General features: G+C 62.8%; 45 protein-coding genes and 1 pseudogene (1 of these 46 only partly in view). 26 read left to right on the plus strand and 20 right to left on the minus strand.

From position 1 onward, the window contains the following. The first annotated feature begins 156 nt into the window (after positions 1-156). Positions 157-1491 carry a RimK family alpha-L-glutamate ligase gene (locus FJT57_RS11645; protein WP_144905410.1) on the plus strand — a complete coding sequence of 445 codons (1335 nt, stop codon included), beginning with the start codon at positions 157-159 and terminating at the stop codon, positions 1489-1491. Positions 1492-1647: 156 nt separating this feature from the next. On the opposite strand, the gene FJT57_RS11650 is transcribed toward FJT57_RS11645, so the two are convergent. Then, the gene (locus FJT57_RS11650) at positions 1648-3024 is read right to left on the minus strand and encodes an aminomethyltransferase family protein (protein ID WP_144905412.1); all 1377 of its coding nucleotides are present in this window, start codon (positions 3022-3024) and stop codon (positions 1648-1650) included. Between the two features lie 364 nt (positions 3025-3388). On the opposite strand from FJT57_RS11650, the gene FJT57_RS11655 reads away from it, so the two are divergent. The 3 genes from FJT57_RS11655 (at position 3389) to FJT57_RS11665 (ending at position 6377) form a co-directional block, all read left to right on the plus strand. Continuing rightward, positions 3389-5059: a histidine kinase N-terminal 7TM domain-containing protein gene (locus tag FJT57_RS11655; protein WP_144905414.1), complete on the plus strand. Its 1671-nt coding sequence runs from the start codon at positions 3389-3391 to the stop codon at positions 5057-5059. Between the two features lie 66 nt (positions 5060-5125). After that, positions 5126-5383: a hypothetical protein gene (locus FJT57_RS11660; protein WP_144905416.1), complete on the plus strand. Its 258-nt coding sequence runs from the start codon at positions 5126-5128 to the stop codon at positions 5381-5383. A gap of 220 nt (positions 5384-5603) precedes the next feature. After that, positions 5604-6377: an MOSC domain-containing protein gene (locus FJT57_RS11665; protein ID WP_144905418.1), complete on the plus strand. Its 774-nt coding sequence runs from the start codon at positions 5604-5606 to the stop codon at positions 6375-6377. Between the two features lie 98 nt (positions 6378-6475). Here the strand turns inward: FJT57_RS11665 and FJT57_RS11670 are convergent, their stop codons facing one another. From FJT57_RS11670 to FJT57_RS11690, 5 genes are all read right to left on the minus strand, one after another. Further along, positions 6476-7126: a helix-turn-helix domain-containing protein gene (locus FJT57_RS11670; protein WP_144905420.1), complete on the minus strand. Its 651-nt coding sequence runs from the start codon at positions 7124-7126 to the stop codon at positions 6476-6478. A 232-nt stretch (positions 7127-7358) separates the two neighbouring features. Continuing rightward, positions 7359-10058, minus strand: a complete 2700-nt coding sequence (locus tag FJT57_RS11675; RefSeq protein ID WP_144905423.1) for a TRAP transporter permease — start codon at positions 10056-10058, stop codon at positions 7359-7361. Next, entirely contained in the window at positions 10055-10549 is a 495-nt protein-coding gene (locus tag FJT57_RS11680; RefSeq protein ID WP_144905425.1) for a DUF1850 domain-containing protein, read from the minus strand. Before FJT57_RS11680 ends, FJT57_RS11675 begins: the two co-directional genes overlap by 4 nt. Before the next feature lie 210 nt (positions 10550-10759). Beyond that, positions 10760-11815: a TAXI family TRAP transporter solute-binding subunit gene (locus FJT57_RS11685; protein ID WP_144905427.1), complete on the minus strand. Its 1056-nt coding sequence runs from the start codon at positions 11813-11815 to the stop codon at positions 10760-10762. A gap of 384 nt (positions 11816-12199) precedes the next feature. Next, positions 12200-13048 (minus strand): aldo/keto reductase, encoded by an 849-nt coding sequence (locus FJT57_RS11690; protein ID WP_144905429.1) that lies wholly within the window; start codon positions 13046-13048, stop codon positions 12200-12202. A 258-nt stretch (positions 13049-13306) separates the two neighbouring features. Between FJT57_RS11690 and FJT57_RS11695 the strand changes: the two genes are divergently transcribed. The 3 genes from FJT57_RS11695 to FJT57_RS11705 are packed head-to-tail and all read left to right on the plus strand — an operon-like array spanning position 13307 to position 15436. Next, positions 13307-13759 carry an ArsR/SmtB family transcription factor gene (locus FJT57_RS11695; protein WP_144905431.1) on the plus strand — a complete coding sequence of 151 codons (453 nt, stop codon included), beginning with the start codon at positions 13307-13309 and terminating at the stop codon, positions 13757-13759. Beyond that, positions 13756-14919: an ACR3 family arsenite efflux transporter gene (gene arsB, locus FJT57_RS11700; protein ID WP_144905433.1), complete on the plus strand. Its 1164-nt coding sequence runs from the start codon at positions 13756-13758 to the stop codon at positions 14917-14919. Before FJT57_RS11695 ends, arsB begins: the two co-directional genes overlap by 4 nt. Before the next feature lie 13 nt (positions 14920-14932). Next, on the plus strand, positions 14933-15436 hold the full coding sequence (locus FJT57_RS11705; protein ID WP_144905436.1) for an arsenate reductase/protein-tyrosine-phosphatase family protein: 504 nt from the start codon (positions 14933-14935) through the stop codon (positions 15434-15436). A gap of 83 nt (positions 15437-15519) precedes the next feature. Here the strand turns inward: FJT57_RS11705 and FJT57_RS11710 are convergent, their stop codons facing one another. Continuing rightward, on the minus strand, positions 15520-16647 hold the full coding sequence (locus FJT57_RS11710) for an aminotransferase class V-fold PLP-dependent enzyme (RefSeq protein WP_144905438.1): 1128 nt from the start codon (positions 16645-16647) through the stop codon (positions 15520-15522). Between the two features lie 211 nt (positions 16648-16858). Here FJT57_RS11710 and FJT57_RS11715 point away from each other — a divergent pair, with 211 nt between their 5' ends. After that, entirely contained in the window at positions 16859-17860 is a 1002-nt protein-coding gene (locus tag FJT57_RS11715; RefSeq protein ID WP_144905811.1) for a metal-dependent hydrolase, read from the plus strand. A 316-nt stretch (positions 17861-18176) separates the two neighbouring features. Here the strand turns inward: FJT57_RS11715 and FJT57_RS11720 are convergent, their stop codons facing one another. The 4 genes and pseudogenes from FJT57_RS11720 to FJT57_RS11735 all read right to left on the minus strand — a co-directional run bounded on the left by FJT57_RS11720 (position 18177) and on the right by FJT57_RS11735 (position 25758). Further along, on the minus strand, positions 18177-21887 hold the full coding sequence (locus FJT57_RS11720) for a right-handed parallel beta-helix repeat-containing protein (RefSeq protein ID WP_144905440.1): 3711 nt from the start codon (positions 21885-21887) through the stop codon (positions 18177-18179). 136 nt (positions 21888-22023) lie between these two features. Next, entirely contained in the window at positions 22024-23061 is a 1038-nt protein-coding gene (locus FJT57_RS11725) for a sodium:calcium antiporter (RefSeq protein ID WP_144905442.1), read from the minus strand. A gap of 143 nt (positions 23062-23204) precedes the next feature. After that, positions 23205-24747: pseudogene (locus FJT57_RS11730) on the minus strand (phosphoenolpyruvate carboxykinase (ATP)). A gap of 363 nt (positions 24748-25110) precedes the next feature. After that, entirely contained in the window at positions 25111-25758 is a 648-nt protein-coding gene (locus tag FJT57_RS11735; RefSeq protein ID WP_144905444.1) for a bifunctional 4-hydroxy-2-oxoglutarate aldolase/2-dehydro-3-deoxy-phosphogluconate aldolase, read from the minus strand. A gap of 301 nt (positions 25759-26059) precedes the next feature. Here FJT57_RS11735 and FJT57_RS11740 point away from each other — a divergent pair, with 301 nt between their 5' ends. The 4 genes from FJT57_RS11740 (at position 26060) to FJT57_RS11755 (ending at position 28973) form a co-directional block, all read left to right on the plus strand. Continuing rightward, positions 26060-26725, plus strand: coding sequence for an SCO family protein (locus tag FJT57_RS11740; RefSeq protein WP_144905446.1), 666 nt, complete (start codon positions 26060-26062; stop codon positions 26723-26725). A 27-nt stretch (positions 26726-26752) separates the two neighbouring features. Beyond that, the gene (locus FJT57_RS11745) at positions 26753-27289 is read left to right on the plus strand and encodes a TlpA family protein disulfide reductase (protein WP_144905448.1); all 537 of its coding nucleotides are present in this window, start codon (positions 26753-26755) and stop codon (positions 27287-27289) included. Positions 27290-27321: 32 nt separating this feature from the next. Then, positions 27322-28011 carry a cytochrome c biogenesis protein CcdA gene (locus tag FJT57_RS11750; RefSeq protein WP_144905813.1) on the plus strand — a complete coding sequence of 230 codons (690 nt, stop codon included), beginning with the start codon at positions 27322-27324 and terminating at the stop codon, positions 28009-28011. A gap of 80 nt (positions 28012-28091) precedes the next feature. Further along, positions 28092-28973: a VOC family protein gene (locus tag FJT57_RS11755; protein ID WP_144905450.1), complete on the plus strand. Its 882-nt coding sequence runs from the start codon at positions 28092-28094 to the stop codon at positions 28971-28973. Positions 28974-29058: 85 nt separating this feature from the next. Here the strand turns inward: FJT57_RS11755 and FJT57_RS11760 are convergent, their stop codons facing one another. Continuing rightward, entirely contained in the window at positions 29059-31692 is a 2634-nt protein-coding gene (locus tag FJT57_RS11760; protein WP_144905452.1) for a heavy metal translocating P-type ATPase, read from the minus strand. A 299-nt stretch (positions 31693-31991) separates the two neighbouring features. On the opposite strand from FJT57_RS11760, the gene FJT57_RS11765 reads away from it, so the two are divergent. The 4 genes from FJT57_RS11765 to FJT57_RS11780 all read left to right on the plus strand — a co-directional run bounded on the left by FJT57_RS11765 (position 31992) and on the right by FJT57_RS11780 (position 35310). After that, the gene (locus tag FJT57_RS11765; RefSeq protein ID WP_144905455.1) at positions 31992-33026 is read left to right on the plus strand and encodes a zinc-dependent alcohol dehydrogenase; all 1035 of its coding nucleotides are present in this window, start codon (positions 31992-31994) and stop codon (positions 33024-33026) included. 6 nt (positions 33027-33032) lie between these two features. Continuing rightward, positions 33033-33440, plus strand: coding sequence for a 6-carboxytetrahydropterin synthase (locus tag FJT57_RS11770; RefSeq protein WP_144905457.1), 408 nt, complete (start codon positions 33033-33035; stop codon positions 33438-33440). Positions 33441-33459: 19 nt separating this feature from the next. Beyond that, positions 33460-34362, plus strand: a complete 903-nt coding sequence (locus FJT57_RS11775) for a class I SAM-dependent methyltransferase (protein WP_144905459.1) — start codon at positions 33460-33462, stop codon at positions 34360-34362. Positions 34363-34620: 258 nt separating this feature from the next. After that, on the plus strand, positions 34621-35310 hold the full coding sequence (locus FJT57_RS11780; protein ID WP_144905461.1) for a DUF1028 domain-containing protein: 690 nt from the start codon (positions 34621-34623) through the stop codon (positions 35308-35310). A 27-nt stretch (positions 35311-35337) separates the two neighbouring features. Here FJT57_RS11780 and FJT57_RS11785 read toward each other — a convergent pair whose 3' ends face one another. Genes FJT57_RS11785 through FJT57_RS11800 form a run of 4 tightly spaced genes read right to left on the minus strand, consistent with a single transcriptional unit; the run spans position 35338 to position 41047 of the window. Continuing rightward, complete coding sequence (locus FJT57_RS11785; protein WP_144905463.1) at positions 35338-37509, minus strand: dipeptide ABC transporter ATP-binding protein; 2172 nt, start codon at positions 37507-37509, stop codon at positions 35338-35340. After that, positions 37506-38411, minus strand: a complete 906-nt coding sequence (locus FJT57_RS11790) for an ABC transporter permease (protein WP_144905464.1) — start codon at positions 38409-38411, stop codon at positions 37506-37508. Before FJT57_RS11790 ends, FJT57_RS11785 begins: the two co-directional genes overlap by 4 nt. Beyond that, positions 38411-39364: an ABC transporter permease gene (locus FJT57_RS11795; protein ID WP_144905466.1), complete on the minus strand. Its 954-nt coding sequence runs from the start codon at positions 39362-39364 to the stop codon at positions 38411-38413. The genes FJT57_RS11790 and FJT57_RS11795 overlap by 1 nt, the downstream gene beginning before the upstream one ends. An 18-nt stretch (positions 39365-39382) precedes the next feature. Continuing rightward, positions 39383-41047: an ABC transporter substrate-binding protein gene (locus FJT57_RS11800; RefSeq protein ID WP_144905468.1), complete on the minus strand. Its 1665-nt coding sequence runs from the start codon at positions 41045-41047 to the stop codon at positions 39383-39385. Between the two features lie 173 nt (positions 41048-41220). On the opposite strand from FJT57_RS11800, the gene FJT57_RS11805 reads away from it, so the two are divergent. From FJT57_RS11805 to FJT57_RS11825, 5 genes are all read left to right on the plus strand, one after another. Beyond that, a complete protein-coding gene (locus FJT57_RS11805) occupies positions 41221-42354 on the plus strand; it encodes a glycosyltransferase family 2 protein (protein ID WP_144905470.1) in 1134 nt (377 codons plus the stop codon). A 168-nt stretch (positions 42355-42522) separates the two neighbouring features. Beyond that, complete coding sequence (locus FJT57_RS11810) at positions 42523-43866, plus strand: MBL fold metallo-hydrolase (RefSeq protein WP_144905472.1); 1344 nt, start codon at positions 42523-42525, stop codon at positions 43864-43866. A 204-nt stretch (positions 43867-44070) separates the two neighbouring features. Then, positions 44071-45174 carry a Gfo/Idh/MocA family protein gene (locus FJT57_RS11815; RefSeq protein WP_144905474.1) on the plus strand — a complete coding sequence of 368 codons (1104 nt, stop codon included), beginning with the start codon at positions 44071-44073 and terminating at the stop codon, positions 45172-45174. 809 nt (positions 45175-45983) lie between these two features. Further along, the gene (locus FJT57_RS11820) at positions 45984-47939 is read left to right on the plus strand and encodes a right-handed parallel beta-helix repeat-containing protein (RefSeq protein ID WP_144905476.1); all 1956 of its coding nucleotides are present in this window, start codon (positions 45984-45986) and stop codon (positions 47937-47939) included. Position 47940: 1 nt separating this feature from the next. Beyond that, positions 47941-48162 carry a hypothetical protein gene (locus tag FJT57_RS11825; protein ID WP_144905478.1) on the plus strand — a complete coding sequence of 74 codons (222 nt, stop codon included), beginning with the start codon at positions 47941-47943 and terminating at the stop codon, positions 48160-48162. Between the two features lie 107 nt (positions 48163-48269). Here the strand turns inward: FJT57_RS11825 and FJT57_RS11830 are convergent, their stop codons facing one another. The 3 genes from FJT57_RS11830 to FJT57_RS11840 all read right to left on the minus strand — a co-directional run bounded on the left by FJT57_RS11830 (position 48270) and on the right by FJT57_RS11840 (position 51965). Further along, the gene (locus tag FJT57_RS11830; RefSeq protein WP_144905480.1) at positions 48270-50111 is read right to left on the minus strand and encodes a hypothetical protein; all 1842 of its coding nucleotides are present in this window, start codon (positions 50109-50111) and stop codon (positions 48270-48272) included. A 110-nt stretch (positions 50112-50221) separates the two neighbouring features. Then, the gene (locus tag FJT57_RS11835) at positions 50222-51430 is read right to left on the minus strand and encodes a hypothetical protein (RefSeq protein ID WP_144905482.1); all 1209 of its coding nucleotides are present in this window, start codon (positions 51428-51430) and stop codon (positions 50222-50224) included. A gap of 256 nt (positions 51431-51686) precedes the next feature. Beyond that, positions 51687-51965: a winged helix-turn-helix domain-containing protein gene (locus FJT57_RS11840; protein ID WP_144905484.1), complete on the minus strand. Its 279-nt coding sequence runs from the start codon at positions 51963-51965 to the stop codon at positions 51687-51689. 312 nt (positions 51966-52277) lie between these two features. On the opposite strand from FJT57_RS11840, the gene FJT57_RS11845 reads away from it, so the two are divergent. Beyond that, complete coding sequence (locus FJT57_RS11845; protein ID WP_144905486.1) at positions 52278-52457, plus strand: DUF7511 domain-containing protein; 180 nt, start codon at positions 52278-52280, stop codon at positions 52455-52457. 224 nt (positions 52458-52681) lie between these two features. Here FJT57_RS11845 and FJT57_RS11850 read toward each other — a convergent pair whose 3' ends face one another. After that, positions 52682-53704 carry a DUF4397 domain-containing protein gene (locus FJT57_RS11850; protein ID WP_144905488.1) on the minus strand — a complete coding sequence of 341 codons (1023 nt, stop codon included), beginning with the start codon at positions 53702-53704 and terminating at the stop codon, positions 52682-52684. A 416-nt stretch (positions 53705-54120) separates the two neighbouring features. Between FJT57_RS11850 and FJT57_RS11855 the strand changes: the two genes are divergently transcribed. The 4 genes from FJT57_RS11855 to FJT57_RS11870 form a co-directional block, all read left to right on the plus strand. Continuing rightward, positions 54121-55185 (plus strand): CARDB domain-containing protein, encoded by a 1065-nt coding sequence (locus tag FJT57_RS11855; protein ID WP_162524338.1) that lies wholly within the window; start codon positions 54121-54123, stop codon positions 55183-55185. Between the two features lie 283 nt (positions 55186-55468). Beyond that, complete coding sequence (locus FJT57_RS11860; protein ID WP_144905492.1) at positions 55469-56695, plus strand: hypothetical protein; 1227 nt, start codon at positions 55469-55471, stop codon at positions 56693-56695. A gap of 8 nt (positions 56696-56703) precedes the next feature. After that, positions 56704-57192, plus strand: a complete 489-nt coding sequence (locus FJT57_RS11865; RefSeq protein ID WP_144905494.1) for an Hsp20/alpha crystallin family protein — start codon at positions 56704-56706, stop codon at positions 57190-57192. Between the two features lie 74 nt (positions 57193-57266). Continuing rightward, on the plus strand, positions 57267-57671 hold the start of the coding sequence (locus FJT57_RS11870) for an ABC transporter ATP-binding protein (RefSeq protein WP_144905496.1). It continues 1503 nt past the right edge of the window; the window shows 405 of its 1908 coding nt (coding positions 1-405); it begins with the start codon at positions 57267-57269; its stop codon lies off the right edge, out of view.

Raw genomic sequence — 57671 nt, forward strand, 5'->3', positions numbered from 1 at the left:
CGGCACCGACGCCACTTACCAGTAGGTTGTGCGTGCCGTCGATTTGTGCCTCGAACAACTCCGCTACCCGGGCTTGATTGTCTGTAACAATATCGTTCACCGGATAGAATCGAACTATGCACTCGAACAGCGGCAGTCTCACCTGTAGGGGAACCGATGGATGACGACCCCGTTCGGGTGGGTGTCCTGAGTCTTCACAACAGCAAGGAGACGAAGGCCATACTGAACGCCATCGAAGCACTCGGACACGAAACGGAGTGGATCCGAGCGGAGAACACGGTCGTTCGCTTCGGCGACGGCGACGCCAGATTCAGTCCGGACGTCGACGTCATCGTCAACCGACTCCTCCTCTCGAACACGGAGCAACCGGCCGAGGAGCTGGGACTGGCGTACACGCTGTCTGGTATTCGACCGATGCTAAACACCCCGGACGCGACGGCGCGAGCCGCGCACAAGACGGCCGCGGCAGTGGCCTTGGTCAACGAGGGCATCCCCGTCCCGAAGACGGCGTTGGCGCTTTCCAGCCCCCAGCTCAACCGACTCCGAGAGGTGTTCGGCGAGGAAGCCGTCTACAAGACCGCGATCGGAACGCACGGCGGCGGGGTCTGGAAGGTCCATATGAGTGACCCGCTCACCGCCAACGTCGGCAAACGACGGGCGTTCCTTCAGGAGCTCATCGGCCACGAGCGCGACACCCCCCGTGACCTTCGGGTGTACGTGGTCGGCGAGGAGGTGATCGGGGCGATGTACCGCTACGCGGCGGCGAGCGACTGGCGGACGAACGTCGCCCGCGGCGGTCGCGTCGAGGACGCGAGCGAGTCGGCCCCGGTCGAGGTTCTCGATATCGCGCGGCAGGCCACAACGGCGCTCGGCCTCGACTACGCGGGCGTCGATATGATCGGCGATGGCGACGCGTGGTACGTGTTGGAGGTCAATCCGACGGCCGGGTTCAAGGGGTTCTACGAGGCTACCGGGCACAGTCCAGGCCCACACATCGCCAAGCAGGCGATCGAGTTCGCGGGCGGGTCCGTGGACGATGACCGCGTCGAACAACTCGCCTCGACGCTCGACGACTCCGTCCCCACCTGCAGACCGGTGACGGACTCGTTTTCGTCGGATGACGTGATGACCATCGGCTTCACAGAACGCGTCGTCGTCAGCGGAAGCAGCGGGACGGAGACCGTTATCGCGAAGTCGGACACCGGAGCCGCCAGCACGAGTATCGATCTCCGCCTCGCGGCCGCCATCGGTGCGGGACCCATTCACACGACCTCCCGCGTGCGTTCGGGGAGCTCCAAACAGTCCAAGACGCGCCCTGTCGTCGATCTCGTGATCGGCATCGGCGGCGATCAGTACACCGTCGCGGCGAATGTCGAGGACCGCAAACATATGTCACACCCGCTGCTTCTGGGACGGGACGTTCTGAAACACTACCGACTCGAAGTCGGACGCCGAGTCGAAGATCACGCCGAGGTCGCGGGGGAGGAATGAGGGCGAGACTGCGGTCTTGGCTCGTTGTTCACGGCAGTCGGTCCGATCGCAGTCGCAATTCGAGTCCGTCCGCACTCGCGTCGCTGTCCTCTCTGGTCGCGAAAAAGAAATCGAATGCCGTCTGTCGCGGATCTCCGAGTTGGTTCGACGACTTCCTCAGTCGTTCTGCTGCGCTTCCCGCTTCGCGCCGAGCTTCGCCTGCTCGCGAGCGCTCGGGTTGACAGACTCTTTGAACGGCACTTCCGCGACGGTGGCGAACACCGGCTCGCCGTCCTCCTCTGCGTACTCGTCGGGGAGATGCACCTGGAACTCCAGATCCAGGTCGTTCTCGTAGATCTCGTCGTCGAGGGTGGCCTGTGCGGCGTCTTCGAGTTTGTCGGCGGGGACGAACCCGAGCCCGATGTTGGTCTCTAGGTCGGGGTTCCACCACGGCGACGTCATGTAGCCGCATTCCTCGCCCGTCTCCGGATCAGAGATGAGCCAGAAGTCGGACGCGTAGTCGCGGATCGGTTCTCCGGCCATCTTGAGCCCGACCAGCTTGAGGTTGAACGGGTACTCGCCGCTCTCGATGAGTTCCTTCTGCCGTTCGAGTTCCTCTTTCCCGATGTAGTCGCCCTCCTTATCGTCCGGCACCTGATACCCGAGGTTGACCTGGAACGGGGAGGTCTCGTGGTCCATATCCTGCCCCCACGAGAGGATTCCCGCGGCGATGCGGCGGTGGTGACCGGGCGCGATCTGCCGTCCGCCGTGGTCCTTGACCGTGTCGAGCACCGGATCCCACACCCGCTCGGCGTTCTCCATCGCGTCGCGGACGTAGATCTCGAAGCCCTTCTCGCCGGAGAAGCCGGTCTGGCTCACGAGCACCGAAGCACCGTTGATCTCGGCTTCCATCAGCCCGTAGTAGGGGATATCTGAGACTCCCTCGCCGACGACTTCCCGCATCACGTCTTCGGAGCGCGGCCCCTGGATCTGCATCGGTGCGACATCGATCTCGTCGACCTCGACGTCGAAGTCCATCCCGACGTTGACGCCCTGAAGCCACTGCATCAACGTCGAGTCCGAGATCGAGAACCAGAATTCGTCCTCGGCGACGCGCAGGAGGATCGGGTCGTTGAGGATGCCGCCGTTCTCGTTGCAGAGGATGACGTACTTGCCCTCCATCGGCTCGATTCCCGTTGCGTCTCGCGTGATGACGTAGTCCGTGAGCGCCTCCGCGTCGGGGCCCTTCACGCGGATCTGGCGCTCGACGGCGACGTCCCACAGGGTGACCGTGTTCGTCAGCGCCTCGTACTCTGCCATCGCACCGCCGTCTTCCGGTTTGACGAGGCCGCGCGGGTGATAGATTCGATTGTACACCGTACATCGCCAGGCACCCTCTTCGTTGAACGACTTATCGAAGAAGGGGGACTTTCGAACGCGGGTCGACACCAGCATCTGAATCCCGGGATCTCCGGTCTGCCGGAGGTTCCGCGGGAGGGTTCTGTCGGATTGGTCGATACTCGGGTGGTTCGGATGATCGTAGTCCCCTGACATCCTCTGTAACAAGATAGCACACATCAATAAAATGGCACCCTGATAGTACCGCACTTTTATTCCGGATGTCGAACTTTCCTGATGGTCGCGGGGAATGAACGTACCCGCTGCACGCGCCGCTCAAGTCGCTCGGAGAGGTGGGGACGTCACGTCCTTTTGGCAATCAACACGTCCAATTCGGGCACGACTGGCGACGATACAACCCCGATTTTCGAAATTCTCCGCCGACGAAACGTATATGTAGCAACGATCGAAGCTATCTGGTACGTATCCACGTGTCGTCCTGTCACTGTTCGCACCGTTATCCTGAGGCCCTTCGAGCGGTGTCCTCCGCTCTCGCGGCGCCGCCTACCGTATCGCCGCTATGACGCTGGTCCAGTCGTCTCCGGCGGTCCTCCTGTTGTTTCTCGCGGCCACGACCTCGCTCGTGTGTGGTCTCTACGGGATCAAAAAACTCGACCGGGGGTCGCGTGATCCCTACGTTTGGTCCTTTATTCTGCTCTGTTTTGCCGCCAGCGTTTGGGCCGCCGTCTACGCCGTTCAGCTCTCGGTCTCGACGCTCGGCGCGAAGCTGCTCGCGTATAAGCTGCTACACGTCGGCGGGGTCGCGGTTCCGCCCGCCTGGTTCGTCTTCGCGCTCTCGTACTCCGGACGCTCTTCGTGGTTGACGCCGCCGACGATCGCCGGAATCGTTGCCATCCCGGTCGTGACGCTCGCGGCGCTGCCGTCGAACCCCCACTCGCTCGTCATCGCGTCGATCGCCCTCGAATCATCGGGTGGCGTTCCGACGCTCGTTACCGGTGAGGGTCCCCTGTATCTGCTCCACCTCGCGTACTCCTACGTGATTATCTGCGCCGGAGTGGGGGTGATCGGCTACACCGCGCTCCGCTCTCCCATCTGGGTTCGTCGCCAATCGGTTCTCCTCGTGACGGGCGCGCTCGTCCCCCTCGCACTCAACGTGGCGAACGTCTTCGAGATACCACCGCTCGGGACGCTCGGAATCAATCTGACGCCGGTGTCGCTGTCGGTCTCGACGGTCCTCTTCGGGGTCGCTATCTTCCAGTACGGTGCGTTGGATCTGACCCCCGTTGCGTGGAACACGGTATTGGCACAAATGGACGAGGGCGTCGTCGTGATCGACGAGCGCGAACGAATCGTGGAACTCAATCGCGCCGCGGGGTCGCTTCTCGGGATTCCGGACCGCGCGTTGGGCCGCCCGATCGCTTCGGTGCTCCCGCAGTACGATCGGCTGCAGCGCACGTCCGATCCGGTCACGGTCGATCGCGACGGCTCCGGTGAGCAGATAATCCAGTTGTCGCGCTCCCGATTGGCGGGCCACGGGGCGATGCACGGCTGGGTGCTTATTCTGCAGGACGTGACGGTTCCGGAGCGACAGCGACGCGAGTTAGCGGAGCAGAACGAACGGTTGGACGCGTTCGCACGCGTCGTCTCTCACGACCTGCGCAACCCGCTCGCCGTCGCCTCGGGATGGCTCGAAATCGCCCGCGAGGAACACGACTCAACGGAGCTGCGGAAGGTAGCGCAGGCGCAAGAGCGGATCCAGACGCTGATCGAAGAGCTTCTCATCCTGGCGCGACAGCGAGAACCCCTCGGCGAGGACGACACCGCGACTGTCGCTCTCGGTAGCGTCGCGCGGGCGGCGTGGGAGAACGTTGAAACGGCTGAGGCGCGGCTCTCCGTCGAGGTCGAGGTCGACGTCCTCGCGGACCCCTCTCGGCTGACACAGCTGTTCGAGAACGTTTTCAGGAACGCGATCGACCACGGCGGTCCCGACGTCAGCATAACGGTCGGGGCGCTCGATTCGGGGTTCTACGTCGGAGACGACGGCCCGGGGATCCCGCCCGAGGATCTCGACCGCGTGCTCGATTCGGGATTCACCACTCGGGACGGCGGGACCGGCTTCGGACTCGCAATCGTCTCGACCATCGCCGAGGCGCACAAGTGGGACGTTTGCGCGACTAACGGAACGTCCGGGGGTGCACGAATAGAAATTCGCGGTGTTGAGGTTCTATAATAATCGTATATTGCCGATACGGTTACGACTCGTATCCCTTATCTTCCCGCATCACAAAACGATGCTATGACTCCCTATCGATCGAAGCCGGGCCCGGATGCCGCGCGGGCGTTCCGTCTCGGCATCGTCGCGGGCGGGCTCGTCGGCCTGGCGGTCGCGGCGCTGCTGTACTGGTTTGGCACGATGACACTCTTCGCGTTCGGATACGTGTTCGTACTGCTGTTCCCGGTCTACCTCGTTCTCGTCGCGATCGGACTCAGCGTGTGGTTGGGCTACGATCAAGACGTCACGTCTCTCCGTCCCGTCTATCGGACAGAACGGTAACTGACGCCGTCCGACCTGATCGGCGGTCACCTCCCTTTCGACGCTCGTTCTCACGTCTCTGCCCGCTCCTTTCCGCCCTTCTCTCTCCTCGCACCTCCCTGCTCTTCTCTCTCCTCGCACCCCCTCTTCTTTCATCCTTGCACCCCATCTTCTCTCATCTGACCCCTCTCACTGATTCTCGAACGTCACTGTAATGTCCCTGCCCGACGATTCACGAGCAATGGCGCAACTCGAACGTATCCGGGTGTACCCTGTGAAGGGATTCGACGGCGTCGAGGTCGACGCGGCCGACGTTCTCGACGGCGGAACGCTCGCGGGCGACCGTGAGTTCGCCTTCTTCGAGGCCGACGGAACGGTGCTCAACGGCAAACGCTCGGCCCTCGTCCACGAACTCGCGACCGATATGGATGCTGATTCGGGTGCGTTCGTCGTCGAAACGCCGACGGGCGAGACCGAACGGTTCGACCTTTCGAGCGAGCGCCAGCGGGCCGAGGCGTGGTTCGGCGACTACTTCGACGCCGATCTCACGCTCCGACGCGACGTCGACCTCGGATACGTCGACCGCCGCGAGATGGGTCCGTCGGTCGTGAGCGAGCGAACGCTCGAGGCGATCGAGACGTGGTTTGACGAACTGACTGTCGACGGGGTGCGCCGCCGACTCCGGGCCAACGTCGAAGTATCCGGCGTTCCGGCGTTCTGGGAGGATCGATTCGTCGGTGACGACGCCCCCGCTTTCGCTGTCGGCGACGTCAGGTTCGAGGGCGTCACGTCCTGCGGTCGATGCGTCGTCCCCGGCCGCGATCCCGACACCGGAGCGGTCACGCCCGACTTCAGAGCCACGTTCGTCGAAAAGCGCCGCGAGACGTTCCCCGAATGGGCCGACGAGGACGCGTTCCAGCACTTCTTCACCGCGATGCTCATCGCGTCCGTCCCCGAATCCGATGGGGGGCGTCGCCTCCGCGTGGGCGACCCGGTCGCCGTCATCGAGGACTGATACTGTCGATATCGGTCTATAACGAATTTCGTCACTTCGAGGCGACGAATAGTTCGAACCGGGTGTTCAACAGTATGCGACGCGGAGCCCGTCGACCCTCACTCGCGCTCGGCGATGGTGGCCGCGATCAGGTTCCGCATCCCGCGTCGGAGTCGGCCGCTCATCGCCGTCGAGGAGAGCCCCATATCGTCGGCGACTTCGCTCAGCGAGATATCTCGCGGTTCGTTGAAATATCCCTTCGAGAAGGCGAGCTGTAGCGCGTCCAGTTGCTCGTCGGTGAGGCCGTAGGAGGACTCGCCGCCCGCGTCGTCGTTGCTGTATATCTCGATGATATCCAGCGCGATGTCGTTTTCTCTCGCGTACTCCCAGATGGCGTTGAGCGCGCCTCGATCGGGTAACAACAGGTGAACGAGCCAGCCCCCGTCCTTCGTCTCCGTGTGAACGAGGAAGCCGTTCTCCCGGGTGACCACGCTACTGATGAGCTTGGTCTGTGGCGTGTGTTCGATGTAGTAGATCGCGGTGTCTCCGGTGCGATCGATCAACTCGAACTGCTCGACGGTGACGTCGGCTTCGAGCATCGATTCGAGTTCCTCGTGATCGTCGTACTCGATCAAGAACGGGAAGTACGTCGACCCCGGGTCTGTCGTTCCCTGCGTGATCACTCGGATGTTGACGCCGTCGAGATGCTGCAGCGTCGGCACGAGCGCGAGGTGTTCGTGTTCGATGTGTACCTTTGCTGTGATCGACATTGTTGAGTGGTCTCCGTTCGCCGCTGCCCCGAATTCCGTCTCCCGTCTCCGTAGCTCCCCCAGCGCCGACCGTTACAGCCTGATTTTCAGGAGACTAATAGTGTCTGTCGGTTCCGGCTAATCGGAACCCCTCGGACAGCGAACGGAACTGTGGGGCCTTCGATCCCGGATTTCGGGCCGGAATGCTCTCCTCAACGCTGAGAAACAAGCATCCAGGCCGGGGCGCCGTGCGCTATGCCGAGACGCTCTCGGCCCGTCCGCGCGTCGACGTCGACTCACGCTTGTTCTTCGCGACGAGGGCGACGAAGAGGGCGAACCCGACGCCCCGCAGGGCGAGATCCAGCAAAAGCGCGTTGACGGAGATCGTCACGCCGAAGACGCCGAGGAGATCGAACACCGCCGACGAGAGGAGGCCGGGGGCCATCAACAGCAGCGAACTGAGTGCGAACCCGGTCCGCTCGATTCGGTTGACGTTCCCGTACAGTGTTCCGATGACGGTCGCACCGAGGGCGATGACGCCGAGGAACACTCCGATTACGGGGACCAGGATCTCGGGGACGGAGTACGACAGTTCCGCGAGGTCGGCGAAGTTGACGACGCGGTGCTGTTCGCGGAGGGGCAACTCCGCGGCGTTTTCCTTCCGGCGAAGGAGGACGATTCCCGGAGCGAGCACGAAGGCGAAGGGGACGATCGCCTTGTTCAGCGACAGCGAGAACGCCTTGACGCCCGTCTCGAAGGGATCTGACTTCGCGACCCCGCTCGCCGCGTAGGCGGCGACGGCCACGGGCGGCGTGATGTCCGCGATGACGCCGAAGTAGAGGATGAACAGGTGTGCGGCGAGCAGCGGGATCCCGAACTCGACCAGCGGCGTTGCGAGCATCGAGATCAGGATGATGTAGGTGACGGTCGTGGGCATTCCCATTCCGAGGATGATGCTGGCGACTGCGGTCACGAGTAACATCACGACGATCGAGCCGCCTGAGAGCGCGAGGAGCAGCGACGTGAGGTTCGGACCGAGCCCCGAGACGCTGATGACGCCGGGGATGATACCCGCCGCGGCGACGGCGATCACGACGGGGACGGCGGTCCGCGCGCCCTCCTCCATCGACTTGATCACGAACGTCCCCACGCGGAACAGTTGGTTCTCATCGAGGTCGCGACCGGTGATCTCGCTGGCAGTCTCGGCCGAACTCTGTATGGTCGGGTTAAGCGCCAACACTTTCGACTCCATCTTGGGATGAGTCAGCATCGTGATCGCGCTGGCGAGCATCGCGTACCAGCCGATCCGGGGGCCGATGACCGAGAACGCCTCTTCGAGTCCGACGCCCGCGCCACTGGCTCCGGTAAGGGCTCCGGTCACGGCGACTCCCGTGAGAGCGTAGGTCGCGAGTTCGACGCCGAAGATGACTGTGAGAGAGCCGAGGAGGAACGCGCGAGTGTCATCGTTATACGCCGCGATGAACGCGATGAGGGCGACGAGGGCGACGAGCGTAAACCACGCGGAACGGGAGACCGAAAGCCGCTCGATGATGAGGTAATACAGGAGGAGGAAGATCGGAACGAGGTAGAACCAGCCCCGCTTCAGATGCGATCGAAGCGGCGTCGTCTCCTCGAGTCCGCCGATTCCCTCCTGCACCGCTTTGAGGTGCACCATCACCCAGACACCGAAGAAGAACACAATTGCGGGAATCGTCGCGAGAACGATGATTTCGCGGAACGGCGTGGCGGTGTACTGGACCATCAGGAAGGCCGCGGCTCCCATCACCGGGGGGAGGATCTGCCCGCCCGAGGACGCCGAGGATTCGACGGCTCCGGAGAACTCCGGAGAGTAGCCGGAGCGCTTCATCAGCGGGATCGTGAACGCGCCCGTCGTGACAGTGTTCGCGATCGACGATCCCGAGATCGTTCCCATGAACCCGCTCGCGAGAATACTCGCTTTCGCGGGGCCGCCCTTCCGCTTTCCCGTGGCCGAGTACGCGAGGTCGATGAACCACTGCCCCGCGCCGCTCATCTCGAGGAACGACCCGAACAGGATGAAGATGTAAATGAAGCTGACGGAGACCGTAACCGGAATACCGAAAACACCGTTTTCGGTGTTGTACCAGAGATTCTGAACGATGTCCGGCCACGTCAGTTCCGGGATGGCGAGCAGTCCGAGAAATGGTGTTCCAGAACTTATGAGGTACCCCCATCGGGCGTAGACGATAAACGTCGCGACGATGAGCATCAGCGGGAGGCCGAGCGTCCGCCGGGTCGCTTCCAGTACGAGGAGGACGCCGATGACGCCCAGAATCATCGCGTAGGAGTACTCGCTGATGAACGGGACGCCGCCCAAAACCGGTTCGAGAAACGTGTAGATCTCGGTGACCGGACGGCCGGATTCGAGACCGAACACGCGCATATCCTGGATCTCGGGGAACTCCATTATGAAATAGATCGCCGACAGCGCCGCAGCGATCATACAGAGTACGTCGAACGGCGTGACGCGACTGCGGTGCGGATCGAGGAAGGTCCAGCGGACGATGGCCCGAACCCGACCGAAGATGCTCGATACCGGATTATTCGACCCGACTGCGGACTCCATCGTCTCGTTCACACGGCCGAGACCACGTGCAACGAACCCGTCGCCCATACTTGCCGGGAACATCAAGAACGTGAGTACGAGTGCGAACGCGACGTGGATCGCATTCGCCTGCAAGAGCTGCAAGGAGATCTGGAGGTTCTCGACGACCGGCAGCGGAATCGTGAACGTGAAGCTACGCGCCGCGAGTGCCAACTGAAACAGCGAGAACGCGATCCCGATGACGGCGACGGCGAGGGCGGCGAGGCCCTTCAGGGACCGTCGCCGTTCGATCTCCTCGATGAGCTCTTCGGCCTCCTCTTTCGTTATCTCTGCGTCCATCTCGCCGTCTGCTGCGTTGTTCGTACTCATAGGAGCATCGTCATCAGTGACTGCCGCTCGATGTGGATTCGAACGTCGTTCGCGTTCGCCGCTGCGACCAGGTCGTACTGTCGGTCGTCGACGATCAGCGTGTGACCTGCGATCTCTCCGGGAGAGACCGACAGCGTTTCCAACTCCGTGATCGGCTCGTCAGGCTCGTAGACGAGCGTCCCGTTGACGTTCGTGACGTTGACCCGGGATGGGAGACCCCAGCCGTAGGACTCGAACTCCATCCGCGTGTTCACGAGCGTCTCGCCCGAAACCCGGTATTCGTCGTACACGCGGGACTTTTCGACGCTGTGCATATATTCGAGCCCGACCGTACTCCCATCGTCAACGGGTTGCGTAATATACTGTTCGCCCGTGTCGACGTCCTCGACGACTAGCACTGCCTGTGTCGGGACGATCGTAATCGCGACGAGAAGCGCGCCTGCGAGGAGGAGCGCCACGGCTCTCACCTTCGAAGCCTTGGGACGCTCCATACTCGTCTTTCGATTCACCGGTTCAAATAATTAAACGTGTTCTCTTGACGCCTACGATCGGGTGCGCGGAGTTCGCGTTGGCAACCCGCGGATCCGGAGTGACAACGAATGAGCCGCGGTTGACGACGAATCAATCGCCGGTGCGACGATCCGTCGGTGCGACGATCCGTCGGTGCGACGATCCGCCGGTACCGACGATGTGCCGCGCGATTACTCGCCGAAGTACGCCGCTGCGCCTTCGTGAAGCTCGATCGACATCCCGTCCTGTGCGCTGTCGACGGTGATGAAGTCGGTCTTGATCGTGAGGCTGTCGAGGTTGTCGAAGATGGCCGCAGTGATCGCCTCGACGGTGTCGGCGGGCACGCCAGCGTGGGTCGCGATCATCGCCTGCACGGCGACCGTCTCGATGTCCTCGTCGACGCCGGTGTACGTTCCGCCCGGAATCGTGTCGTCGGCGAACCAGGAGGCCGCCTCCTTGACGGCCTCGCGGTTCTCTCCTTCGATGGGGACGATCTGAACGTCGTTCGTGTTGGCGAGGTCTTCGATCGCGCCGACGGGCCACCCGCCGACGACGAAGGCCGCGTCGATGTCGCCGTTCGCGAGCTGCTCGGAAGCCTGCGAGAACCCGGCGTTCTGCTCGTTGAAGTCCGTGACCCCGACTGCTTCGAGGATCTGCAGCGCGTTGACCTGCGTCCCCGAGCCGAGGTCGCCGGTGTTGATCGTCGCGCCGCTGAGATCGTCGAGCGTCTCGATGCCGCTCTCTGCGAGCGTGACGAGCGTGATCGTTTCTGGGTACAAGGTCGCGACGCCGCGGAGGTTCTCGATGGCGTTATCCTGGAACGTCTCGATGCCCGTCCCGTTGCGCGCGAAGTACGCGATGTCGTTTTGAATCAGCGCGAAGTCTGCGGACTCGCTGGCGAGGCTGCCGACGTTCTCGACGCTCGCACCCGTCGATTGGACGTTCAGCGAGAAATCCGTGTTCTCCTCGACGATGGTCTTGATCTCGTTCGACAGCGGGTAGTACGTCCCGCCGGTGCCACCCGCGTGCCAACTCAGACGCGACGCGGTCCCGCCGTCGTCGCCCGTTTCGGTTTCGGTTGCCGTGTCTTCGCCGCCGTCCCCGCTGCCGTCGTCACCGTCCCCGCTTCCATCACCGCTCCCGTCACCGCTTCCGTCGCCACCGTTGCCGCTACATCCAGCGAGTGCGGCGACACCTGCGAGACCGGCCGCTTCGAGAAATCTTCGTCGAGTTTCTTCGGATGACATACCAACTCACAGTAACACTACGGAGGTTTAAATCTCTGGCTATTTCGCATCGAAACCAAAACATACTCGAATTATTTGGTCAGTAAACTTCTCGTAATGGCTGCAAATTTCGATAAACAGTATATGTTGATTTTCCAATGTTTGTTATATGGTGTGTAATATCTCGGCTCTCCGAGAGCAATATAATACACCGTACTATCAAACCCCAACCGTTATTAACCGTCTATTACGGGACCTCAACAACACCACTATGTCCGTAGTAACACGGACACGCATACCAAAAAGGCGGGAGAATTCAGCGCTTCTGTTCTCTCTGATATCCGGACCTCGAAATACCGCGTTCGGTGTTCGAAACGCGACACCTCGAAGCGCCAGCAGCGGTAATTACTCGGTTAACCGCCGCATTTCGGCGTCGGATAGTTCGAGGTGCGACGCAGCCACGTTCTCTTTGAGGTGCGGTATCGACGACGTCCCGGGAATCGGCAGGACTACGGGAGAACGTTGGAGCAGCCACGCGAGTGCGACCTGGTACTCCGAGGCGTCGTGGCTCTCGGCGATCTCCGCGAGAACTGACGATTTCTCGCCGAGGTCCCCCGCGCCCAGCGGGAAATACGGAATGAAGCCGATGTCCGCCGATTCACAGACGTCGAGTACGTCCGCGGAGTCGCGGACCGTCAGATTGTACTGGTTCTGAACGGTCGCGATGTCGGCGATCTCTCGGGCGGCCTCCAACTGATCGACGCTGACGTTACTCAGTCCGATGTGCTCGATTACGCCGTCGTCTTTCAACTCGGCGAGCGCGGTCACCGATGTCTCGAAGTCGACCTCGGGATCGGGTCGGTGATACTGATATAAATCGATGCAGTCCACGCCGAGCCGATCGAGGCTGCAGAGGAGCGCGTTCCTGAGCGAGTCCGGATCTCCCCGCTTGAGCCATTCTCCCTCGCGGTTTCTGAGCAGTCCGCCCTTCGTCGCGATCACGACGTCGTCCGCATACGGCGAGAGCGTCTCGCGGATCAGTCGCTCGCTGACGCCGGGACCGTACGAATCGGCGGTGTCGATGAAATCGATCCCGAGACTCACGGCCGTTTGGAGAACTCGCTTGGCGTTTTCGACGTTTTCGGGTTCGCCGAGGACGTTGTCGCCGGTCAGTCGCAGCGCACCGAATCCGAGCCGGTGAACGGTCAGTTCCCCGCCGATATCGAACGTGCCGCTCGCGTTTCGTCGTGTCACTGTGATCTCTCAGACGGGCACATCACCTAAAACCAACCGGGTACAATCTGTGCGACCTCGTTCTTCGGTCAGTCCAATCGATCCCGCGTCATCTGTAGTGAACGCCGATTCCAACGCCTCCATTGATTCTGATTTTGCTCAATCGTATTTAGTACAAACTATTTAAAATATAGTTTATATTCTATCTTGTACCATTCAACTCGGCTCTATCAGGAGCCTCTCGAAACACTTACTTTAGAATCCATTCAATTGAAACCGATGTCAACCGCGACTCGTCGACTGCAACGCTATCTCGAAGACGAACTCGTCGACTGCCGATCCGAGGACGTCGACCGACGGCTCGACGAACTGGACGCGCTCGAATCCGTACTCTCCGACGAGCAAATTGGGGCGGATCTCGACGTGCTCTCCGCGCTGTCGAACGAGACGCGGTACAAACTCGTTCGGCTCCTCGTGGCGGCCGAAGAGGAGTTATGCGTCTGCGAACTGAACGCGATGGTCGACGCCAGCGAGAGTGCGATCAGCCACGCGCTCGGGACGCTCACCGACGCGGGCGTAGTGATCCGTCGCAAGGACGGTCGTTGGCGGAAGTACCGCGCCTCGAACGTCGCCGTCTCGTTGGTTACGCTCCTCGACGGGCTCGGACCGTCAGCGGCTGAACGTCCGCCCGCGTCGTCGAGGGACGCGAACGCGGGATGTGGATGCGAATGAGCGCCGCGGCCCGCGACCACGGACCGGACTGCGACTGCGAGTCCTGCGGCGATCCGCGGTCGATGGACGTGCTCGATAAGTACCTCACCGTCTGGATCTTCGGTGCGATGGCCGTCGGTGTCGGGCTCGGTTACGTCGCTCCCACGGTCACCCGACCGATTCAGAACCTCCACCTCGTCGAGATCGGCCTCGTGTTGATGATGTACCCGCCGCTCGCGAAAGCCGATTACTCGCAGTTGCGGACCGTCTTTCGGAACTGGCGGGTGCTCGGACTGAGTCTCATCCAGAACTGGCTCATCGGCCCCACGCTGATGTTCGGGCTGGCCGTGATCTTCTTCAGCGGTCTCGTTCCCGGACTCCCGGCGCGTCCGGAGTACTTTCTCGGGCTCGTCTTCATCGGGATGGCGCGCTGCATCGCGATGGTGCTCGTCTGGAACGAGTTGGCCGAGGGGTCGACCGAGTACGTGACCGGACTCGTCGCGTTCAACAGCCTCTTTCAGATCGTCACCTACGGCGTGTACGTCTGGTTCTTCGCGCTCTTCCTCCCGCCGCTTCTCGGAATGGAGTCGCTCGCCGCCGGGATCACGGCCTTCGATATCACGCCGATGCAGGTAGTCGAGGCGATCGTGATCTTCCTCGGGATCCCGTTCGCGGGCGGGTTCCTCACCCGCTACGTCGGGACGCGTGCGAAGGGTCGCGAGTGGTACGACGAGCGGTTCGTGCCGAAGATCGAACCGCTCACGCTCGTCGCGCTCCTCTTCACGGTGATCGTGATGTTCGCGACCCAGGGGGGAACGATCGTGGCCTCGCCGGGCGACGTTCTCCTCATTGCCGTCCCGCTGACGATCTACTTCGTCGTGATGTTCCTCGTGAGCTTCTGGATGGGCCGCGAGATCGGCGCTGACTACTCGACGACGACGGCGATCGGATTCACCGCGGCATCGAACAACTTCGAGCTCGCGATCGCCGTCAGCGTCGCCGTGTTCGGCGTCGGCTCCGGCGTCGCCTTCGCGACCGTCGTCGGCCCGCTCATCGAGGTTCCCGTCTTGCTCGCGCTCGTCAACGTCGCGCTGTACTTCCAGCGTAGATTCGACTGGCGCGGCTTCGAGACCGGCGCGCTCGATTCGACCGCCGCGGAAGCGATCCCCGAAAACGACTGACCCCAATTCACCGATGGCTCACAACACAGGCCCCACCGCCGAACCCTCGTCTGCTCGACCTGCCTCGTCCGATCACCCCGATTCGACTCCCACGCGCATCGCGTTCGTCTGCGTGCAGAACGCGGGACGCTCGCAGATGGCGTATGCCTTCGCACAGCGCGAGTTGGAGCAGCGCGGCTTGGCGGACGATATCGAGCTACTCACCGGCGGGACGCGACCGACGGATCACGTTCACGAGGAGGTCGTCGACGCGATGGCCGACGTGGGCATCGACGTCTCGGGGCGAACGCCTCGGGAGATCACCTTCGAGGAAATCCGGTCGAGCGATTACGTCATCACGATGGGCTGTTCGGCCGAAGACGTCTGTCCAGCTGGCTGGGCGGGTGAGAACTGCGACTGGGGCCTTGACGATCCCGACGGGGAATCCTCATCGGCTGTCGCCCGAATCCGCGACGAGATCGAACGTCGCGTTCGCGGCCTGTTCGAAGAATTGGACACGTCCCCGCCTGAGAGGTAATCGACCCCCTCGCGCTCCGCCGGTCACGAAGGTCCAATTCGCCACACTAACTGCGACAGTCACACGGGAATCAGTTTTTCCGCCTACCAGCCGATCTCAGTCAACCCCTCCAGCAGCCGTTCGACGTCCGATTCGTTGTTGTAGACGTGCAGCGAGGCCCGGACTGCGCCCTCGGGGGCCGGAAGCGATCGAACGATCACGTCGTACTCCTCGCGGAGCCGCTCGACGGTCGCATCCGGGTCGTCGACGCGGACGGTGACAAGCCCGGATTCGGGCTGGTGCGGGCTCACGAGCCGCCCTTCGGGGACGCCGTCGACGAACCGCCGCGCGAGGTCGTCGATATGGGCCTCTATCGTGTCGAGGCCGACCGATTCGAGAATGTCGATCGATTCCGACAGCGCCGCGTACGGCGCGGGGTTCGTCGTTCCGATCTCGAAGCGGGCCGCGCCGTCCTTCAGTTCGTACTCCTCCGCACCTGACTCCTCGACGCTCCGATAGCCGATCTGGCCGGGATGGAGCTCCTCGACGACGTCCTCGTTCACGTAGAGGAAGCCGCCGCCCCAGAGGCCGAGCATCCACTTGTGACTCGCCATCGCGACGGCGTCCGCGCCCCACTCGCCCACGTCAACGTCGCACTGCCCCGGTACCTGCACGGCGTCGACAAGCACGCGCGCCCCGGCGTCGTGGGCGTCCGCCACCAGTTCTTCGACGGGCAAGTGCGTCCCGTAGTTCCACGTCAACGCGCTGAGACAGACGAGCTTCGCGTCGGCGACGGCGTCGCGATAGGCGTCGCGGTCGATTCTCCCGTCGGTCGTCCGCGCGATTCGGACCTCACAGCCCCGGCGTTCGAGCCGCTCCCAGGGAAGAATCCCGGCGGGGTGTTCGAGGTCGGTCCGGACGATCACGTCTCCCGATTCCCACTCCATCGCCCCGGCGATGCGGTTGATCCCGTCAGTCGTGCTCTGGGTCAGCGCGATTTCGTGGGCCTCGGCTCCGATGAACGAGGCGGCATCGGCGCGGGCGTCCTCGTAGACGCCGAAGGCGTACGGATAGGGTCCCGGATCGGCGGCTGATTCCCACTCGTGCCGTTCGATCGTCTCCTGGGCACGCTCGACCACCGGTCGCGGGCTCGGCCCGCTCGCCCCGGTGTTCAGATATCTCGCCTCCTCGAAGACCGGTGTGGACTTCCGAACCTCGGCTGGTGTCGCCATTGTGATCGGGTTCGGACCGTCGACACTTAGTGTCTGATGTCGTCCGGTTCCGTCTGTCTCATCGATACAGTTCCGGCTCCTCCGTCGACTGCACCTGGAATCTATCCCACGCCGGTTCTTAATCGCCACACTCCGTTCCGATGAGTGAGCGCGTGTCCCCTGCTATCACTCCGCCGAGATGCTTATGTCCGGTGAGTGCAGCCTTTATTACGTGTTCCTCGGTCACGCCCTCTTCGCGTTCGCGCTCGCTGTGCTGTTTGCGGAGTGGCGCGACTGGCCCGTTCAACGGGCGCTCACGCTCGGCGTCGTTACGGGAGCGTTCGCGGCGCTGCCAGACGTCGACGTCGTCTACGCGCTGGCTGCGATTGACGGCGGGCAGTTCATCACTGGCGGCGCGGTGGATCCGGAGGTGTTCTGGAGCGCCGCGAACGAAGTCCACCGGTCGATGACGCACTCGCTCGTCATCGCCGGGATTGCTGGCCCCGCCTTCGGGCTTTGGGCGGTTCGGCGTGCCCCGTCCCGGCGTACGTGGCTCGCTCGAACTGCCGCGGTGCTTCTCTTGGTATCTCTGGTGGCCGTGTCGACGGTCGTCAGCGGCCCGCTCGGAACGCTCGTGATGGGTGCGTTCGTAATCGCTGGTGCGGTACTCGCAGCGTTCGCCGCGCGGAGGACGTCGCTGTCGCCGCGTACGATTGGTTTTTCGGCGACCGCGGGGCTTTTCACGCATCCGTGGGGCGATCTCGTCACCGGCGAACCCCCGCGCCTGTTGTACCCGCTGCAGTTGACGGTGTTCGATGGTCGAGTCGTCCTACATCCGGATCCGACGATCAATCTCCTGAGCGCGTTCGCGTTGGAACTCGCGGTCGTCTGGATCGCGCTGTTGGCCGTCGTTCGACTGACTGACCACTCTCTGTGGTTGTTTTCGGATCGCTCCGTTGTCCTGGGCGCGGCGTACGGGGCGGCGGCAGTGGTGCTCGTGCCCCCGACACTCGAGGTCTCGTATCACTTCGTGTTCTCGATTCTCGCCGTCGGCACTGTTTGCGGCGTGCTCTCGTGGTACCGCTCTCTCCCGCCCGTTCACGCGGTGTTTCGGAGTCCCGACTTCGACCCGCGGGCGTTCCGACCGGACCTCGCGTTCGTCGCGATCGCACTGGCGGGAACGACGATTGCGCTGCTCGGCTACGTGATCGTGTACGTGGCACTCGTCTCGTAAGCGGTCGTTGTCGCGGTCGAGTGTGCTCGGAGCGGTAACGAGGCGCTACCGCGCTACCGTACCCGGTTCGACCCCGACCTGGTCGGAGGCGTCGCTCGGACGGTAGTTCCGAAAAATGTCCATCGGACGAATGGCGACGTTCGCTCGTGTACCCCTACCCGGGCGCCCGCCTGCATTCGTCCGCGACCGTATCCGGAATATTACACGAAATGAGTAAAAGTCTTGTGTAAGTATGCCGCCGTTTATGCAGGACCGTGTATATATCTCACGCACCGAGGGTGAGGAGCTCCCGTCTTCCGATGGTTCCGTCGTATCCCTAGTCGTCGTCATCTGACTCGTCATCATCGTCTTCATCCGACTCGTCATCGTCGTCATCGGATTGGTCAGCATCTGATTCGTCGTCATCGTTATCCGGTGAATCGTCTGTCTCAAGTTCAGGTTCTTCTGTTTCAGGTTCTTCTGTCTCCGACTCCCTCGACTCGGTCTCTGTATCTGCTTCTTCAGGAGTCTGTGTTGAAGTCGTGGTGGATTCTTCGGATACCGTCGATGTCACAGCAGTCGATAGTTCCGTTGTTGATTCCTCTTCCGTGATTGACGGTGATTCGGTCGTAACCTCCGCCTGTATTTCCACTTCCGTCACCGGAGCGGACGCTTCGGCGACCGACTGTTCTTCGGTCGGTTCTTCAGTTGGTTCTTCAGTTGGTTCTTCAGTTGGTTCTTCGGTCGGCTCCGATGTCGGCTCAGATGTTGGCTCTTCCGTCGTGGATGTGGCTTCCGCGGTGGTTGTCGTTGTCGTCGGCGTCGACGGTTCCGCGGTGGTTGCCGTTGTCGTCGACGTGGTTGCTGGCTCTCCGCTTGTGGTGATCGAATCGCCGTCATCCACCTCGACGGGGGCGTAGATTCCATCTACAGTTAGTTCGGTACTGATTTCACCGCCCGTCGCCTCGAAGGCACCCTCGGATTGCCACTGAGATCCGTCGTAGCGCCACAGTTCGACCTCGTCGCCGCTGACAGCCGACTGGTCGTATCCGAGACTCACGTTCGCGCTTCCGACGTTGACGATTTCGACTCCGTCACCCACGGCTTGCGCGTCGTCTGGGAGCGCGGGGAGAGACCCTTGTTCGACAGTTTCGATTGCTACTGCCTCGTCGGTGAAGTCGAACTCCGCGTTATCTCCGATTTCGAGTTGCGTAGCGGTCACTGACGGCTCTCTGAACCCGCCCCGCGCGTCGAGTTCCAAGCCGTCGTTGTCCCGGGCGCTTACGCGCTGTAATTCGTTCCCGCCGCTGGAAATCCGAATGCCCGCGTCCCCGTTTCCTTCGACGGTGGTGTCTCGGACGGTGTTCGAGCTGCTGTCATCGGCGAATCTGATCCCGTGCTCTCCGTTGTTTTCGACGGTGGATTCGGTGATCGTGTTGCGGAACACGTCCGTTCCCATATGAACACCGTTTCGACCGTTATCCGTGGCCGTCACGCGGCTGAATTCGCTGTCGCCAACGAGGTCCCACAGATACAGCCCGAACTGTTGGTTGTCGCTGACACTGATTTCTCGGAAACGCACGTCACTCGTCTCCCAGAGCGTAATTCCGCTGTTTCCGTTCCCGTTAGCCGTCACCGATTCGAGTTCCGACCCGGAGGCTTCCACGAGAAAGATTCCATCATACTGGTTTTCGTTCGACGCGACGTCGACGAGTTCCACCGTCACCGAATGGGTGTCCTGGAAATTCCCGAGTTCGATGCCGGTCCCCCAGTTTTCGACTCGCAGGTCGCGTACGGTGACGTTCTCGATTTCCGATCGGGCCGGGTCGTACACCTGGAGACCGGTGCTACCGTCCGCGCCCTGTCCGCCGATCAGATGATCGCCTCCAGTGAGCACAACGTCGCTCGAACTGATACGCAGGCAGACGTCACCGCTTCCATTTTGGACGTCAGACGTCAGCGCGTACCTTCCGGGCTCATCGATGACCGTACACGAGTCGATGGCCCGGGCACCGTCGGTTGGTGTCGGAGACCCCGGCGACGTGGGCGTGTCGGTCGGCGTCGTGTTGTTGTCCGGAGGTTCGGTTACGGGCTCGTCCGTGGGCGTGTCAGTGCCGTCGCGGTCTCTGCCATCTCGATTCCGATCGTCTCGTTCACGGTTTCGGTCGTCGCGATCCCGATCTCTGTCACCGTGGCGACCGTCGCGATCCCGATCTCTGTCACCCCGATCTCTGTCTCTATCATCTTTCTCGTCCTTGTCGTCTCGCCCGTGTCGATCCGGTCTGTCGGCCCCGGTTCCGTCGTCCGAGTCCGGCTTTTTGTCGTCCGCAGTCACACAGCTCCCGCCGATCAGATACACCGCACCGCCGTTCGTCGACGCGTTGTCGGCGAACGGTGCGCCGACGAGGACGTCACTCGCGTCGTCCCCCGTCACGTCGGTGACGCTCGCGACTGACCACCCGGTGCGGTCGAACGCCGCCGCACCGTTGAGTCGAACGTCCTCCTCGTCCAGTTGTCGTTCGCCATCCAGGCCGCCGGGGACGACGTAGGCCGCACCGGATTCGGCGACGTTGTCCCCGCTCAGCGGTGCGCCGACCACGAGATCATCGTGACCGGTACAACGGAGTTCAGTGTCGCCAGCGACGCTCCAACCCAGTGCGTCGCCCTCGCTCTCGCCGGTCAGCATCGCGTCAACGTCCGCCAGTGACTGCTGCCCTTTTGGCTTCTCGGGATTGAGGACGTAGACCGCTCCAGCGTTGGATTCAGCGGCGTCACTGAACGGCGCACCGACCGCGATGTCGGTGCCGTATCCATCGCGCGCGTCGTCGGAGCCTTTCAGCGCGCGCCCTGCGGCAGTCACCGCGAAGCCAGCGTGATCTCCCGCGTCAACGCCTTCGAGCGTGAGGCCGGTATCGACGTCGACGACGTCACCGGACGCGCGACCCCCGTCGCGACTCGCATCCGACCAATCCGAATCGTGCGGCGTCGACGAGAGCACGTACGCCGCTCCCGACTCGGACCCGTTGCTGTCGGTAAACGGCGCGCCGACGAGTACTTCTTCGGTCCCGTCGCCGGTGACGTCGGCGGCGTCTACGGCCCATCCGGCCCCGTCGTCTGCGGACGCGCCAGCGTAGGTCACGGCGGCAGCGTCGTCGACGCTGTGCTCGCCCGAAACTGTCGATTCTACCAGATACACGGCGCCGGTCTCCTCACCCTTCGGGTCGGCGTACGGCGCGCCGATGAGCAGCGCGTCAGTTGCTTGGCTTCCACTGGTTCTCGACGCTGCACTCGCTCCCAAACTGCTCGCCCCGCGGCGGCTTTTCGAGATCGTCGCGACCGCGTGTCCCGCCCGATCCGCTTCGTCAACGCCGTAGTAAGTCGTATGTGAGTCGGTCGATAGGTCGACCTGTCCGGAGTTGATGTCGGAACCGCGGACCACGTACACCGCTCCGGCGTTCCTACCGTTCCCCTCGTCGGTGAACGGCGCGCCGACGACGATGTCGGACCCGCGGTCGCCATTGCCGGTCAGATCCCCGATGGCGACCGACCACCCGGTGCCGTCATTGCCGCTCTCGATGAACGTCACGTCCGCCTCGTCGGTGTCGAGAGCGGTCGATTCGATCGGTCCGTAAAACAGGTAGAGCTCCCCCGACTCCTCCGTTACGTTGGCTCGCTGCGGATCCGATTCGTTCGCCGCGGCCGGTGCCGTGATGAGAACGTCTCGGACCCCGTCGCCATCGACGTCACCCGTTGCGACGTCGTAGCCCGCAGACCCGTTCGGATTAGTCCCATCGAACGTCGTATTGACCCCGTGCAGACCGCTCTCCCCGCTGAGTTCGGCGACTTGATCCGGTTCAGCGACCTGTCCCTCCTCACCGGCGAGTGCATTCAGGTCCCGCTCGTCGAGGTTCGGGTCGGCGAGGATCGACTCTGGTGACTGATCGTCGTCGATGAACTCACTGACCGCGACGACCGCGCCGCCCAATACGACGAACATTGTCAGTACGAACACGAGAGGGAGGCCTTCCTGCAAGGCGCTGCGATCCATACATCGACGCGACGGTGAAGCCTCTTTGTTATCCAATGGACGGTGAATAAAAACCGAAACTTACCACAACCATCGGTGAGGGACGGTCAGTAACTGGTCCGAATCGGAGACCCTGCTCGCCTGCCGGAAGGGACGACTACGCTCCTTTGATGAACTGGGTCATTCCGAGGGCTTCAGAGACGATCCACACGACGAACAGGCCGTACGTGAAGAGCAGCGCGTAGGCCTCCGAGTTCGTGATAACCAGATCAGTCCGAAGGACCGTAAAGAGGAGTACGGTGGCGAAGGTGAGCACGCCGAACATCGGGGCGGCGACGGCGAAGTTCACCGGCATACTGCCCGCGATCAACACGCCGATCGGAATCGCGACTAACAGATCGAACGTGTTCGATCCGAACACGTTGCCGAGGCTCGTGATGTCGTTACCCGACGAGGCGGAACGAACGCTGACGAGTAAATCCGGCAGGCTGGTCGCCGCGGCGATGATCGTGACACCGGCGAGGAACTCGGGGACGCCGAACGTCTGCCCGAGGGAGTCGACGCTTCCCACCAGTTGCTCTACGGCGAGTAAGATGAGCAGTAAGCCGCCCGCGAGTCGCATCCACTCGCGGCCCACGGCGATCCCCTCGGGGGCGTCGTCCGCGTCGTGATCGCTCACGTCCTGCCACTGAATGAAGAGATACAGCCCGTACAACAGGAGTGGAAGCAGCGCCAACGGGCGAGTCAGCTGTCCGCTCAGCTCCGGAATCTCCGGGTCCGGGGCATAAATCACCGCCAGCGCGAACGTGATGACCAGCGCAGACACGGCGAGCATGTAGAACTGCGCTTCCTTGTACACGACAGTGCGGTCCGTTTCGAGGTGCCCATCGGACGTGAGACCGGAGAGCGCCGGAATCACGAGAATGTTGAAAATTGCGGACCCGACGATCGCTCCGATCCCCATATTGAACGTGCCCGCGAGCGCGGTGAACACGACGCTCGCCAGTTCGGGAAAGCTGGACCCGATCGCGACGACGATCGAGCCCTGAACGACCGGTGGCAGGCCGTAATACGCCGAGAGGTGCTCGGCTGAGCTCTCGAGCCATCCGCTGCCGAACCAGATGACGCCGGTCGCGATCACGATAAGGAACACCTGAATGAGCGGAGTATCCGGTAAGAGACCACCGAGGACCATCGTCTCGTTGACTCTCCGTCGCCGCGGTTAATTATTTTCTTTGCGCCGCACGGTGTGATATCTTCGCCACGTCGGACGAGAAACGGGACTGTCGAGGAAAAATGCGGACCTTACTGCCTCGCATCGCGCGTTCCGCCGACGTCTCAGTAGGCGGCGTCTACGATTTCACCGTCGAGATTGGTGAACGCCGCGAGGTAGGCGCGGCGTTCGGCGCGGAGCGACTCGTGAGCGTCCTCGAAGTCGTCGACGTGCGCCGCGACCGCGAACCGATCGATGTCGATGCCGGGAACGTTCGCGGGGACCGCCAGCCCGAGGTCGTCGTCGTGTGTCCACTCGATGCTGCCGCGCGCGGTTCCTTCGAGGACGGCGACGGTCTCCTCGACGCCGACGTCCACCGGGTCGTCCGTGCCGACGGCCCCGGTGTTGATGATGAAGCAATCGACGTCCAGGTCGTCGATCAGGTCGCGGAAGCGGTTCCCCTCTTCGCCCTCGGAGCCGACGATGAACGGGTTCGTTCCGACGACCCGGATGGACTCGCCGATGCGGGAGGGATCGCCCGCGCTCGTCTCGATGGACTCTCCGAGCATGAACGCCGCCGCCGCCTGCGTCTTCGTGAGTTTCGCGATCGGCGGCATCAGCGGGTTTCGGGTGATGAAAAACACCTGATCGACCCGCGGCAGGTCGATCTCTTCGGCGGAGCTCTCTAGGTGCGCCCGGCGGATCACCGCCCGCGCATTTCTCCCGTAGCGCGGTTCGTCGAAGTGGACCGTTCCGTCGCCCTCGATGGGGCGGGACGTCGTGTCGCTTGCAGACGACGGGGTTGGCCCGCCGTCGACGTCGACGTTTTCGAGTACGGCCCCCTCGTCGGTCGCGGCGTCGTACAGTTCGGGTTGTTCGTCAGCGTCCAACCCGAGCGTCTTGATGTAGAGGCCGCCACCCTCGCTGCCCGCGACGGTACCTGAGGGAAGCAGCGCGCACACGTCGTCTTGGAGCATCTCCGCGTGCTCCCGTCCGTGCAACCACAGCCCGTGACTGGTCAGGGTCGACTTCCCGGTTCCGGAGAGGCCCAAGAAGAGTTGTCCGACCTCGCGTCGCCCCTCACTGTCATCGAGCGTGACCCGCTTGCTTCCCGCGTGAAGGCCGAGGCCGCCCGCTCGCTTCGCGCGGTGCATAAACAGGCGGAGGAACGACTTCTTCGCCTCCCCGGTGTAATCGCTGCCGAGGACGGCAGTCAGTCCCGCTTCCGGAAGGATACGGATTCGCGGCTCCTCGGTGGCGTCCGGAAGCTGGACGGTGACGAAATCGGGTTCGGCGCCGCCTGCGGGATCGAGGAGCTTCGCCCACGCGAGCGCGATCCGACCGGCACACCGCCGAGACTTCCTCGTGTCGACCCACCACTCGATCGACGCAGAGCACGTCGTTGGCGGGATCGTTTACCCACTCCAGGGCCTCCTCGAACGACCTGAGATCCGCCTCGTCGAACGCCGTATCGACCGCGTTCGCGGTTCGATCCGAGCTCCGAGAGCGGTACTCGCTCACGTACGATGGGGCCCCGAATTCCGTCGTGGTCTCGAGATGCGCGGAATACGCTCTGAGATCGGCGAACGAGGGATTGTGCGTAACGTGGTCCGCAGCCGCGGGATCGGGGAACTCGTCGATCGTCGGCTGACGGGTCGAGTGTGCCATCTTAGTAGTCGATCGGCGAGTACGTCGCATAAGTTTGCTGAATGCGCCGTTTTCCTCAGGATAATGATGTAGGTTCCCGTACGGTATTGGAGTTGTCTCTCCGGCTCGATCTGACTAACAGAGAGACGCCCAGACGATCACGCTGGGTGAAGCTCTCGGGACGACTGACTGAAACGGTACGGTGCTGTGCATCTGACCACACATTCGATTGGCACGTTGACCGGTACCAAACTGATCGGCTCGTTGTGCATTCTGCCGGTGGTCACTAAGTGAACATTTCCCGTAGAACGGCGTATCGAGCTACCCCAAGACGTCAGTAAGTCTCAAACCCGATTGCAACTCGAATTTTGTTCGAAACCTGATTTATCTTTCGTCGATCACGTCTCGGAACGCGGCGGCGCGCTCGGTCAGCGCGTCGTAGTCCTCGTCGGCAACGGCGTCGGCGTCGACGAGTCCCCCACCGACGCCCACCGCGTCGGCACCGGCTTCGAGGAACGCCTCGACGTTGTCCAGCGAGACGCCACCCGTCGGGATCAGCGGCAGGTGTTCGAGCGGTCCCTTCAGGCTCCGGACGTGTCCGGGGCCGAGTGATGACGCGGGGAATACTTTCAGGACGTCAGCGCCCGCCTCGTAGGCGGTGACGGCCTCCGTCGGAGTCATCACTCCCGGTGCGACGACGGCCCCGTATCGGTTGCACGTGCGGACCACCGCTTCGTCGAAATTTGGGGTGACGACGAACGACGCGCCCGCGCGGAGCGCCGCGCCCGCGGTATCGGCGTCGAGGACGGTTCCCGCCCCGATGAGGGCCTCGGAGCGGTCGAACCGCTCGCGCAACCGCGAAACCGTGTCGAGCGCGCCGTCGGTGTCCGCGGTCACCTCGATCACGTCGACGCCGCCCGCGACGAGGGCGTCCGCAACGTCGACGGTCTGTGCCGCCGGGACGCCGCGGAGGACACCGATGATCCCCGTTTCGAGCAATCGGTCCAAATCTGCGTGTCGCTGTGGGCTCATACCCGTTTCGTGGCGCGAAACGCTGATAAATTCCCCGACGACTCACACACTCGGGTACGTTTCCAATTGAGTGTCGTCACGACGAACTCGGCTACGGTCCATCTGCGGTGTGAGTAATACTGACTGTTCTCCGATCACTATCGTAGCGTCTGCAACTAAGTGCTCAGTCGATCCCCCGCCCCGTGCGATCGCGCGAGCGAGGATTTGCAAACGATACGACAGCCATCTGTCGGCGGTTCTCACCAACCGAGAACTGGCCACGTCGCTTATAGCCGTGTGACCCTGATACAATACAACCAGTATGCAACGACGGACCGTTCTTCGGGCTGTCTCGGCCGCGGGCGTTGTCGGCACCGCGGGCTGTCTCGGCCTCGGTGACTCCAACCCCCACGTCGTTCTCGACGAGCCCGACCGCGACTACGCGAGCGACGAACTCCCCTACCCCGCGTGGGGGCAGCGCGTTCCGGACGTGACGCTTCCTGACCCAATCAGTGGGGACTCGTTCTCCACGCGCTCCGTTGAGATGCCCGCGGTCTACACGTTCTTCTTCAGCCACTGCGACACCGTCTGTCCCGTGCTGATCCAATCTCTGCGGAACGTACAGACGCATGCTATCGAGGAGGAGTACGCCGACGCGGTCGCCTTCTTCCCGGTGACGTTCGACCCCGAACGCGACGACCGCGAGCGTCTCGAAACCTACGCCGCGGAAATGAACGTCGCGCTCGACGCTGGAAACTGGCACTTCTTGCGCCCGGAATCGGTCGACCGCGCGAAGGCGACCGTCGAGGAGGAGTTCGGCGTCGCGTTCGAGAAAACGCGTCCCGAAGATATGGATACGTATATGTTCGTCCACGCGGCGATGACGTACCTCGTGAACGCGGACGGCTACGTGGAGCGTGCGTACCGGACCGACACTCCTGATCCCGAACGACTCATCGAGGACCTTCGAGTCGTTCGAAACGGCTAACCCTCACGTTCGAGAGGATCCGACACGATGAACCGACGACACTTCCTGACGGCGATCGGCGGACTCGGGCTCACCGGTGGGAGTGTCCTCGCCGTCCGCGGCGACTTCCCGAACCTGTTCGGCGAATCCTCGTCCCTCCCGGTCCGCGTCGAAACGATCGACGCGCCCGGGTCCTCCGCGGGCGAGGTCACGGTCCCGAACGCCGGATCGCCGACGCTCATCGACCTCTTTGCGACCTGGTGTGCCCCTTGTAAGGAACAGATGGACGAACTCTCGTCAGTCTACGAGGAATACGGCGACCGCGTGACGTTTGTTTCGATCACGAACGAGCGACTCGGCGACACGCTCACCGAACGTGACATCCGTGGGTGGTGGCGACGCCACCACGGTGCGTGGGCCGTGGGCGTCGACCCCAACAGCGACCTGATGGCTGCCCTCGGCGCAGGCGGGATTCCGTACCACGCGATCGCCGACGCGTCGGGGACGATCCGCTGGCAACAGGCGGGGCTTTCGACGGCCGAAACGCTTCGGACGGAACTGGACCGGGTGCTCGAAGCGCCGTGAACCCCCCGATCAGTTCCCTCGTCGACGGGACCATCGGATGTTTCGGGTTCGTCGGAAGCCTCGGAGCAACCGGCTCAACGGCCTTCCTCGGTGCCGTCGTCTTCGCCGCCAGCGCCGGAATCGCGACGTTTTTCGCCCCGTGTGCGTTCCCGCTCCTCCCCGGCTACGTCGGGTTTTACCTCGGCCGCGACGACAGCTCTCCGGCGCTCGTTTCCGGACTCACGGTAGCCACGGGGGCGATCCTGGCTCTCGGTGGGATCGCCGGACTCGCGTTCGCCGTCGGACAGCGCCTCACCTCGGTTCTCCCGCTTTTCGAGCCGATTATCGGCGGCGCGCTGGTCGTCTTCGGTGTGCTCGTCCTCTCCGGACGCGCCTCACCGACGATACCGCTCCCGAACCGGCCCGAGTCGCTGTTCGGGTTCGGCGTCTTCGGTGCCGTTTACGCACTCGCGGCGGCGGGCTGCGTCGTTCCGCTCTTTCTCGGCGTCCTCGCGCAGGCCTCGTCGCTGCCGCCCGGCCGCGGACTCCTCGTGTTGGGGACGTACGCCGGAACCGTCGCCGTTCCGTTGCTGGGCGTAACCCTGCTCTCCGACGCAGGCGTCACCGCTTGGCGCTCGCTCGGCGGATATGCCGGGCGGATGAAGCAGGCTTCCGGTGTTCTCCTCGTCCTCGCTGGAATCGGCCAACTGTACCTCTCGATCGTCGTCCTGAACGTTATCTGAGCCGAGAGCGGCCGTCTGATCCCGAGTTGGGCTTGGGGCGAAAGACGCTTCACATTCGGAGACCTTCTTCTGTGTACTGGATGACAGACTCGACAGTTTCACCGGACCTCCCCGCTGACACCCGTCTCGGCCGGACCGCGCTCCGCGTCGACGATCTAGAGGCGATGATCGACTTCTATCGGACGGTCGTCGGTTTGGAACTCTTCGATCGGCGCGCCGATGGCGCGACATTGGGCGTCGACAACACCCCACTTCTCGAACTCGACCGCGATTCCGACGCGCCGCCTCGCGAGCGGAACCAGGCCGGACTGTTTCACAACGCGTTCCTCGTCCCGTCACGGACCGCGCTGGGGGCCGCACTCGAACGCGTTCAAGACCACTGGCGGCTCGACGGCGCCTCGGACCATCGAGTGAGCGAGGCGCTGTACCTCTCGGACCCCGAAGGGAACGGAATCGAAATCTACCGCGACCGCCCCCGAGACCAGTGGCCGAGGACGGCCGACGGCGGCGTCGAGATGCCGACGCTCCCGCTGGATCTCGACGACGTCGCCTCGGCGTCCGACGGCGCCCCGGTGGCTCCCGAAGGGACGACGCTCGGCCACGTTCACTTGGAAGTTACTTCGATCGCTGAGACGCGCCGATTCTACGTCGAGACGCTCGGGTTCGACGTGCAGATGGACGTCGGCTCCGCGCTGTTCGTCTCCGCGGGCGGGTATCACCACCACTTCGGGCTGAACGCCTGGAACGGCCGGTCGGCACCGGCGGGCGGCCGCGGACTGGCGTGGGTAGAGATCGTTGTCCCCGGCGGCGACGCGCTCGACCGATTCCGCGAGCGACTCGAAGGTGCCGAAATCGACGCATCCGACGTCGATCCCGGAGATCCGGATAACGGTCAGTCGGCGATTCACGTCGTCGATCCGAACGGTATTCCGCTTCGGGTCCGCGTTGACCCGTCCTGCTGACCCATCCCGCTGACCCGTCCTGCTAACGACTCAGGCTGTGGATACGTTTGGGGTTTGCGTCCTTGCCGTTGACGCACGTTCGACCCTACTCCGGTCGCAACCGCGAGAGCCGCATTGCGTTACCCGTCACACCGACGGTCATCCCCGCGTCACCGGCCAGCACCGCCAGCCAGATCGGCACGTAGCCGAACGGCACGCCGACGGCCAACAGCGCCTTGATCCCCAAACTCGCCCAGATGTTCTGTCTGATGACGCCGTTCGCGTCGTGCGCCAGTTCGTAGAGGTAGGGGAGCCTCGAGAGGTCGTCTGCCATCAGCGCGATATCCGCCGTTTCGAGCGCCGTATCGGTCCCCGCTGTTCCCATCGCGATCCCGACCGTCGCCGTCGCGAGCGCGGGCGCGTCGTTGATGCCGTCGCCGACCATCGCCACGCCGCCGTGGTCACCGCGTCCGCCGCCGGACTCGTCGACGAGTTCGCGAATCGCCGCCACCTTCTCGTCGGGCAACAGCTCCGCGCGGTACTCGTCGACGCCGACCTCCTTGGCGATGGCCCGGGCGGTGCGGTCGTTGTCACCGGTCAGCATCACCGTCCGCTTCACGCCGAGTTCCTTCAACCGCGCGACGGCGCGCTCGGCCTCCGGCCTGACCTCGTCGGCGACGGCGATGACCCCCTCCAGCTCGTCCGCTGTTCCGACTAGGACGACGGTCTTCCCCTCGGCCTGCAGCGCGGGCACGGTATCTTCGAGGAGATCCAGACAGTCGTTTCGCTCGCAGATGCTTCGGGCGGTCCGCGTCACGACGCCGCCGTCGGTCGTCGCGTGGACGTGCGAGAGGTCGAACCCGAGCTCCTCGAACAGCCCGGGCTTTCCGGCGACGTGCGGCGTTCCCCCGAGCGTCGCTCGAACGCCCTTTCCCGTGAGGCTCTCGAATGACTCGATCTGCCCGGTCGCCTCGCCGTCGATGCCCGCCGCTCCCGCGGCGTCGACGATGGCCTCGCCGATCGGATGCTCGCTCCGCTGTTCGAGTCCTCGGGCGCAGCGGAGGACGTCCTCATCGGTGTTGCCGTTGAGCGCGATGACGTCCGTCACGGTGAGTTCGCCGCCCGTGAGCGTTCCGGTCTTGTCGAAGGCGACGATATCGACCGCGCCCATCGCCTCGAGGTGGGTTCCGCCCTTGATGAGCACGCCGTTCTTCGCCGCGCTCGTGATCCCCGACACGACAGACACCGGCGTCGAAATAACGAACGCGCAGGGACACGCGAGGACGAGGAGCGTCAACCCGTAGACGACTGCCGTCGGCCACGTGACGCCGAAGACGGCGGGCGTTCCGAGCGTCACGAGGACGGCGAACGCGACGACAACGGGCGTGTAGTAGGCGGAGAACCGCTCGACGAACTGTTCCCGATCGGTCTTCTTCGACTGCGCGTCCTCGACCATTTCGACGATCCGCGACAGCGTGTTGTCGCTCGCGCCCGCCGTGACGCGCACTTCGAGGTAGCCGCCCTCGTTGATCGTTCCGGCGTACACCTCGTCGCCGACGGCCTTGTCGACCGGGACGCTCTCGCCCGTGATCGGCGCTTGATTGACCGCGCTCTCGCCGTCGAGGACCTCCCCGTCCATCGGAAGTCGTTCGCCCGGTCGAACTATTACGACGTCCCCCGGCTCGACCGCTTCGACAGGGACCACTTCCTCCGAACCATCGGGGCGCTTCACGGTGGCCTCGTTCGGCGAGAGGTCCATCAGTTCCCTGAGGGAGTCGCGGGCGCGGTCCATCGAGTACCGCTCTAACAGCTCGGCGACGCTGAAGAGGAACGCGAGCGTCGCCGCCTCGAAGTACAGCGCCTCGCCGAAGGCGACGCTCGCGAGCAACGCCCCGATGATCGCGACCGACATCAGAAAGTCGATGTCGAGGTTCAGCGTGCGTGCGGAGTAGTAGCCGTTTCTCAGGATCGCCTGTCCGCCGCTGGCGACCGCGAGCAGAAAGAGGACGTCCGCGATGAGTAACTCGGTTCCGAGGAAGCTCCCGATCTGCGCGTTCGACCCCGTGAGAACGAACTCGAAGCCGAGGCCCAACCCGACGAACACGCCGCTGACCCACGTCTTGATCGCCCGTCCGCTCCGCCAGATCGAACTGCCGTCCCCGTCGCTGGACTCCCGTTCGTCATCTGTCGCCCCGCTGTCGGTGACGTCGTAGCCCGCACCCTCGATCGTCGCGACGATCTCCGACACGCTCGTCGCCCCGCTGTCGAACGTGACGGTGACAGTTCCCGTCGCAGGGTGGGTCTCGAAGTCGCTCACGCCCGCGAGGCGGCCCAAGGCGCTCTCGACTTTCCCCGCACAGGAGGCGCAGTCCATATCCGGAACGTCCAGCCTGGCCCGTTCCTGTGACGCGTTCGTCACTCGATACCCCGCCGATTCGATCCGTTCGGCGATCGCCTCGGGCGTCGTTCTCGCGGCGTCATAGTCTACTGTGACGCGTCCAGTCGGGACGTTCGGATCGACCGACTCGATTCCGTCCAGGGTGCCGACGCTCGATTCGACTTTTCCGGCACACGACGGACAGTCCATATCCGGAACCCCGAACCTCTCCGTGGTCGTACGCACGGGATCCGCTGGCTTCTCGGGGCGATGCGAACTTCCCGCGCTATCCGGATCGCCCGGCTCTCCGTTTCCGGAAGTATCCCCGTTGCGCTCCCGGTCGTTCTTCGTCGGTGCGGTCATTGGGAGAAGATAGCCGAGTACGACTTATTAACTTCACTGCTACTAAACCGGGTGATCTTCCCCTCTTCTTAACAAATTTCTATATTTAGTTATTACTCGAACCGGCATCTCTCCGCATTACCAGTGTGGGTTGTCAACACGGCCGACAGTATAAATACAGCGTAGCGCGCATCACTCAATTATATCGTGTATCGGCGCTGCCGCAGTCAGATAGACGCTGCCGACGATTCCCCGATGGACGCTTCTATCGGCATCGAACCCGCCTCAAACACTCCGCTGCTACCCACGTTCTCCCATCGATGAACCGGAAGTCCCTGTTCTTTACCGAGCCTCACGGAACCGCGATCAGGTCCACCTCCGTGGATATGGACTCGACGGACGTGCTCGTCGAAACGAGCGTGTCGGGCGTCAGCGCCGGGACCGAACTGCTCATCTACCGCGGCGAGGCGCCGACGGAACTCCCGGCCGACGAGACGCTCGATTCGCTCGACGGCGATCTCTCGTTCCCGCTTCGGTACGGCTACGCCGCCGTCGGCGACGTGGTTTCGGTCGGTGACGCGGTCGACGACGAGTGGGTGGGCCGATCGGTGTTCGCGCTCACGCCGCACGAGACCCACTTCGCGATTCCGCCCGCTGACGTGATCCCGGTGCCCGAAGACGTCGACAGCGAGTCGATGGCGCTGTTTCCCTCGGTCGAGACGGCGACGTCGCTCGTGCTCGACGGCCGACCGCGGATCGGCGAGGAGGTCGTGGTGTTCGGAGCGGGCGTCGTCGGCCTCTGTACGATCGCGATCCTCTCGTCGTTCCCCCTCGACCGACTCATCGCGGTCGAACCGATCCCGGAACGGCGCGACCGTGCCGTGGCGATGGGTGCGGACCTCGCCGTCGCTCCGGACGCGCTCGACGATGTCCTTGACGCGGAGGCGGGCGGTGCGAGCGCCCGCGATCACTCGTCACCGTCCGGTGCCGACCTGGTGTACGAACTCTCCGGTCGACCGGAGACGCTCGACGCCGCGGTCGCGGCCGCCGGATACGACAGTCGCGTCGTCGTGGGGTCGTGGTACGGTGACAAGCCGTCGACGGTCGATCTCGGCGGATCGTTTCACCGCGACCGAATCTCGGTCGAATCGAGTCAGGTGAGCACCCTCGCACCGGCGATCCGGGGTCGGTGGACGAACGTCCGCCGCGCGTCGGTGGCGCTCGAAGAACTCCGCGCGATGGACGCCGCGTCACTCATCACCCATCGGATTCCGTTCGACGAGGCCTCAGAGGCGTATCGTCTTCTCGACGAACGCGCGGACGGCGTCCTGCAAGTCCTGCTCACCTACGAGTGATTCATTATGTTCGACCCTGAGCGTACTGACGTGTACGAACTGACGGTCACGCGGGACTTCATGGCTCAGCACTTTCTCACCGTGCCCGACCCAGGGCCGGAGGGAGACGTTCACAGCCACCACTTCACGGTCGAAATCTGCTTCGAGGGCCCGGTACTGGGCGAATACGGATACCTGGTCGATATCGACGTTGTCGAGACTATCCTCGACGATCTGGAGGATCGATACCGCGACGCGCTTCTCAACGACCTCCCCGAGTTCGAGGGGTTGAATCCGAGCGTCGAACACTTCGCCCGTCTGTTCGGCGACCGCGTCGAGAGCTACCTCGCAGATCCGACACCGGAGGGGTTGACCGTCCGAATCTGGGAGGACGACGTCTCGTGGGCCGGACACACCCGACGGCTCGACGGGTGATGCCGGTGTCCGATCACCAATGAACCACGCTCGCGCCCGATATCTGGAGTCGAAGCGCTCCGTCGACGACCGCGCGCTCGCTCCCCGCGTCACCGAACGAATGCGTTCGGAACTCGACTCGAACCCGACCGTCGTCGAAGTGGGATGCGGCACCGGAGCGACGGTCCCGCGCCTGCTCGCTTGGGGGATCGACTCTGGGGAGTATCACGGGGTCGATACCGACGAGACCGTCGTCTCCTTCGCTCGCCGTGTGCGCCCGATGGGGCTCGAACGGGCTGGATACACGGTTGTCGACACTGCCGCTGACCGGTCGCTATCGATTTCCGGATCCGCCGGTGGGTCGACAGAGGGCTGCGATTTCACTGTCTCCGATCTCCGCGTCACGTTCGAGGCGTGCGAGGCGATCGAGACGCTCACGTCGATTTCCGATATCGATCTCGTGGTCGCGCAGTCGTTCGCTGATCTGGTCTCGCTCCCGCTGTTGATCGACGCGATCGAGGCGGCGCTCCGCCCCGGCGGGTTGGCGTATCTCCCGATCACCTTCGACGGTGGGACGATCTTCCAACCGGACCACCCGGCCGACGAGTCGGTTGAGCGTGCCTACCACGCCGCGATCGACGACCTCCCCGGGCGCGACGTTCACGCGGGACGGCACCTGGCCGACCTCCTCCGCCGACGCGAGGGGGAACTGATCGCGATGGCGAGTTCGGACTGGATCGTCCGTCCCCAGAACGGTTCCTACCCGGACGACGAACGGTATTTCCTCGGACAGATCCTCCGGTTCGTCGAGGAGGCGATTTCGTCGGCTTCGGCTGAGCCGTCCGAGTTCGACGATTGGCTCGCGACGCGTCGTCGACAGCTCGACGCGGGGGAACTCCTGTACGTCGCGCACGGATACGATCTCCTCTATCGGACTCGGTAGTTCCAGTTGTTGAACATTTCCCTGGGAGACACCGTCATTATTGATAATTCAACTTTCATATAGTTAAAAATGACAGTAAATTTCTCCCTACGACGATATTTGTATTCAACAACTACCCTAACCGCTTGAATGCAGTTTTCTATGTACCAAATCTATTTTGAATAGATTATACTACTAAATATATTACTATTCCTTTCCATTTTCCGAGGCACGAGTCGGACGGGCAAATATAAATCAGTGCAGGGAACAAGCAACGGTATGCGCTACGCCCCTGGAACTTTCTCGATAGCCGCACGCGACCCCGAAACCGAGACGTTCGGTACAGCAGTGACCACGGGGACCGTTTCGGTCGGCGCGACGTGCCCGTACGTGAGTTCGAACGCGGCCGCGCTGACGCAGGCGTTCACGAGGACGGAGCACGGGCGCGACGCCGTGGCGCGGGTCGATTCGGCTGAATCGGTCGATGACGCCTTCGAGTCGCTTCTCGCGGCCGACGAGCACGCCGACTACCGACAGGTGCACGGCGTCGACGCCGAAACGGAGTTCGTCTTTACGGGCGATCACTGCAGCGAGTGGGCGGGCTCTCGCGTCGGCGAGCACTACACTGTCGCCGGAAATCTCCTTGCTGGCCCCGAAGTGGTCGAGGCCGCGGCCGACGCGTACGAGGAAACTCAGGGCGATATGGCCGAACGACTCGTTTCCGCGCTGGAGGCGGGCGAACGTGCCGGTGGCGACGACCGCGGCGAGATGAGCGCGGCGATTCTCGTTCACGCGCCCGAGCCGGAGTTCTATCACAACCTCCGGGTAGACCTCTCCGAGACGCCGGTCTCCGATCTCCGAACGCTGCTCGAAGAGGCGCGCGAGGCGAAAGAGCGGGTTCGGATCGAGACCGACAAGTTGTTCGAGGAGTACCCCGCGGAACTACTGGATTTCGGCGTGAAATACTGAAAAACGCGCGGCGGTCGGTCCGCCTCCTCAGTCGGATCCAGCGACCTCTCTTTTCTCTCTGGGGGCGATGAACGAGTCGCGCTCGCTCATCTCAGCGACCGAGAGGTGACAGGAGATGCGGTGGTCGTCGTCCCCGACCGCCTCCAACTCCGGTACCTCTTGCTCGCAGACGTCGCCGATCTTCTTCGGACAGCGCGTCTGGAACGGGCAACCCGACGGCGGATCGATCGGGCTGGGGACGCTTCCTTCCAGGAGGATCCGGTCGGTTTTCCGCTTCGGATCCGCGTGCGGGACCGCCGACAGGAGACTCTCCGTGTAGGGGTGGAAGGGTGCCGAGAAGATGTCACCGATACGTCCGAACTCGGCGATCTTGCCGAGGTACATCACGGCCACGCGGTCGCAGATGTGCCGGACGACGCCGATGTTGTGCGAGATGAACAGATACGAGATGTTCGACTCCTCTTGGATCTCGTTGAGCAGATTCAGGATCTGCGCCTGGACGCTCACGTCGAGCGCGGACACTGGCTCGTCGCAGACGATGAGCTTGGGTTCGACGGCGAGCGCGTGCGCGATGGCGACGCGCTGCTGTTGGCCGCCGGAGAACTCGTGGGGGTACTTGTTCGCGGCGTCGCCCGAGAGGCCGACGCGTTCGAGCAGCTCTCGAACCCGCTGGCGCTTCTCCTCGCCGGTCGCGATGTCGTGTCGCTCCATCGCGCGGCCGATGATCCGTCCCACGGGCTTTCGCGGATTGAGCGAGCTGTGCGGGTCCTGGAAGATGATCTGCATCTCGCGGCGCAGACTTCGGATGGCGCCGGATCCAAGGTCGTGGATCGGTTCGCCCTCGAAGTACACCTCGCCGCCGGTCGGTTCCAACAGCCGGAGCACCGTGCGGGCGACCGTCGACTTGCCACAGCCGGATTCGCCGACGAGGCCGACCGTTTCGCCCGGATAGATGTCGAAGCTCACGTCGTCGACGGCCTTGACGTACCGTCGTTCGATCGTCGGCAGACCGCCGCCCTCGCGGGAGAGTCGAACGTTTCCGAGCAGCCCTTCGCCCGCACTGAAGTACTTCTTTAGGTTGCGGACCTCGAACAGCGGCTCCCCCGAGCGGTCGATCTCCCTCCTTCCGCCGCCCGATTTGGCGGCGGTGCTCTCAGAGAGGTCGAGGTCGTCGGCGTGAATACACGCCGCTCGCGAGGATCCGTCACCGACTCCTTCGAGCGCTGGATCGCCCCCGCTCCGACAGGCCTCCGTGGCGTGCGGACACCGCGGCGCGAAGTTGCAGCCGCTCGGCAGATCCGAGAGGTCGGGCATCGCCCCGTCGAGCGTCGGCAGCTCGTCGTATTCGGTTTCGACCTCCGGAATCGAATCGATGAGTGACCGCGTGTAGGGGTGTCGCGGACGCTCGAAGAGGTGATCCAGTTCGGCCGTCTCGACGAGGTTCCCCGCGTACATCACGCCGACGTGGTCGCACGTCTGCGCGACGACGCCGAGGTTGTGGGTGATCATCAGGACGGCCGTGTTCTCGCGCTCCTGCATCTCGTTGAGCAGGTCGAGAATCTTCGCCTGGGTCGTCACGTCGAGCGCCGTCGTCGGTTCGTCGGCGATGATGAGGTCCGGTTCGCAGGAGAACCCGATGGCGACAAGCACGCGCTGGCGCATCCCGCCGGAGAACTCGTGCGGGTAGTCGTCGATTCGCTCTTCGGCGTCCGGGATACCCACGTCGTCCATCGACTCGATCGCGAGCCGTCGCGCCTCGGACTTCGAGACGCTCTGGTGTCGCCGGATCGTCTCGATGATCTGCTCGCCGACCGTCATCACCGGGTTCAGTGACGACATCGGGTCCTGCGGGATCATCGCGATCCGGTTCCCGCGGATGTCGCGCATCTCCTTTTCGCTCTTCTGCAGGAGGTCCTCTCCGTCGAAGACGACCTGCCCGTCGGTGATCTCTCCGGGCGGGTCGATCAATCGCATTATCGATCTCGCGGTGACGGACTTCCCGGCACCGGACTCGCCGACGAGCCCCATCGTGTCGCCGCGTTCCAACGAGAACGACACCCTGTTGGACGCGACGACCGGTTCGGTTTCCGTTCGGAATTCGGTTCGCAGCCCACGCACGTCGAGCAGGGGCTGGTCCGCCGACGAGTCGGCGGTGGACGATGCGACCGGGTCGGCGTCTTCGGCCTGTTGTGCGCTCATTCTATCGCCTCCACCTTCGGATCGAGGACGTCGCGGAGGCCGTCACCGAGCATATTGAACCCGACGACGGCGATACCGATCGCCAGCGCCGGGAACAGCAGCATCCACGGCGCGGTCTCCATGAATCCGCGACCGGTGTTGATCATCAGCCCCCACGACGGACGGGGCGGCTGTGCGCCGAGCCCGAGGAACGAGAGGCTCGCTTCCGCGAGAATCGCGAACGATACGTTGAGCGATCCCTGGACCAGTATCGGTGCCATACAGTTCGGGAACACCTCGCTGAAGACGATCCGCGTGTCGCTCTCGCCGCGGGCGACGGCCGACTCCACGTAGGCTTCATTGCGTTCGGCGAGAGCCGCACTCCGCGAGACCCTCGCGATGTACGGCGTGTAGACGAACGCGAGCGCGATGATGACGTTGACCAACTCCGGCCCCAACACGACCAGTAAGGTCAGCGCCAGTAACACCGGTGGGAACGCCATCGCGGCGTCCATCACCCGCATTATGATCTCGTCGGTCAGCCCACCGGCGTACCCCGATACGACGCCGACGACGGCGCCGACGAGGAGCGCGCCCGAGATCGCGCCGAACCCGACGTACAGCGAGATTCGGCTACCGAGCACGACTCGGCTGAAGATGTCGCGGCCGAGGTCGTCAGTGCCGAAGGGGTGCTCGACCGACGGCGCTTGCGTCCGGTCTTCGACGCTCGTATCGTTCATCTCATACGGCGCGATAAACGGCGCGAACACGGCGACGAAGATCAACGAGAGGACGATGACCAGGCCGACCATCGCCTTCGTGTTGGATCGGAACTTCTTCGCGAAGGCGCGGATCCGCTCCTTTTGGGACTCCGACAGGAAGCCGCCGTCTTCCTCACTCCCGCCGTGCTGTTCGACTGCCATTACTCGTCACCTCCGTATCGGATCCGCGGATCGAAGTACGCGTACAACAGGTCCGCGGCGAAGTTCGATATCATGTAGATCAGCGCGACGACGATGATGCAGCCCTGAATGAGCGGGATGTCGCGGCTCTGAATTGCGGTCAGCGTCAACCGGCCGATACCGGGCCAGAAGAACACCTCTTCGAGCACGACGACGCCGCCGAAGGCGTAGCTGAACTGGAACGCGATGACCGTGATGACGGGTATCACCGCGTTCTTCAGCGCGTGTCTCAGCACGACGACCCGCTGGCTCATTCCCTTCGCCCGTGCCAGCTTGATGTACTCGGCGCTCAGCACCTCTAGCATCGAGGACCGAGTCATCCGCATAATGTATGCAGTGAGGGCGAATCCCATCGCCCCTGCTGGGAGTACCAACCGTTTCAGCGAGCCAAGGAGGCTCTCAGTCGGTGAGGTGTATCCGCCCGTCGGGAAGATGTTAAACCAGACGGCGAACACCAAAATAAACACTAATCCCCACAGGAATATCGGCATCGAGATGCCGATGAACGCGAACATCGACGCCGCCACGTCGGGTGCCTCGTTTTGATTGACGGCGGCGTAGACGCCCAGCGGGATCGAGAGCGCGACCGCGATGAGGGTCGCACTCACGGCGAGCAGCAGCGATCGGGGAAGCCGTTCAGCGATAAGCGCTGAAACCGGCTCACCGAATCGAAGCGATTGGCCCATCTCCCCCTGTAGGAGCCCGAGTACCCAGTCGAAGTACTGTACGTACAGCGGACGGTTGAGACCCAACTGCGCCTGCAGCGCCGCGAGCGATTCCTCGGTGGCGTTGGGGCCCAAGATCACGAGCGCGACGTTTCCGGGGAGGATGTTCGTGACGGCAAACGCGATAAGCGTCACTAAGAACAGCGTCACCGCCATAAACCCGACGCGCCGTAACACGTAGTTGTACATCGATAGTCTGTCGACGAGTTAGCGGTCGAGCCAGTTGTCCGCGAACTGGAGCGTCGATCCGTCTGGTGCGCCGATGTCACCTTTGTACTGCGGTGCCGCGGCGTACAGGCTCGGCTGCCACCAGAGGAGGAGGTGACCGGCACGCTCCTCGTGCATGATCTCCGTCGCCTGGTGGTACAGGTCGGCGCGCTGGTCCTCGTCGTACATCGTTCGAGCCTCTTCGACGAGGGAGTTGTAGTCCTCGTTCACCCAGTTGGTGAAGAAGAACGCTCCGTTCGGGTGGAGGAACTTGTAGAACGACACGTCCGGGTACCACAGCGCGAGGTAGGAACTCGTCGTCGCCTGGAAGTTCTGATCGGTGAACACATCAGAAAGCCAGGAGTTCCAGGTGATCTGTTGGATCTCCAGGTCGATCCCTGCTTCCGCGGCGTCGTCGGCGATGACTTCCGCCGCTTGCACCTGCGTCGGGTACGACTGCGGGATCTTGAACGTCGCGGAGTAGCCGTCGGGCATCCCGGCCGCGTCGAGGTGCTCCTGCACCTTATCGAGGTCGCGCTCGCGGGGGCCGATGTCGGGATGCACCCACGGACTTCCGGGTGCCGCGGGCGAGGCAGTCGTCTGCCCGGTGCCGTACAGCGCAGCCTCCGCCACTTTCTCCTTGTCGATCGCGTAATCGAGCGCGAGGCGGGCGTCCTTGTTGTCGAACGGCTCACGGTCACAATTCAGGCCGAGGTAGACGAGCGACTTCGGGAACTGGCTCTCGAACCTGGCGTCGGGGTTCTGCTCGACGGTCGAGGCGTCCTTGGGGGCGACCCCGTTGATGAAGTCGTACTCGCCAGCTTGGAACGACTGGAGTCGAACGCTCGCGTCCGGTACTTCGCTCTTTTCAATCGTGTCGATGAACGGGCCGTCCTCATCGGAGGCTCCCCAGTAGTCCTCGTATCGGGACATCGTGAACGAGGTCTCGATTTCGCGATCCTCGAACTTGTAGGGGCCGGTTCCGATCGGCTCCTCGACCATGTCCTTTTCGGCGTTCTCGGCAGGCATCACCGAAAGTTCGGCCGTCGCCATCTTCGCGAGGAAGGGTGCGAACGGTTCCGTCAGTTGGATCTCGAACGTGTAGTCGTCGGGTGCGCGGAGCTCCTCGACGTGTTCGAAGAAGCCGGTCGCGAGGTAGTCGCCGTTCTGGACGCGCTCGTACGTCGCGAGCACGTCTTTTGACGTCATCTCTTTCCCGTTGTGGAACGTGACGCCCTCGCGGAGCTCGAACGTCAGGAGCGTGTTGTCCTCGGACTGCTCGAAGGACTTCGCGAGGTGAGGTTCGATCGAGTAGTCGTCCTGCAGTGCGACGACCTCCTCGTAGATGTTCTCCAGGACGCGCTTGGACGCGGCCGAGGTGTCGATGTGCGGGTCGAGGCCCTGCACCGGAACGGCGCCGCCCCACTGCAGCGTGCCGCCCATTTGTGCGTTACCGGATGACCCGTCGCCGCTCCCGGAGTCGCCGTCCCCACCGCTCCCGTCGCCGGACCCGTCTCCGGATCCGTCGCCCGAGTTGCCACCCGTACAACCGGCGAGCGCCGCCGCCCCCGTCGTCGCTGCGGCTCCAAGGAACGTTCGTCGCCCCACGCGACTGCGCGGAGGACTGCGAATGGGGCGATCTCGGTGCCGTCCCCGATCCGACAGTCCTCGACCACTCGCGGCCCGCGGCTCGTCTCCGTGTCCCTCGAGGTTTCAGCGTCCATACCACGCGACTCGCGGCGACTCACAAAGGTATAGACTCGTTACGGGGGTTCGATTTCGTTGAGAGAGCATAACGATAGGTCGGCGAGGAGTAGCCGCGAACGGATCTCACAGCTATGTACAACGAAAACGTCGTCGGGGTCGTCGTTCCGGCGTACAACGAGGAGGGGTTTGTCGGCAGGGTGATCGAGACCCTGCCGCCGTTCGTGGACCGCGCGTACGTGATCGACGACTGCTCGACCGACGGAACGTGGGATGAGATACAGGCCGCCGCCAAGGAGGTCAACTCCTCCGTCGACGCCCGCGATCGAGGGCCGAGTCGGTCGTCAAATGGCATCGGGCTGTCGGATGACAGTGCGCTCGCGACCCGACACAGCCACCGCAGCGACGGCGGATCCGTCGATGGAGCGGTTCGGTACGACAGGGGGAACGGGTCCGACGACGTCGCGTTCGACGGTCGAATCGTTCCGATTCAGCACGAGCGCAATCGCGGCGTCGGCGGCGCGATCAAGACCGGGTACCAGCGCGCTCTGACGGACGGAATCGACGTCGTCGCCGTGATGGGTGGGGACGGACAGATGCGCCCGGAGGAGTTACACCGGTACCTCGATCCCATCGTCGCGGGCGAGGTAGATTACACCAAGGGGAACCGACTGCTCAATCGGGAGTTCCGGCAGAGTATGTCCTCTTGGCGGTTGTTCGGAAACTGGATTCTCACGTTTCTCACGAAGATCGCCAGCGGATACTGGCGAACGATGGACCCCCAGAACGGCTACACGGCGATCTCGCGGGAGGCCCTCGAGGCGGTCGACATCGATCGGATGTACGAGGACTACGGCTACTGTAACGACCTCCTCGTCCGGTTGAACGTGGCGGAACTCCGCGTCGGCGACGTCCCGCGGCGAGCCAACTACGGCGACGAGACCAGTAGCATCCGATATCACACCTACATTCCCCGCGTCTCGGCGATGCTGCTTCGGGATTTCCTCTGGCGGCTCCGCGTGAAGTACCTCGTTCGCCGCTTCCACCCGTTGACCCTGTTGTACGGCCTCGGCGCCGGTGCCACCGCCTACGGAGCGGTCTCCCTGCTACGCGCGGTGCTCCCGCGGAGTCGCGCCCGCGATTCGGAACCGGTCACCGATGTGACGTCCGGCGTCACGCTGGTCGTCCTCGGTTGGATCGCGATGGTGCTCGCGATGGTGTTCGACCTGGAGGAAAACGCCGACAAGGAGCGGCGGTTCGACGAGTGAGCGTGTGCCCGCACGTCGGCGACACAGCCTCCCAAGCGGATTACGTCTCGGTAGCGGTACCCTTCGATGATGGCCGCTCGATGTCGGCGAGACGGTAGCCGACCGTTACGTGCGAAAGAATTTGTAGCTACTTGATACTTAATAGCGACCCTGTGCGACCTGGATTCAATGCAGGTAACGTACCTCAGTTCCGCGGCTATCGTGGTCGAAACTGCCGATGCGTCAGTGCTGTGTGATCCGTGGCTCGTCGACGGCGCGTTCGAGGGATCGTGGTGTCACTACCCACCGCTCGACGTCGAACCGGAGGAGTTCGACGGCGTCGACTACATATACATCTCGCACATCCACCCGGACCACTTCGATCCGGCGACGCTCCGGCGGATGGACACCGACATTCCGGTGTTGATTCACGACTACCGCTGGGATTATCTGAAAAACGAGATCGAGGCGCTCGGCTTCGAGGTGATCGAGCTCGATCACAACAGCCGAATGCACCTCACGGGCGATGTCCACGTCAACATCCTCGCTGCCGACGCGTGCGACCCCGAGGTCTGCGGCAACTACTTCGGCTGTTCGTGGGTCGAGGGGAATCCGGAACTCGGTTCCACACAGGTCGATTCGATGGCGGTCTTCGACGACGGCGAATACACGGTCGTCAATATGAACGACTGTCCGTACCCGATGGTCGAGCGGAGTATGCGACAGGTCAAGGGGAGGTACGGCGACATCGATCTGGTCTGTCACCAGTACAGCGCGGCCCAGTTCTACCCGCAGTGTATGGAGGATTACTCCCACGAGGAAAAACTGCAAGCGCGACGCGACGTAATCCTCGAAAAACATGAGCTCGCGACGGAGTTCATCGACCTGTTCGACCCCGAGTACTACATGCCGTTCGCCGGGGAGTACGTCCTCGCGGGTCGCCTCGCGCCGCTCAACCAGTACACGGCGAACCCCCCGCGGATTGAGGCGCTCGAATGGTTCGAGGCGAACGTCCCCGACGATCACCAGTGCGTGTTCCTCAACTCCGGCGAACATCTCGATCTCTCGGAAGGCACCGTTTCGAAGCCCTACGAACCGGTCGACCAGGAGGCGAAGAGCGAGTACATCGAGAACGAGCTTTCGACCCGTCGATTCGCGTACGAACACGATCCGATGCCGGACGTCGATGAGTTGCATGCGCTGATCGAACCCGCCTTCCAAAAGTTCGAGGAGAAGCGCCGGACGCTCGGATACGAGACCGCGACCACAGCGCTGATCGGTATCGCGCCCGAGCAGTACGTCGAACTCTCGTTCACGGGAGATGGGTACGACTTCGTCGACGATCCCGATCTTTCCAGCTACGACGGCTACGTGAAATTCGAACTCGATCCCCGACTCTTGGCCCGGCTCCTGTCGGGGCCGGATGCGGTTCACTGGGCGGACGCGAAGATCGGTTCTCACCTCGGTATCAGTAAACAGCCGGACATCTACGAGCGGCAACTGTACAACTGCTTGGGCTCCTTCCACGCGTGAATCAACTGCTCGAGTACCGCGGACCGCTATCGCAGAGCAGTACCCCCGTCATATGCTGTCCTTCGTGAACCGACAGTAGGGGACCCGATTTCCCTGCCGGAACAGCGGTTCTCGCTGTTATATTTTCGATTGTCGCGGTTTGGTTTCGGTTTTTCGCGGTTTGGTTCTTCATAACTATGGATATGCCTCGACGCTCTGCAACTGATGACGCTACGATCGGCAGTCGTCGGCGCGGGTGTCGTCTCCGAACGGCACCTCTCCGGATTGGAAAAGAACCCTCGGACGGACCTCGTCGCGATCTGTGACCGCGATAAAGAGCGAGCCCGAGAGAAGGCATTGGACTACGGGATCAAGGCGTACTACGACACGACCACACTGTTCGAAGACGAGGATCTCGATTGGGTACACGTCTGCACGCCGGTCGCCACGCACGTGCCGATCGCCGTGGAAGCCATCGAGGCTGGCGTTCCCGTTCTCATCGAGAAACCCGTCGCAGAGACGGTCGACGAGGTCGAGGAGTTGGCGGCGGCCGCCGAAGCCGCCGCCGTCACCGTCTCGGTGGTCCACAATCACGTGTTCGACCCCGTGATCAGAAAACTCCGAGAGCGGATCGACCGCGGGGATCTCGGCGAGATGCGCGGGATCGATCTCCAGTACACGGGATCGACGCCGCCGGACACGCCGAACCGCGGCAGCTGGGCCTTCGACCTCCTCGGCGGCGAGTTCGAGGAGGGGCTCCCGCACCCGCTGTATCTCGGGCTGCGAATCGGCGGCTATCCGGACGACCGAGCGCGGGTCTCCTCGCACACGGCACTCTGTGGCGAGTACGAGCAGGCGTTCGGGTACGACGGCGCACAGGTGGGGTATGTCACCGACGACGGCGTGCTGTGCAACGTCACGATGCTGTCGGGGACGATTCCCATTCGGATTCTCTACGTTCACGGCACCGAAACGTCGTTCGCGGCCGACATCGTTTCACAGACGCTCGTCGAGTTCGACCGCGATTACAAAGGCTCTCCGACCGGCCGTATGCTGAACAACGTGGATCAGGCCGTCGATCGGTTCACCGGCACAGTCGCAAACGCCGTGTCGGTTCTCCGCCGGTCCCGCGACGACAGCTGGGACGTCGCCACCGACCTGGATTCGCTGTATCACCAACTGGACCGCGAGGCAGAGGCGCTCCTCACCGGCGGCGAACCCGCCGTTCCGATCGAGGAGGCGCGCTGGACGATCGCGCTGATGGAGTCGATTCGGGAAAGTTCGGAACCGCGGGACGAGGCGAGCGCCACCGAGGCGCTGCAGGACTAACGCCATCGCTTGCGGCGCGTGCTGTCTTCACCCTCGTAGCGGGCGGTCCGACCCACGGAACGGCGACGTTGTAACCGCCTCCGCATCCGAGCGAACAACTGTTTCCGCATCCGAGCGAACGACTGCTGTCTGCGGTCGCGTGCGTGAATCCGTGCGCGACTCCCGTCTCGTGATGCGCAACTGCGACTGCCATCTCGTGGTCCCGACGTTGTCCTAGGTCCATACGGGCTTTCTCTTCCGACGATTTGCTCGCGCTATTTTCAACGCCCTGTTTGCAGCGTTCGGCTGCTTCGGCCGTGAGGTCGCGTTCGTCGCTCGGAATTTGATTCCCCACCGACGTCCCGAGGCTACGAGCGACGAGCGGTAGCTACGATCCGAGAAAACGGGTTATCGACCCAGTAGTCGGTGCCTAACGGCGTATTTTGTCATCGTTCCCGAAGCAATCGGTGGCCGATCCGGCGTATCCGCCGTCGATATCTCCTACGCGTGGACACGAAAAACAGGCTCAATTAGCCTGTTTTACGGCTGTATGGAACCCTTACCGCCCATTATGGTATCCTGTCACCTCCGGATCCGAACGCTCACTGTGGTCTCGTTACTGCTCGAAGATCGTAATCCCCTCCTACCCACTTGATTCGTCGCGCGCGCTCAGTAGGCAGATCCTACGACCAGACGCAGCCAGCGAACACGTACGCACAAGCAACTGATAATCATCCGTTAACCATCGGCTACGTAAGTATGAACAGCCTACTCGTTGACCCAATGAACCCACAAAAACGCTCTTTTCGGTAATCGCACTCTACCCGGATATGGCAAACAGCCATAACGGTAACGACGAACGTGGTTCGGGTGTCGGTCGCCGATCGTACCTGAAGCTTCTGGGTGGGGCAGTCGGTATGGCCACCATTACCGGGAGTACGGTCGCACAGAGTGCCGAGACCGACTCCGTCGTCAACCTGGGCGAACAGGGGTTGACTGACGGCGACGTAATCGACGACTACCTCGAGGAGTACTTCGAGAGCGGCGTCGAAGTGCGAGTTCCCGAGGGAGAGTACGAGTACCACGGCTCCGGATTCGGTGGTAATCGAAGCAACGCGGCGGTCGTCGGCGAGGGCGAGGTCATCATCACCAACGAAGCCGGTGAATACGGGGAAACGATCGAGGCCGAAAGCGGCGTCGTGGAAATCCGGAACTTCACGCTCCGCGGTGAATCCGGCCCTGACAAAACCCGATTCCGCCTGGAGGCCCAGTCGGAGGGCCACGTGCTGATCGACAACTTCAACCTTCCCGACGGGAACGTCAACCCCGGCGACGCGCGCGGGTTCTACGTCCCCTCCGGTCACGCTGGCGTCGTCGAGATCCAGAACTGTTACGTTGCCAATTTCTCGAACAACGGGATCTACGCGAGTTCGCCCGGGAAAGGCGAGGGCGGTCGGGTCATCGTCGAGAACTGTTTCGTCCACAACAACAACATCTCGGGCATTCGAATCGGCGGCACAGACAGCGTCGCCCGCAACTGTCTCGTCCTCAACGACGGCAGTCCACCGACGATCGACGAGGGCGGCACGGTCAATATGCGCGGTATTCGAATCGACACCGCGGGCGACGACGTGTTGATCGAAAACTGTGAAGTCATCCACTCCTACGAGGGAGCGGGCGCACCGATCGAACTCCACGACGAAGCCGAAGGCGGAAGCGGAACGATCCGAAACACGCTCATCGAGAACAACAGCGGGACGGACGCGATCCACGAGAAGGGAAGCTCCGCGAGCGGTTGGAGCGCGGAGAACGTCTCTATCAGCGGTGACGGTAGCCTCGAATATCCCTCCAACTTCAACGGCGTTTGCGTCGGCGACGACTGTCCGGTCCCGACCGGTGACGACCCGCAGGGCGAGGGAAGTGCGGACGGCTCCGACGACAGCGGTTCGAGCGACGGATCGTCGGACGACTCTCCCGATAGCTCGAACGACGGGGCGACCGACTCCGATTCGGAGGACTCCAGTTCTGGAACGGACGAGACGGACGATTCCCAGACGGACGATTCCCAGACGGACGATTCCGAATCGGAACCCGACGAGTCGTCGGGTTCGGAGACGACCGTCGGAACTGATGGCACGGAGCTCGTGGTTCTCTCCGAGAACTCAAACGGCGTCGATTACGAGTTCACCACGACCGGCGAGATCACGGGACTGTACGAGCGCGACCAGTACAGCGCGGATACGGCCGCACCCGCCGACGAAGTGACGGAGAACAACGACGGCACGTGGACCGCGACCGGATCGACCGGCGGCGGCAGTGCCAGCGGGGACGCCTTCCACTACGATGGCGCGATGGAGTCGTTCTCGGCTTCGGGCGACGTCCGCCAGATGACCCTGATCGCCGACGGCGAAGAGGTCACGTCTGATGACCTCCTCGCGGCCGAGGCCCCCGAAGACGAGACCGGCAGCGACACCGAGGAATCGTCTGGATCGACTTCGGACGACGAGTCCTCGCAGGATGACTCCCGCGAGAAGACCATCGTCTTCGACGGAACGACTGCGGACACGGTGGCCGCATACACCTTCCGCGTCTCCGGTGAAGTCACGCGCGATTCCTCGATCAGCACGGCTCCCGACGATAACCGCTTCGACAACCTCGAAGACTATGTCGTCGACGACACCGTCAGCGGGATCTTGGGCAAGGGCATCGACGGGTACCGTTACACCGGCCACATCGTCGAAATCGAATTCGACGGTGCTGCCGCAGTCACGATCGACGGTCAGTGAGGTGACGAGCGTGTACTCGTCGGACTCCTGGAAGCGAATCGCGACCGATCCTGACCCGGTTCGGGATCTCGGATACGACCTCGCCGAGTGGGAGTCACATCGAGTCACGTACCGCGACGGCGACCGGTTCGTGTTCGTTCCCGTCGACGAGGACGCGTTCGATCGGGAGGCGTACATCGTAGCGACTGAGGATGCGATGTGCGACACGCTCGAACGTCGCTGAAGTCCGGTCGGTCCGACTTCCGAGAGGGGGTTGATCCGACATCTGCGAGGCGGGTGATCTCGGTGTCGGTTCCTTTTATTCACTCCTCTTCACAGTACTCGTCATCGCTACTCGTCAGTCCCACGGAGCCGATAGAGCGTGTACCCGCCGTTGTCTTGAATCCGGTTCGACCCCGGTTCGGCGTCTAACGCCTCGAATCCAGCGGAGCCATACCGGAATCCCCTGTAGAGTTCGACCTCTTTCTTCCGGTCTTTCGTTCTCACGATGAGATAGCGATCCTCCTCGTAGTGTGACGTCACGTTGGTGTTAAAGACGGGTTCGGGGACCGAGTCGCCGATACCAGGAATGGCGATTCCTTCGGCGGTGTTCGTGCCGTAAATGGCGTCGACGTACCGGGTGGACCCCGACCGAACCCCGGTTAGTGACGTCTGTCCGTCGTGATACTGGAACGTCCGGTCGTACCCGTCCATCACTGTCTCGGTCACGCGGTCGTTCGGTTGGTAGATGTACGGGGACGGGTGAACCGTTGCGAGGCTGATCGCGATCATCGCGACGAGGATGAGGCTCATCACCGTCCAGGTCCGCTGCCGGGTCAATATTCCGCCGAACCGGCCGCTCGCGCCTTCGAGCGTGTCCGCCAGTATCGAAATCGCGACGACTGCGAGGAGGCTCACCGTGACCATAATGAACCCGAAGAACCGGAAGTAGTGGTCGCCCTGATCGGCGATAAAAATCGCGACGAATCCGAGCGTTGGGAATACGAGCGAGGCGGCGAGGACGGCTAATAGGGCGTTTCTGCGACTTTCGCTGTGATCGATCACACCGATGACTAACGCGAGTATCAGGGCACCGGTGAGGATCATCAACAGGGTGCTCACCGAGAACAGCTTGAGGTACAGTTCCATCAGGCTGCCGCCGAGGTCGATGAGGGACGCCCCGCGAGTGCCGGTCTCTTCGAGCACCGTCGGATCGCGGGAGAGGAGGCTATCCAACACGAACGAGAGTCGAGAGCGGGCGCGTCCCTGCCGACGAATCCACGTGACGAACAGGACGCCCAGGACGATCGTATGCAGGTACACCGGTCGGAAGGACGCGATCGGGTGCGTGTCCCAGTACCGACGCACGACGAGTTGCAGAATCGCAATTCCGCCGAGCATCGCGAGGTACGTCATCGCCTCCTGCGGGTGGACGAACAGGTAGCCGCTGGAGACGAGAAGCAGGAGCGCTCCCGTCGGAGTCGTGAACGCGAACCCGTCGTCACTCGCGTGGAGAAACAGGAGGAGGCAGAACAGCACAACCGGAAACAGGAGGATCGCTTGACTGGACGCGTGCGGGTTCAGATGCACGCTGACGTTGTTGATCGGAACGAACATCGCCCCGACGATAGCCCCCGCCGCCGCGGTTCGGTGGCTCCTCGACACGTAGTACGCGCACGCGGCGAAGGCCCCCACGAACAGCAGCGGAATCACGACAGACACGAGCGTCAGCATCGCCGTTCGAACGGGGAGACCGAGCACCTCGGCGAACTGCACGGACAGGAGGTGGACGCCGGGATACACGATTCCGTCCGGCGGAATCACACCGGCCTGAATCTCGCGGGCCCAACCCAGGTGGCTCAACGAATCGCCTGACCCGTAAAAATAGTACGACCGAAGTACCGGAAGTCCGATAACGGTGAGTACACCGAGCGTCGAGAGGAGCACTCCGGCGTCTCTCGTTCGCGAGCGCTCGTCCGAACGGACAGCGACCGCGGCAGCGATGAGAACGGCGATGCCGACACCGATCCAGAAATCCGTCGGGACCTCGGTGTAGAGAGAGAGTTCGTAGTCCGTTATCGGGGTTCGAGACGCCTGTACCACGCCGACCGCGAGCGCGAGATACCCCACGATCAGCGCGAGTTTTTGCCAGTGGTTCCCCGTGGATCGCCGCGCAGAAGAATTCACGTTCATTATTGCTGTCGAGGGCTCTCAGCACGTATCCGGCGCTCTCTTCGACCGGAGTCCGTCTGTTACGGTTCCGAGTAGCCCGAACGTCTGTATTGTTATGCTGTGGTTTACCGTCACTCGTCTTCGTCCTCGGTGGTGCTATGGATTTCTCGTTCTTCGACATTCGTATCGATCGTCTCTACACTGGCATTCTGCAGCAGTATCGGGATCCCCCCGACGTCGACTGTCGCATCTCGCAGGACGTTGTCGTGCGAGCGTTGAAAGCCGATCCCGTTCCGATTCGAGGCGGCTTGCGTCACCTCGATACCCTCCAGCGTACAGCCACCCCGTCCATCGATCTTCACGGCGAACCCGTTGTCCGCGCTCCCGGTGACCGTTACGCCTTGGCAGTCGACCCACAGGTTCGACGCAGATTCGGTGAGTTCGTCCGCTGGCATCTTCGCCCAGATGCCGTTGACGTTGTCGGCGTCGATCCGAATCTCGGTGTTTCGAATCGTCGCCGACGGTATCTCCGACGAAACGGTGATCCCTCCGTCGCTCGATGGGACCCCGAGCATTTCGACGAGACAGTTTTCGACGATCGGCGGCTCCGAGTCGGGATCGGCCTCGAAGTTGGTGAGGCGGATCCCCCGCATATTCTCGAACTCGCTTGAAGCGTCGTCACAGCGGACGTGGACGTTTCTGACGACGCAATCCGCGCGGACCCGAACGTTTGCGATTCCGTTGTTCGCGTAATATCCGCCGTCGACGATTATCCGCCCCACGGCGGGATCCGCATAGAGCCCGTTATCGCCGAATCCGACGATGTGGCAATCTTTGAACGTGATCTCGCCGCGGTTGTCGTCGCCGACGTAACATCCCGTGATCGGCTCGTCGGCGGCGGAACCGTCCGGAAGCCGAAGCCGTTCGACGATACCCGAGCCGTCGGAATCGGTGACATCGACGCGGACCGGCCCGCGCCCCCCTTCGAGTTCACCGCTCACCGAGACGTCACGGATGACTAAGTCGTCCGGAGCCCGAATATCGAGCGCTCTGACGCCCGTGTCCGCGCCGCGAAAATCGAACTGCAGATTTTGGATGTGAACGGCACCCTCTCCGCCGATGTAGAACAGTGCGCCGGACGCGTCGTCCATCGGGATAATCGTTGCACCGTCGCCGATGATCCCGAACCGTTCGAGCCCGCTGAGGTCGATACCGTCTTCGATTCGATACTCGCCGGGCGGGAGAAAGAGAAGTTGGCCGTCGGCTGCCGCCTCCTGAACCACCGCTCCGATGGGATCGCCGCCTGTCGGCTCGATCCCGAGGTCTGTCAGATCAGTCATCGAATCGAACGGTGCCGGAACGGGTGTCTCGGTATTTTCGAGCGCTCCCGGGGGAGGCGAGGCGAGCTCGTCTGTGGTGCGCCCGGGGTCCCGTCGCCCGCCGCACCCCGCCAGAGAGAACAGTCCGAGCGTCGCCGCCGCGGTCCGTCTAAGGAGTCTCCGGCGACTCGTTCGATGCTGTCCCGAATCGGACCCGCTGTCCCCGGAGAGAGCGCAATCTGATCTGGGGTGGCCCCCCCGCTCTCGATCGGACATCTCACTCAGCCAATCCGGCCGATTGTATCTGTTGCCACATTCGCGTTCCCTTCGCTGTGAGGTCGTACTGTCGGTTCTTCCGCTGCTCTTCCGGAACGACGAGTTCGACGATCGAGCGCTTTCGAAGCCGCCGCAGCGCGCGGGAGACGTGTGACGGTGACAGGCTTTCGGCGTTCGCGATCTCGGTCGTCGTCGCGGGTCCGTCCTGGAGGACGTTTAGCACGGCGAGCCGGTACTTCGAGGAGATGACGAACCCGATTGCGTCCCACTGTGATGACATCGCCTCCCCGTTGTCTCAGAACCGCCTTTGGTATTCGCTCGCTACAACGTTAGTGAGTGCTATCGGGTGTGGACACAGCGCGGGTTAGTCCGGCGTGGTCCGAGCTTCTATCCCCGTCCCAATCCGGTAGCGGGCCGGTGTTGCAGCTGAATTCACTCGGGTAAACCGCTGCTTTACTTATATACTGTTACACAAATACGTATGTAAAGAAAAGCAGCTTATCGCAACCGATACACAAATCTATGTAACCGCCACAAACCGGGTAGTAGGAACTGGATTACAAGTTACTCCCGTTTCAGATTGTTCATTGGTATGTCATCAAAAGGGGACCTGAACGGGGAAGTGTTCTCCCTTCGGGCGACTATCGTCGAGTACGAGCACGGTCCGGACGAGTGCACGATCCATCCACTGGACCCGACGGAATCGGGCCGAACGACGGAGTGGATCACCGCCCTGGAAGGATCCTACGTGCCGCTCGGGCGATGCCGATAACCGACTGTACACTCGGCACTCCTCATTCGCGAGTTGCGCTCCGAATCCTCGGAGGCCTCGTGTCGGTCTGAGCTGCAATCGATCTGTTCGATTCGGCACCCGGTCCCACGGCAGGGGGTGATCGGACCTCCCCGTGACTGAGAATGGATCTCGTGGTATCCGTGCCGCGCTGACGCACTTTGCGTCCCGATTTTCGATTGGGGGCGCAGAAGGTCTTGATACGGTTATTCGGCGGTCGGTGTGGCCGGTGTCGTAGCCCCTTCAGTCGTCTCGTCAGTCGCCTCCTCTGTCGTCTCGTCTGTCGCCTCTCCTGTCATCCCTTCGGTCGCCTCCTCTGTCGTCTCGTCAGTCGTCCCTTCGGCCGTCTCTGTCTCTTCAGTCATCTCCGTCCCCTCCTCCGTGGCCGTGCCCATTTCCCCGCCCTCCATCGTGTCGGTGGCGACTGTGAGGTCGAACGGTTCGTCAGTCGGTGCCCCGCTCGAGTCCAGATATCCCATCGCGAACGCCGTGTATCCGGTCCCCGATTCGAGGTCGACGTCGAACGAAGCGACGGCGTCGCTCTCACCCGCGGCACGGACTTCGAGCGTATACGCGTCTGCGGGTACGGTCGCGTATTGGCTGGCCTCTCCGAACGCAAGTTCAGCGATCAACGGTTCCTCCTCGCCTGCAACGGCGATATCCACGCTCGGGGCGTCGGGCGACGCGTGAAGGACGCGGACCCGAGATTCCCCGTCGCCAACGGTGGTGACGTCGTCCTCGAAGGCTCGAACCTCGAACGTCTCCGCCTCTAATTCGCCGAGAGCGACCAGCGACGTCGCCGACCCACCCGTGAGCGATACCTCCTCGTCGAAGACGACGGTTTCTTCGTCCCCTGCGGCGGTGATCTGCACCTGATACGCCTCAGCGGGCAGTGTAAGGTAGTCGCTGACGGTCCGGAACGGAACGTCAGTCAGCACCGATTCCTCGTCGACGTAGATGTCCACGTTCGGCGCGTCCGGAGAAGCGTGTACCGCCCGCACGAGCGCCTCTGATTCCCCTCCGTCCTCCGTCGTTGTTTCCTCGCCCTCGGTCGTCGGAGCGTCTGTTTCAGTGGATTCTTCGGCCCCGGTCGGCGTGACGGATTCCTCCATCTGTCCGTTTCCGGAATCTCCTGTGTCCGCTCCCCCGCCGCAACCCGCGAGGCCGATTGTCGATATCGCGGTGACTGTACCAACGAACCGCCGTCTGCTGAGGTGTGGTTGCACCATACAGGTGGCTGGGAGGGGATACGTAAGTCGCTATTTTCCACCTGTCTCGGTATTGTCGTTCTGTTTGCAGAAAGCGTGCCGTTACACTTCGGTTTCGATCACCCTACACCCGTCAACACCCGATATTGAACGCCTGCTGTTAGTGTTCGTAGGAGAACCATATATCAGATAACGAATGTATACTATTGCGGTACGGCTGTCTCTCTCCTCGTATGGTGGAATTATCCAGACCGACCGTCCTTTCGATTGTGCTCGTGATCGTACTGTCGGTAGCGCTGAGCGGAACGAGCGTTGCGATGCCGACAGCTGCGACCAGTTCGATGGGCTCGGATGGACCCACAGCCGCACAACTCCAAGAAAACGGGGATGCAGTCGCTGATGGACCGTTTTTCGAAATCACGGATGTCCGAACGAATATGCCGGTTAAGGCGGGCGAAACCGTCGAAGTGACCGTCACTGTGCTGAATAGCGGAAACGCAACAGGTGAAAAAGAGGTGTGGTTCCACCTCGATCAGTACTACAAGGACGACGCCCAATTGGAGTTAGCGCCCGGAGAATCCGAGACGGTAACGCTCACGTACGTGAGCAAGAGCGAGAACGCGAAAGATTGGACGCTTCGGGTGGACACACCGGACGACCGGCACGAAGAAACAGTAACCATCGAGAAACCCGCCCAACATAGCACTACACGGTCGAGCGGCGGAGGCAGTGACGGTCACCCCCACTTCGACATCGTCGATATGACTGTCGAGGAACCGATCACGGCGGGCGATCCGCTCCGGATGAGTGCCACCGTCGAAAACACCGGCCGCGATCTCGGGGAGAAACTGGTCTGGTTCACGGTCGACGGAGAAACCGTGAACGAAACGATCATCGAGCTCCCGGAGGGCCACTCGACGACCGTCACGGCCGAATACAACACGTCCATCGAGGCCGCTGGAGAGCACCTCGTCACGGCGAATACCTCCGACGACGTGGTCCGCCGATCGATCGAGTTTAACGAACCCGTGCGTGCGTTCGAGGTGAAGACTGTCGACACCTCCGAATCGATTATCGCCGGAGAGCAACTGACTGTGACGGCGACCGTCGAAAACGTCGGCGATATCCCCGCGACTGTCCCTGTCCGGATGACTATCGACGGCCACTTCATCGATGAAGAGCGGGTCGACGTGGCACCGAACGAGTCGGCGACCGTTGAACTGCAGTATCGAACCAACACGTGGACGACCGGCGAGATAGACGTGACTGTCGGTGCCGAAAACGCATCGGTCTCGCGGCTGGTCACCGTCGTCGAACCGACGCCGACGGAGACGACTGAACGGCTGACCGAACCGGAGTCGACGGCGGAACCCGTCGACACGGCCACGACCGCGACGGTGACACCTGCGTCGCAGTCGTCGTGGAGCGGACCGAATCCCGGCCTCTCGATGCTGGTCGTGATGTTGTTCGTCGGGGCCCTCGCAATCACTCGGTGGGGGTGATCCCGATCGGGGGGATGGGGTGCCGCGTCCGTTTGGCCCCCACGCTCACCGAACGTGACCCCACTGACAAGTAGTGTGTGTCACTTTCACAGTAATCTCGGTGTATTCGAACGCGTCGCCGACTTCCCCGATTCGGGTAAGTTTCCCTTTCACCCGCTAGAGTGAAAAACCTACTTAGAACGTCTCTCGGTACGATTATCGGATATTCGGATACACGCTGTATTACAATACCGGTCCCGGAGCAATGCTGTATCTGTCCCGAGTTCACCCTCGGGGAGTGACTATGGTAGATCCGAACCAACCACAGCCGTCATCGGTGGAACAGCAGCGCCAGTATCAGCAGCCGTCTCAACAGCAGCCCGCCCGGGGACAGTTCACACCCGTGCAGGCGCAGCCCGCGCAGACACAGCCACAATCTCCGCAAACACAGCAGCAACAGCCACAATCTCCGCAAACACAGCAACAGCCTCCGCAAACTCAGGCCCAACAGCCGCAGACCCAACAGTCGGAGTTCGGGCAGGCGTGGGGTGGATCTCAGCAGAATCCTCAGCAGGGGGGACAGCAACCGAATACGCAACAGCCGCAGACCCAGCAATCCGCTCCCCAGCAAACGGGTTTCCAGCAGCCGAACCCGCAGCAGGGTGCACAGCAGCCGTTCTCCCAGCAGCCGCAGTCGCAGCAGTCGGCGTTCGGGCAGCAGCCCCAGTCGTCGATCCCACAGTCGGGACCGCAGGGAGCCCAGTCACCGCAACCCCAGCCGTCGGCCCAACCGGGGTCCGGCGGTCAGCAACAGCCCACCCAGCCGTTCGGTCAGGGAGCGCAGTACACGCCGCCGACGGCGATCCAGCCGCAGTCGCCGGCGGGTCAGCAGTCGGCGGGACAGGCTCAGGGCGCGGCGATGCAGACTCCCGGGTCCGCATCCAGTAGCTCCCAGGGGCCACAGCCGGTGCAGGTGACCCCCGTTTCGTCGATACCGCCACAGTCGGGTGCGACGATGCAGACCCAGGGGTCCGAAAATCCCTTCGCCCAGAGCCAACAGACGTTGGGACAGTCCGGACAGCGTATCGGCGGCCAACAGGGTCAGGGGAGCCAGCAGGCCTCGCAGAGCGAATCAAGTACCGCTGGAGGCCAGCAGGCGATGCTCTTCGGCAGCCAGTACGAACAGTCGGTTCCGCAGGAGGTTCGAGCCGCGATCGAGGATATGAACCACCTCGACAACGTCCTCGGATGGGCGAAAACCCGTCTCGCCCAGCGCGGTAACGGATCGGCTACGAGAGCGTGCGAGGATCTCCACGACTGCGCCGAGATGACGAGGGAGCTTATGATCCGCGACTCCCCGTTCGCGTCTGCCGCAGTCCGCGAACTCCAGCAGACGATTCAGGGCACCTCTCAGGAACTTCAGCAGTACTCCACTGAACCCGAGGTCCAGGAGGTTCTGAACCGGATCCAGCAGACGAGCGGTTCCATCGAACAGAGCGTCCCGCGACTCCACTCGGGCTCGCTCGCGTAGGTGTCACAATGTCATCAGAACCCTACCGACCGCAGACGCCGTACGCACACCCTGGCGGCTGGCCAGCCGAACAACTGTCGGGACAGGCGCAGTCGACGAGTCCCGACGCGATGAGCACGCAGTCCGCCGCACTGGAGTCGGCCTCGATCACCTCAACGGGTGGGCTCCCGATGACGCCGACCCCGTCGATCGATCTCATCGAAAACACCGACGAGATCTGGGTGTTCATCGACCTTCCGGGGTTCAAGTCCGACGAAATACAACTCGAGGGCGACCCCCGAACGCTTCACGTCAGCGCCTCGCGGCCGTCCGAGGTCGAGGACGGCAGAAACGTGCTCGTGAACGAACGAGTGGTCCAGATCGACCGGATGATTCAACTTCCGGCCGACGTCGAGATGGACGAGATCGACGCCGTCTTTGAGGACGGCGTGTGTAAGATCACGGTTCCGAAAGCGGCCAGTGAACGGTACCGCGAGATAGACATCCGCTCCGAATAACGGCGGCGACGGCGCACCCGAGCGCCGTCAGTCTCCCGTATCCGACCCTGTGGCGAAGTATCGAGACATCCGATGTGACGATATCCAGCGACCGGCGATCATCGAAGCCGTCCGGAGGATACAGCTCTCTTATCCGCCGACTGTACGCCGAGTACGGTGTTAGCCACCGGCGATACGCTGTCGTCGGGGTTTTCGCAACTCTCGTTGGTAGAGTGCTCGGGCTCCTGCCAGCGTTCATCATCGGCCTCGCAGTCGACGCCGTGTTCCTCGGAGAGCGGACCTTCGTCCTCCCGCTCGTCCCGGTCGAGTGGATCCCGGAACTACCGGTCGCGCAGTTACGGCTGTCGATCCTCATCCTGTTGGCGGCGACCTCGCTCGGCGCCGTCGTCTCATGGATCGAAGACTGGTGCTGGAGCGTCTTCGCCCAGCGAATCCAGCGAAGCGTTCGCGTCGATGCCTACGCTGGACTGCAGCGCCAG

Source organism: Halobellus captivus (genome assembly GCF_007655485.1).
Taxonomy (GTDB): Archaea; Halobacteriota; Halobacteria; order Halobacteriales; family Haloferacaceae; genus Haloquadratum; species Haloquadratum captivum.

What these genes read in the sequence shown, in the direction of transcription:
- FJT57_RS11645 (WP_144905410.1), top strand. Translation starts at nt 157, where the DNA reads ATGGATGACGACCCCGTTCGGGTGGGTGTCCTGAGTCTTCACAACAGC.
- FJT57_RS11650 (WP_144905412.1), bottom strand. Translation starts at nt 3,024, where the DNA reads ATGTCAGGGGACTACGATCATCCGAACCACCCGAGTATCGACCAATCC.
- FJT57_RS11655 (WP_144905414.1), top strand. Translation starts at nt 3,389, where the DNA reads ATGACGCTGGTCCAGTCGTCTCCGGCGGTCCTCCTGTTGTTTCTCGCG.
- FJT57_RS11660 (WP_144905416.1), top strand. Translation starts at nt 5,126, where the DNA reads ATGACTCCCTATCGATCGAAGCCGGGCCCGGATGCCGCGCGGGCGTTC.
- FJT57_RS11665 (WP_144905418.1), top strand. Translation starts at nt 5,604, where the DNA reads ATGGCGCAACTCGAACGTATCCGGGTGTACCCTGTGAAGGGATTCGAC.
- FJT57_RS11670 (WP_144905420.1), bottom strand. Translation starts at nt 7,126, where the DNA reads ATGTCGATCACAGCAAAGGTACACATCGAACACGAACACCTCGCGCTC.
- FJT57_RS11675 (WP_144905423.1), bottom strand. Translation starts at nt 10,058, where the DNA reads ATGAGTACGAACAACGCAGCAGACGGCGAGATGGACGCAGAGATAACG.
- FJT57_RS11680 (WP_144905425.1), bottom strand. Translation starts at nt 10,549, where the DNA reads ATGGAGCGTCCCAAGGCTTCGAAGGTGAGAGCCGTGGCGCTCCTCCTC.
- FJT57_RS11685 (WP_144905427.1), bottom strand. Translation starts at nt 11,815, where the DNA reads ATGTCATCCGAAGAAACTCGACGAAGATTTCTCGAAGCGGCCGGTCTC.
- FJT57_RS11695 (WP_144905431.1), top strand. Translation starts at nt 13,307, where the DNA reads ATGTCAACCGCGACTCGTCGACTGCAACGCTATCTCGAAGACGAACTC.
- arsB (WP_144905433.1), top strand. Translation starts at nt 13,756, where the DNA reads ATGAGCGCCGCGGCCCGCGACCACGGACCGGACTGCGACTGCGAGTCC.
- FJT57_RS11705 (WP_144905436.1), top strand. Translation starts at nt 14,933, where the DNA reads ATGGCTCACAACACAGGCCCCACCGCCGAACCCTCGTCTGCTCGACCT.
- FJT57_RS11710 (WP_144905438.1), bottom strand. Translation starts at nt 16,647, where the DNA reads ATGGCGACACCAGCCGAGGTTCGGAAGTCCACACCGGTCTTCGAGGAG.
- FJT57_RS11720 (WP_144905440.1), bottom strand. Translation starts at nt 21,887, where the DNA reads ATGGATCGCAGCGCCTTGCAGGAAGGCCTCCCTCTCGTGTTCGTACTG.
- FJT57_RS11725 (WP_144905442.1), bottom strand. Translation starts at nt 23,061, where the DNA reads ATGGTCCTCGGTGGTCTCTTACCGGATACTCCGCTCATTCAGGTGTTC.
- FJT57_RS11735 (WP_144905444.1), bottom strand. Translation starts at nt 25,758, where the DNA reads ATGAGCCCACAGCGACACGCAGATTTGGACCGATTGCTCGAAACGGGG.
- FJT57_RS11740 (WP_144905446.1), top strand. Translation starts at nt 26,060, where the DNA reads ATGCAACGACGGACCGTTCTTCGGGCTGTCTCGGCCGCGGGCGTTGTC.
- FJT57_RS11745 (WP_144905448.1), top strand. Translation starts at nt 26,753, where the DNA reads ATGAACCGACGACACTTCCTGACGGCGATCGGCGGACTCGGGCTCACC.
- FJT57_RS11755 (WP_144905450.1), top strand. Translation starts at nt 28,092, where the DNA reads ATGACAGACTCGACAGTTTCACCGGACCTCCCCGCTGACACCCGTCTC.
- FJT57_RS11760 (WP_144905452.1), bottom strand. Translation starts at nt 31,692, where the DNA reads ATGACCGCACCGACGAAGAACGACCGGGAGCGCAACGGGGATACTTCC.
- FJT57_RS11765 (WP_144905455.1), top strand. Translation starts at nt 31,992, where the DNA reads ATGAACCGGAAGTCCCTGTTCTTTACCGAGCCTCACGGAACCGCGATC.
- FJT57_RS11770 (WP_144905457.1), top strand. Translation starts at nt 33,033, where the DNA reads ATGTTCGACCCTGAGCGTACTGACGTGTACGAACTGACGGTCACGCGG.
- FJT57_RS11775 (WP_144905459.1), top strand. Translation starts at nt 33,460, where the DNA reads ATGAACCACGCTCGCGCCCGATATCTGGAGTCGAAGCGCTCCGTCGAC.
- FJT57_RS11780 (WP_144905461.1), top strand. Translation starts at nt 34,621, where the DNA reads ATGCGCTACGCCCCTGGAACTTTCTCGATAGCCGCACGCGACCCCGAA.
- FJT57_RS11785 (WP_144905463.1), bottom strand. Translation starts at nt 37,509, where the DNA reads ATGAGCGCACAACAGGCCGAAGACGCCGACCCGGTCGCATCGTCCACC.
- FJT57_RS11790 (WP_144905464.1), bottom strand. Translation starts at nt 38,411, where the DNA reads ATGGCAGTCGAACAGCACGGCGGGAGTGAGGAAGACGGCGGCTTCCTG.
- FJT57_RS11795 (WP_144905466.1), bottom strand. Translation starts at nt 39,364, where the DNA reads ATGTACAACTACGTGTTACGGCGCGTCGGGTTTATGGCGGTGACGCTG.
- FJT57_RS11805 (WP_144905470.1), top strand. Translation starts at nt 41,221, where the DNA reads ATGTACAACGAAAACGTCGTCGGGGTCGTCGTTCCGGCGTACAACGAG.
- FJT57_RS11810 (WP_144905472.1), top strand. Translation starts at nt 42,523, where the DNA reads ATGCAGGTAACGTACCTCAGTTCCGCGGCTATCGTGGTCGAAACTGCC.
- FJT57_RS11815 (WP_144905474.1), top strand. Translation starts at nt 44,071, where the DNA reads ATGACGCTACGATCGGCAGTCGTCGGCGCGGGTGTCGTCTCCGAACGG.
- FJT57_RS11820 (WP_144905476.1), top strand. Translation starts at nt 45,984, where the DNA reads ATGGCAAACAGCCATAACGGTAACGACGAACGTGGTTCGGGTGTCGGT.
- FJT57_RS11830 (WP_144905480.1), bottom strand. Translation starts at nt 50,111, where the DNA reads ATGAACGTGAATTCTTCTGCGCGGCGATCCACGGGGAACCACTGGCAA.
- FJT57_RS11835 (WP_144905482.1), bottom strand. Translation starts at nt 51,430, where the DNA reads ATGACTGATCTGACAGACCTCGGGATCGAGCCGACAGGCGGCGATCCC.
- FJT57_RS11840 (WP_144905484.1), bottom strand. Translation starts at nt 51,965, where the DNA reads ATGTCATCACAGTGGGACGCAATCGGGTTCGTCATCTCCTCGAAGTAC.
- FJT57_RS11845 (WP_144905486.1), top strand. Translation starts at nt 52,278, where the DNA reads ATGTCATCAAAAGGGGACCTGAACGGGGAAGTGTTCTCCCTTCGGGCG.
- FJT57_RS11850 (WP_144905488.1), bottom strand. Translation starts at nt 53,704, where the DNA reads ATGGTGCAACCACACCTCAGCAGACGGCGGTTCGTTGGTACAGTCACC.
- FJT57_RS11855 (WP_162524338.1), top strand. Translation starts at nt 54,121, where the DNA reads ATGCCGGTTAAGGCGGGCGAAACCGTCGAAGTGACCGTCACTGTGCTG.
- FJT57_RS11860 (WP_144905492.1), top strand. Translation starts at nt 55,469, where the DNA reads ATGGTAGATCCGAACCAACCACAGCCGTCATCGGTGGAACAGCAGCGC.
- FJT57_RS11865 (WP_144905494.1), top strand. Translation starts at nt 56,704, where the DNA reads ATGTCATCAGAACCCTACCGACCGCAGACGCCGTACGCACACCCTGGC.